Raw genomic sequence first — 57,671 nt, 5'->3', positions numbered from 1 at the left:
ATTTCCATTCAATTCAACCGAGTATTAAGGCAGAAGATATTAGACAAATTGCGACAATTCAACATAAAAAAGGTGCACAACAAGGTTAGTGTATGGAATTTTATACAGCTGACAACTTAGCGCCTTATGCACGTACTTTAAAATTATCTGAAGGCATGTTGTCATATATTGCATCTAGAATTAATACAGGTGAAGCATTATCATTAATGCTTATCGCAAAGGAAATACAAGAAAAATTTAATGGTGACTATGTTAAAAGTCGTTTACCATCAGGCAGACCGAGGATATACACTGACGTCTGCTTATTGTGTTTTAGTTTGAAAGAAGCAGGACACGGGCGATTACTACAAATTGATTTGAAGGATTGTATCTATATTGGTGATGTAGATAGTTAAATATATCATTTGTATTGTTTAACTTAAGGCGAGCTGGACTTTTAGCGCCTGCAGGCGCAGAAATGCAAGCCGGGACGGCGTTAAGCATTTGGGCGGAGCCTGCGACAAAGGCGCGTTAAGAAAGGGAAGCGACAGCCTTAAGTTATCAAATCGCTTGCGATTTGATAGGAGGTTTTTTCATGGAAAATCAAGCTTCTACCCCCTTACTAATAGGGGGGTAGCGAAGCCAGAAAAATGTGGCTTGGAGGCAGTTGTTGACTGGGTCCAAGTGACTTTTCAGGTGCCCTCGATTTTCACCATTATGGAGGATGTTTTGAAATTGCCTCGGGCAGTGTTTAAACATCGTAATAGTGGCTTGTACTTTTACAATCGTGGTTATACGTTTGGAAATATTCAAATTTTTTATTCGGATAAAGATGAAGGTATGGGCTTTCATTTACAGTTAACTGGTTCTGGTTGTCGGGAATTTGAACATTATTTAATCAACCGCAATGAAACGTGGCAAGACTTTTTTAAGCGCTGTGCGGCTAAAAAGGCGCGTTTTACAAGAATTGATATTGCGATTGATGATACAAAAACATATTTAAAAATACCACGATTAATTAAAAAGGCTGAGCATGGTGAATGTATTTCAAAATTTAGAACAGCGAGTTCAATTGCTGGTTTTAAATTGTCCAACGGACAGTCTAAAGGTTCAACTTTTTATATCGGCTCTAAAAAAAGTGATATGTATTGTCGCTTTTATGAAAAGAATTATGAAATGGCGTATAAATTAAAAACACCTGTTGAAGATTTTGGATTATGGAATCGTTATGAAATACAAATGCGACGAAGTAATGCGGAAAATTGCGTAAATATTTTAACAGAAACATCAAGCATATCAGATATTGTTAAAGGTGTTTTAAATAATAGTATGCGTTTTGTAACTGAGCCGAAAGATGTATCAGATAGTCGAAAATCAAGGTGGCCAGTATATCAAGAATGGTCACGTTTTATTAAAGGTGCGGATAAAATTAGCTTAAGTATGAAACCGAGTTTAAAGTCCATTGAGGATAATATTGATTGGTTATGTAAACAAGTAGCTACAACGTTAGATACTGTTTTAACAGCTGAAGCAATGGCACAATCTGAAGGTTTACTTGAAGATACAGATTTTCTAAATAAAATATTGGCGCATTCATCATTTAATGATGAACACACCGATAGAATTAATCATTATTTAGAAAATCTAAAGCGTAAAAAGAAAGGAGATGATTCCTATCAAAGCTTTTCTAAGTAATATACGTAAAGCTTTTTTGAATATCATCAACAAGTTGATATTATCAAGATTTTCAAAAAAAGGCAAGCGTTTTGATGTTCCAGAAGAAGAACGTAAATCATTACCGAAGTATCGCAATCACAGAAAAAAGATTGTGATTGTTTTTTATATGATTTTAGTGTTGTTAACCATTTTGTTGATTGCCTCTTTCATTAGAGCTTCTAAAGCGAACAACGAAAGTAAAGAAGCAGTTAATAAAACGCAAGAAATTCAAAAGAAATATGAAGATAACGCTGAAACAGTTCAGTATAATCCTAATTTAAAGTTATATGCTGATAAGTATATTGATGCATATATGACTATTCCTAAAGATGGTAAGGCAAAAGAAGAGCGACAAAAAGCGTTAGCGGATTTTTATCCCTCTGATTATAAGACACCTACAGAAAATACTGAAAATGTTGAGCGTAAGCTGAATGAAAAAGAATTTTTTAATATTAAACGTAAAGATAAACAAACAATCATTCAGTATATTGTAAGTTACGATTTAAAAATTACAGAGAAAAAGGAGGTTAAAGTTAAAAAGGAAAAGGATAAAAAGGACAAAGATAAAAAGGATGAATATGAAACAAAGACAGAAGAAAAAGAACGAACAGAAACTAAGAAAGCATTATTAAACATTCCGATTAAAAGTGAAAATAATAAGTACGTGGTGATTGAATATCCTCATTTTTCTACGATTCCAAGTAATCAACTGAAAAAAGCAACACTTGTTAAAGATAGTTTGGAGAATGAAAAGCGTGAAGATAATCCGAAACTAAAAGCATTTGTTGAAGAGTTTTTTGATAAATATTGTAAAAGTAAATCGGATGATATGGCTTATTTAATGGATAACCCCGAAGGGTTAGAAGATACACGTGAAGTGTCTAAAATCAGTGATTTACGTATTTATCCTAAGGGTGACGATTATGTTGTTAAAGCAGAGGTTTTAATGAAAGATAAAGGGTCACCACTTGAAAACTTAGAACATTACACCTTAGATATTACAAAAAAAGATGGTAAGTATTATGTTAAAAAATTAACAACAACAATTGGAGGTTAAAGTGATGGAACATTTATTTAATTTAATGCTGGTACTAGGTGATGCACCTTCTATTAATCCACTTGGTCAATGGGTTAATAAAGAAGTTGGTACCGCAATTGGTATTATTGTATTGGTGATTGGTTGTGTTAAGTGGGCAACGGGTAAATATGGGCATATGCTTGCATTGTTTGTGATTGGTGGTTTGATGTTCTTGATTTCCAAAGGTCCTGAAACAGTGTTTAATTCAGTATCAGGGCTTTGGAAGTTGATTTTTGGGAGCTGATCGATATGGATAAAAAAGCTTACAATTTGAAACGAACATTTGAACAGCCGATTGTGATGTATGAATTTACAGGAAGTTACCGGTGGTCAAAAGGTATTCGTTTAGACTGGGTCGGTACGTTGTTTGTGATTGAATTGATTTTAATATTATTATATCTTAAGGCTGGATTTAATACATTAACAGGTTTAATACCAGGTTTGACGATTATTTATTTTACAGTACTCCCCTATTATATGACGAAGCAATTAGTAAAATTAAAACAAGATGGTAAGAAACTGATATTCTTTCTTTGGGATTTTATGATGTATGTGTTTAACATTCAAATGCGCAATGTACATTATGCATATGATGAAGAAGTGAAATATCATGACAAGAAAATAATAAAATTGAAATAGTCCCTAACGGGGCTATTTTTAATGGAGGGATGACATGGAATTAAAAGCCCCCTATGCAGGGATTAAGAATAATTTGTTATTAACGAAAAGCGGTGAAGTTTGGGCGTATTATCGTATTCGTTCTGAATCTATTTCAACAGCGAATTACGATAAAAAAGAAGCTTCAAAAAAACGTATGAAATATTTTCTTGAATCGATTAAAGGTTATCAGGATTTTCATTTTGAAATGTATGAGCATGATTTAGATTTACGTAATAAATTTAAAGAAATTAGTCAAGACTTTGATGATTCAGCGTTTGATGTGGCTAATTATTATGCCCAAGAAACGATTGATGTGTTAGAACAAGAATTACAAATGATTACACGTAACTCGTTTGTCATGGGTGTGAAACTTCGAGAATTAAGTGATGATGCGATTTCGATTAAAGAAATCCTTAAGAGTACATTATCAGATACAGCGGAACGAATGATTTCGAATTTTGGTTTTAATGTTTCATTAGATGAAAAAATTTTAAGCCGTTATGAAGTGTTTGAACGAGAACTTGCGGACAGTTTTTTGAGTATTGAGGGTGAACGTTTAACTGAAAATGAACTTGCTTATATCGTGCGTAAGCCATTTATTTCAAATGCGACGCATGATGTACAAGAAGAGTCATCAAGACGTGCCGTTACTGATGTATGTAATGTGGTCATTGACCCTACAAATATGCGTGTATTGAAAGTGACAAATGAAAATGAAACATTTTATACAACAACAATTGTTGTTGATGATTTTCCACTTGATATGGAATTTACGCATATATATGAAAAAGCACAAAATATGCCCTTTCCTGTGGAATGTCACGTGAAAGCAAAAATCATTGAAAATGATAAAGTGAAAAAGAAATTTGATCGTGCAAAAATTAATCATAAAGCACAAGCAAGAGAAAAACAATCAGCTGGTGATAATGCATCTGAAGATATACAAGATAATTTATTTGTATTAGAACAAATGGAAAAAGAAGTGACAGGTTCAGGTGTATTTATGGAATGGTCTTGTTCATTTGTGATTAAGAGTGATGATTTAAAAGATTGTAAGCGTAAAGCGAAACGTTTAATTAAACGTTTGAAAGAAACAAATATTTATGCGGTTAATCCATTAGCTGACCAATTACAACTTTATTATCAAATTTTACATGGAAATCCATTGTTTATTAATAAATATTGGGTGCAACGCACGACAGCAACTGGGATTGCAGAAAATTTATTTGGCGTGTCGCAAAGTTTAGGTACAAAAACTGGTTTTTATATCGGACGTATTGATAAGTTTATACGTTCTGTTTCACGTGAGGAAGCTGTTGCAAGTTCAAGAGATATTATTTTATTTAGTTTATTATTAGCAGCCAAAGGTATATCAGGAGCAGTCAGTGATAGCCCACACGTATTAATCACAGGTCAAACAGGTAAAGGTAAATCATTTTTAGCTAAGTTACTTTGGATATATACATCATTCTTTAAAGGTCAAATGATTTATTGGGACCCGAAAAGTGAATTTGCAGATTGGTTTAATAAAATTACAGAAAGTGAAGACATGCAACGTAAATATCCCCTATTTGTTAATCATTTAAAAACATTTAAGTATGTGACATTGGATTATAAAAAGCCTAGTAATTATGGTTGTTTAGACCCGATTGTTTTTCTTGATGGTATTGAAGCTAATGAAATGTTGAAATCAGTATTTGATGAAATTAAATCCTTTGAAAATGAACATCGTGTTGAAACAGCAATTTATAGGGCTATTACTGAAACAGTTGAGGAACGTGAAAAAGGTCAACAAGTTGGGTCATTAGATGTAATTAAAAAGCTTCAAAATGATGAAGATGAACATGTAAGTCAAGCTGGTGATTTACTTTTTGAAAAAACACAAAATAATATATTAAAACTTGTGTTTAGTGATGGTAGTAATCCGGCTTTGAATATTCAAGAAAAAGCAACGATATTACAAGTTCAAGGTTTAGATATGCCGAAGGCTGGTGATGACCCATCGGGTTATTCAACTGGTGAGAAAAATGGGATTACTTTAATGCTTTTAATCGGTAAATTTTTACAGAAATTTGGTTCACGTAGACAGATACAAACAACACTCTTTATTGATGAAGGTTGGGCATTTAGTGCCTCACGACAAGGTAAAAAAGTAGCTAAAGGTATTAAACGTATGGGTCGATCTGAAAATAATTCGCTAGTTTTTATTACCCAATCTGTTAAAGATAAAGCCGATGAAGACGGCGGTAACTTTGGTTGTCATTTCGCATTTGATGAAAAAGATGAACGAGAGGATATTTTAAAATCGCTTGGTTTAGAATATTCAAAAGAAAGTCCTGAGAATATGGAAATGTTGAAAGACTTGAAGAAAGGTCAATGCATTTTCAGTGATTTCTACGGACGTGTGGGCAAAATGGTCGTACATTGTCCTTTTGAAGAAATGACGGAAGCATTTAGAACACAAGAAGATTCAGCAAGTTCAAAAGCAGAAGAAAAATTTGCGATATAAGGAATGATTTTATGCTAATATTTTTAAAATTGTTAATTATAATTATTTTTACTATTTTGTTTGTTTTTGCGATATATTATTTTTCTTTAATTAGAATCATAAATCGGTATGTTGATTTTGAAAGTTCTACATTTAAGATGCTTTGTAAAGAATTAAATGTAGATGTCTCAATTGTTAAGTATTTAAGTAATTCAATTGAATTACGGTCTTATGATTCAGCTTTAGATGATTGTTTTAAGGATGTGAAAAGAAATTGATAAGTTACTTGATTCCTTTGATGATTGTTGTTACTGCAATAATTTCTTTAATTGTTTTAAAACCACGTTATGAAAAATATAAAAAAGCTGCTTATGAAGGACATCAAAGAAAGACTAAGGAGTTATTTGGTTGGTATGAAGGTTATAAAATAGCACGTAGAGAAGAACAAGTTAATATCGTTATTGAAGCAATGAAGCGTTATGAACATGGCAAGGAGTGATTTAATGGCAATGAATGAAATTGCTTTATTTAAAGGTGTACGTATTCAACCTTATTTTAAATATATTGATTTTATTTTTGCGGGTGTGTTCGCATTTATCTTTTTAGCCTATCGAATATTAATGTTATGGCAAGGTTATATTGGTCAACAAAAAGCTTTAGATGTGGTTGAAGTCTATCAGTACTTTAAGCCACATTTTTTATATATTGCGATTGGTACCTTGGTTATTTTTATTATCGCAAAATTATTTGCGCAACTTGTTTTAAGATTTCGTGAAAAAGATTTGGCTGAAATGATTGAAACACAAGGATTTCATAATCGCACAGTGATTAAGAAAACAACAGAGTATTTAGATATTGATTATAAGAAAACAGAATATGATTATTATCCAACATTGTTTTATAAACGTAGACGTAAAACATTTGTGATACATGTAAAAAAAGATGGTTCACGTTTTCAAGACGACTATTTAGAATTAGAATCAATCATTGAACCGATGTTTAATTGTGAGCTTGTTGAGAAGCGTCATATTGGACGTTATTTGAGATATGAGTTTATGCCTCTTAAATATAAAAAACGTATCGTTATGGAAGGTACAGAAGCACCAGAGACAACTTATTATGATACGAAGATTTATATTACACATCAAATCCTTTGGGATTTTGTGAAAGCACCACATGCATTAATTACTGGTGTGACCGGTGGCGGTAAAACGTACTTTTTATTCTATATGATTAGAGAATTATTTAAGCGTGATGCAGAAGTACGATTATTAGACCCGAAAGTATCTGATTTATCATTTATGAAAAATGTGATCGGTGCTGAAAAAGTGGCAGATACGAAAGGTCAAATTTTTAAACAATTGAGAGAAGCCAATGAAGAAATGGAACATCGCTTTAGAATGATGAGTGAAAGCGAACATTATCAATTAGGCAGTAATTTTAGAAACTTTGATTTACCACCCTATTTTGTGATTTTTGATGAAGTGACAGCGTTCACGTCTACTTTAGATAAAAAAGAACTTCAAGAAATGAATGATTATTTAATCAACATCATTATGAAAGGTCGTCAAGCTGGTGTATTTATGTTTTTAACAGCACAACGACCTGATGCAGATGTGATTAAAGGTAATGTTCGTGATCAATTGGGATTACGTGTGTCAATGGGTAATTTGTCAGCTGATGGTTATCGTATGACCTTTGGTCAAACAGATAAAGCATTTCAACCGATTCATGAATCAGATATTGGACGTGGTTATATTTCAATACTTGGACAATATAATGAACCGATTTTATTTGATGCGCCTCTCATGGAACAATATGACTTTGTGGCGGATGTCAAACAAATATTAAATAAGGAGTGAGCATGTAATGAAAATTAATTTTAATGAAAACGGAGATTTTTATTTTTTATGTAAAGACGATGTCAGACGAGATTTTGATTGTTATGCCTATCGATTAGCTTCGGCTGATTTAGGTTCAGAAATTATTGTTTTATCAAAACAAAATTTAACATTTAAACCTTTAGAGAAAGTAACTTTATTTGACTTAGAAGCTGAGATGGGTAGTTGTGCGTTTGTTTTTAGAGGTTCTGTTCAAGTTTTAACAAATTAAATAAGGAGTGATTAAATGAAGCGTAAAAGTTTATATCTTTTATGCTTTTTAATTTTGCCTTTGTTTCTATTGACAGGGGCAACGGCTGATGCCGTCGCTAATCCAGTAGGAAAACCAACGAATGCGGTAGATGCGAAGATTGAAAAGTATAAAGTAGATGATAAAGCTGATGGTGATATAGATTTAGAGCGTTATCGTGTATGGTTTCAAAAAGATGAAGATTGGAATCCATTTGGTAAAGATGAGGTCGCAGAAACAGTTAATAATGTAACAAATTTCTTTTTTGAAATTGACAAGTTGATTGTAAGTATTACTGATTATGCGATAGAAAATTTATATCAGCTTGATGTATTAAACGATTTTGCGGATAAAGTCGGTCAATTTGTCGGTGATATTTATCAAAAATTGTTAAGTAATATTGTGATGACTTTGTTTATTGTGATTTGTTTAAATGCATTTATTATCTTTTCAGTTAAAGGTAATATGCATGAAGCGTTAAAACGTGGGTTTTTAATCTTTTGTTTAATTGGTTTTGGTGTGGGAGTCCTTGCGAATGCGAGCTTTGTGATTAAAGGTACAAATAATGTTGGTAAAGGGTTAAATAATGTCATTATGAATAGTACAAGTTCTATTAATGGTGATATTGATTATGTAAATGAAAATTCAGGCATTAACAAGATACGTAATCAATATTTTGATATGGCATTGTATAAGCCCTATTTGATTATGAATTATGGTACGGTAAATGAAGAAAAGATTAAGAATAAAGGTAAGAATCGCATTGATGATATTTTAGGTATAAAAGTAAAAGATAAAAAGACAGAAAAAGAAGTTAAAGAAAAAATTGATGATGAAGTGAAAAAATATGATAATACCTCAATGAAACAAACGCATGTATTTGGACAATTAGGTATTGCGATGTTTACATTGATTATTACGATAGCTTTATCGATTATATTTTTATCGATTAGCTTTGCGAAAGTCATCTTTTCAGCTTTTGCGCTCATTTTATTCTTATTTTTAGCGTTTAGTTGGCTTATTAGTTTTATCCCTGGTTTTGAAATATCAGTATTTAAAGCCTTAGCCCGTACATTAGGGTATATTATTTTAAGTGCCTGTATGACATTTTTATTTGTGGTGATTGGTTTTTCAATTGATATTGCGAATGCATTTGTGAAACCAGAAAGTCAACAAGCCTATTTTTTAAATGTGATATTCTTAATGATTATTTTATTTGTTTTGTATAAAAAACGTAGTGAAATCATTGATTTTGTAACACGTGGTAATTTGAGTTTATCACCTCAAAAATTAGGCGCAGAGGTAATACGTAAAGGACAAGATGAATTTAATAAACGTCGTCAAGCATTAGCAGAAGATAAAAAGAATAAACGTGATAATCAACGTGATAATCCAGAACCACCGATGATAAATAACAATGATAATAATCTAAAGCGAAATCAACAACCAGATACGCCTATTTCAATGAATAACTCGAAAGAAATTAAACGACGTAATCAACAAGAAGAGATGCATGGCGCTTCTAATGTAGGTGTAGTTAGTTATTCGAAACCATCTTATTCAAAACCGTCAGGTTATACGAAATCAAAACGAATCGCACAAGATGATAGTATGCATCGTGATGTAAAACATAAAAAAGAAATCAAACGTAATCCACAGACAGAAACATTTAATCCTACTTATTTATCTCAACCGCCAAAAGAATTATCAAGACGTAGTCAATCGTTTAATAAAGATGTTCAATCTTCTTATGATAAAGATATCGAAAAACGCCGTATACAGACTGGAGAAAATAATCCCTATCAACCACGTTCACATACAAATGAGCCGACATTTAAACGAAATTCACAAACAAAACATGTTCATGATCGATTGAAAAATCAAAAGGATATTAATAAACATGGTAAGTAAAAAGACTGTTGTAAAAGAAGTGATGAAACAAACGCCGATTGGCATTAAATTTAGATTATTAAAAATTGGTCTGATATTGTTTTGTGTGTTGTTTTTCTTGTTCCCTGTGATATTGATGTTTATATTTAGTCCAGAGGAAGACAAACAAACAGATGGTGATATGTCATGTGTGGGTGGTGATGTTAAAGATAAAGGTATTGCGGTATTTGAACAAAATGCGAAAGGTGGCGCATTAGAAGGTAAAGGAAAAGTGATTGTAAAAATTGCGAAAAAACATAAAATACCAGAGAATTTATTTATGGCAATTATTGCGAGTGAATCCGGTTGGGGTAAAGGAGAAAATGCGACGCGTCAAAAGAATCCATTGTCTGTGATGGGTACAAAGTCGATTCATGATTCTACGTATCCAACAATTGAAGCTGGACTTGAAGCTGGCGCAAAGAATTTATATGATGTTTATATTAAAGAAGGATTAACGACACCAGAGAAAATTGGGCCAAAATATGCGCCTGTAGGTGCTTCAAATGACCCGAATAATATGAATAAGCAATGGATACCAACGGTAAAATCAATGATGAAAAAATTAAGTGATGGTGATGGCGCTGTATGTAAGTCTACTGGTGGTAAAGATATTAAGTTTAGTGGTAAATTATCAAAATGGAGTAATTCAGATGCAGGTAAAGGTAATTTATATACAGCGGGTCAATGTACATGGTATGCCTATGGTATTCGTCAAAAAATGGGAAAACCGATATCGACGTATTGGTTCCATGCGCAATTTTGGAATGATAGAGCTAAAGAGGAAGGTTATAAAGTGAATAGTAAACCAGCTGTAGGTGCATTAATGATTGCCGAGCCTGGTGCTGGTGGTGCACCACCAGTAACAGGACATGTAGCTGTTGTGATTGATGTGAAAGATGATAAAACATTTACTGTGACAGAAATGAATATTAAAGGACCTTATATCGTATCGCAAAGAGAAATGAAAGTAGAATCTGGCATTAGCTTTATTCATGATAAGGAGTAGATAATAATGAAATTAAAGATTATTGGCTTTGTGATTGTGACAATTTTAACAGTGAGTGCTTATTTTATAGGTACACAAACAACGAAGCAACAAGTTCAAAAAGAAAAGAATCATGTGAGTGCATTAAAGCAAGCATTACAACAAGAAAAAGATACGAATGAATCATTAAATCAACGTGTAAAACGTCAATCTAAGACAGTGATTGCGGAGGAAGAAAAACAAATACGTGAGACAGCACAAACATTTACAACAGAGCTATTTACGTTAAAAAAAGGGTCATCATTTAAACAAAAAGCTAAACCACTTAAGCCATTAGTAACAGAAAAATATTATGATGTATTGTTTAGTGATAATAGAGAGAAGTTTAGTATTTTCGACGATGTAACAGTGAGTGATATTCATGTATATTTTGATCAGTATGACCCTAAGCATGATAACTATAAAGTATTTGTGCAGTTTAATGAGCGTATTGATACTGAGGGGCAAAAGGAAGTTGAGAACCGTAAAACATCTGTACAACTTGATATGGTGCGTACAAATGATAAATGGTTAATTAATAATGTACAGCGTTTTAATTTACAAAAAAATGGGCGTGGATAATTTATAAAATAATGATATAATTCAATTAAAAGGAGATGATTATATCATGATAAAGCGATTTTTATTTATAACATTGATTTTAGTTGTATCTACATCTTTAATTGCATGTGGTAAAAAGTATGATAAAGAAATTGAAGAAGTAAGTAATTTAGAAAAAGAATCGACTAAGGATAGAAGTACTAAAAAATTTTCTAGGGAAAATTCAGATTTTAAAGTTTATGAAGATGGCAAAGTTATAATAGTATCTTATAAGTCATTAGATGGTAATGGTGTTGAACGTAATAGTTTTTATAAGAAAAATGAAACTACTTCTAAATATGAAGAAGATATAAATGCGAAAATAAAAAGATATGAGCGAGAAAATAAGCCAGATTATAAAGAGGAAAATTTAAAAGAATAGACAAAAGCAACTCCCTAAAGCGACAGATAAGTTTGGGAGTTGCTTTCTTTTAACATCTTCTTCTATTATATTTTATAAACGATGTTTAAAAATGTAAAGGAGAAGATGAAAATGACTGAAAAGAATACACAACGAAAGAGAAGGGTTGCAGTTGATTTGGATACACGTTTAGCAATAGCGAAATATCTTGATGACGGGTTATCCATATTACAAATTGCGAATATATTAGGTAGACATCATAATGTGATTTATTATGAGTTAAATCATCGTTCTCAAGAAGATGGAACATATGACCCTGTAAAAGCGCATCAAATGGCTAAAGAAACTAAGAAAATGCCAGAAAAAAAGAAGGAAGAGATGCGTGCATTAAATCCTACTATAAAGAAATATATTGAACAGAAATTGTCTTTAAAGTGGTCACCTAGACAGATTTCTTCAGAAATGGAAAAAGATATTGGCTATTATGTTAGCTTTTCTACTATATATAGATATATTAATACTGGACAAATTAGAGTAAATAAAGTGAAAGATATGCGCCGAGGTGGAAAAAAGCATACAAAAACAACTGAAGAACGTGGCAAAATTAAAATAGGTCAGCATCGTTCAATAAGTAGTCGGTCCAATAGAAGTCGTAAAACGTGAAGAATTTGGACATTATGAAATAGATACTATTTGGAGTAAACGTCCCTCTCGATATTGTTTATTAACGATTTTAGAACGTAAAACGAGATTTTTATATGCGAAAATTTTACCTACAAGACGTTCTGATGTTGTATGTTCAACGATTGTAGAAATATTGAAACAAGAAAATATTAAAACGATTACGATTGATAGAGGTAAGGAATTTGCGAAATTTGAGTTAATTGAACGTGAGTTGAATTGTTCTGTTTATTTTAGCGATCCGGGTTGTCCATATCAACGTGGTTCTATAGAACAAGTAAATGGATTATTACGTCAATATTTTCCTAAAGATACAGATTTTGTAAATGTTTCTGATATAGATGTAGAAATAGCCGTGCTACAAATTAATCAGCGTCCAAGAATGAAGCAAAATTATAAGACAAGTGAGTATATGAGAATGTTAGAATATAATTAGAGACGCACATAACCCTAATGACCTTACTTTTTAGTGATTGTGTTCTGTAAGAACCTATCACTAAAAATAAGGTGGTCTAAGCGAGCGTTTAAGCGCGAGTGCGGAAGTGAAAAGGCGTTGGCATAATGCATAAGAAATGTATATAAACATTATAATTGTAATTCTTTTCTTGTATAGCGGTTTTGTGATATAATGTTAGTAATAACAATCAACTTATATATCTTCTATTTATACTCTTTCTTTATAACCATAAAAATTTATTTAAAAAATTTTTCGAAACCTCTTGACACACTGCAAATAAATTTGTAAAAGAACATCCAGATTTTTCTTTAAACGGTGAAAAAGGCGTTGTTGCACTGACTGGTTATGAAGGTGTATTAGGATATCGTACGAATGAGATAAACAGTAAAGACTATGAAAAAAATAAAAAAGCCGCTGAAGAAGTAGTTCGCGCTATGAAACGAGATGGTTGGTCATTTGCGAGTCATTCATATGGTCATATTAATTTTGAAAAGACATCATTTGATGGTATTAAAAAAGATACTAAAAGATGGAAAGATGAAGTTGAACCAATAGTAGGTAAAACGGATATGTTTGTATTTCCGCATGGTGCACAAGATAGACATATACCAGCATATAATTACTTGGTAGATGATGCCGGATTTAAATTCATTGCAGGCGTCGGTCCGAATAATTTTACAGATATTTCATCAACGAACGTTTACCAAGATAGAGTTGCAATTGATGGTCTAAACTTATTTGAATTTAAATATAAACTAAAACCATTTTTCAATCCTGAAAATGTATATAGTCAAGAAGATCGACATTACTTTAAAGGTAATCGAAAATATGAAGAATAAGTTGAAATGAATAGAGTAATCCTGAAAAAAAGATAATGTATTAACTCATTAGGCAAGGACAATATGTGCAAGAAGTACAACTTCAATATAAAAATTGTAGTTATAAATTTTTATATGCGCAATTGTCCTGCTTTTTTTATTCAAAAAATTTAACCACAATATATCGAATTTTCAGAAAAAGGTTGTAATAGTTTGATAAAAATGATAAGTTATTACCCATATTACACTTTAGCATGGTAGAGAATTAAAGTAATTAAATTATAAAACATCATCTATTTTACATAGGATGTTGAAGGTAAGGGTGGTCGAGTGAATAATTCAAAACAATTAATTGCTTTAAAAGAAGCAGAGACATCATTTTTAAAATACTTTAATCAAGCGAATTATGAGCTGGTAGATTTTAACGTCATTGAAAAATTGGACTGGAAGCAATTAAATCATGAAGATTTGCAACAAATGGGTGAGCGTAATTTTTGGCAGCATGAACAACAAATTTATGCACTTCGAAATGATTTTACTGATCAATTATTACGTTATTACACGATGTATCCAACATCAGCAACGAGAGTAGCATATACAGGCTTAATCATTCGAAATAATGAAGCGGCTGTACAAGTAGGTTTGGAAAACTATACGCCAACATTAACTAATGTGCAACAGAGCCTAAAGTTATTTATTCAATTTATCCAACAACAATTACAAGATAATGTGCAATTTGTCGTACTAGGGCATTATCAATTACTCGATGCATTGCTAGATAAAGCATTACAAACACCTGACATATTATCGATGATTGAGGAACGTAATCTATCAGGTTTGGTCACATATTTGTCAGCTGAACATCCGATTGTTCAAATTTTACAGGAAAATACGCAACAACAATTAAATATATTGGAACGCTACATTTCTAAAGATCACCCAGCACTTGTTGAACTAAATGTTTGGCAACAATGGTTACATACGCAAGGGTACAATGATATCCATTTAGATATTACGGCACAGCCGCCTAGATCTTATTACAAGGGACTATTTATTCAGTGTCATTTAGCAGAAAATGAATCACGTATTTTAACAGGGGGTTATTACAAAGGAAGTATCGAAGGGTTTGGATTAGGATTAACACTTTAAGTAAGGGAGTATGCACAATGTTAAGAATTGCCATAGCAAAAGGACGACTAATGGATAGTTTAATTAACTATTTAGATGTAATTGAATTTACGGCATTATCAGAAGCACTAAAGAATAGAGAACGCCAATTATTATTAAGCGTAGACAATATTGAATGTATTTTAGTAAAGGGAAGTGACGTGCCCATCTATGTGGAACAAGGAATTGCTGATATCGGTATCGTTGGTAGCGACATTTTAGATGAGCGTCATTACAATGTTAACAATTTATTGAATCTGCCATTTGGAGCATGTCATTTTGCAGTTGCAGCGAAACCTGAAACGACCAATTATCGTAAAATCGCAACGAGTTATGTCCATACTGCTGAAAGATATTTCAAATCAAAAGGCATTGATGTTGAGCTTATTAAATTGAATGGTTCTGTTGAATTAGCCTGTGTCGTTGATATGGTTGACGGTATCGTTGATATCGTCCAAACAGGTACTACTTTAGAAGCAAATGGACTGGTTGAAAAGCAACATATTAGCGATATCAATGCAAGATTAATTACTAATAAAGCAGCTTATTTTAAAAAATCACAGTTAATAGAGCAATTTATTCGTTCTATGGAGGTGTCTATTGCCAATGCTTAATGCACAACAATTTTTAAATCAATTTTCATTAGAAGCGCCATTAGATGAGTCGCTATATCCAATTATTCGTGATATTTGTCAGGAAGTTAAGGTTCATGGGGATAAGGCTTTAAAAATGTATAATTTAACATTTGATCATACTAAAACAGATCATTTAGAAATTAGTCGTGAACAGATTAAATCAGCATTTGATACGTTAGATGAAAAAACAAAACAAGCATTACAACAAAGTTATGAAAGAATTAAAGCATATCAAGAAAGTATTAAGCAGACGAATCAACAGAGAGAAGAATCAGATGAGTGTTATGAAATATACCATCCACTAGAAAGTGTCGGTATTTACGTGCCAGGTGGTAAAGCAAGTTATCCTTCAACGGTATTAATGACAGCGACGTTAGCACAAGTAGCAGGTGTGGAAAATATTGTCGTTGTGACACCACCTCAACCTAATGGTGTGTCTCAAGAAGTATTAGCAGCATGCTATATTACGCAAGTTGATCAAGTGTTTCAAGTTGGTGGTGCTCAAAGTATTGCTGCGTTAACTTATGGCACAGAAACGATACCTAAAGTTGATAAGATTGTAGGTCCAGGCAATCAATTTGTTGCATATGCCAAGAAATATTTCTTTGGACAAGTAGGTATTGACCAAATAGCTGGACCAACAGAAATAGCACTGATTATTGATGAAACAGCAGATTTAGATGCCATCGTATATGATGTTTTTGCACAAGCTGAACATGATGAATTAGCACGTACATATGTCATTAGTGAAGATGCGCAAGTACTTAAAGATCTAGAATCACGCATTGCCAAAGCATTACCGAATGTAGATAGAAACGACATTGTTTCTAAAAGTATCGCTAATCAGCACTACCTTATCCATGCTAGTAATTTTGATGAAGCATGCCATGTCATGAATACAATTGCGCCTGAACATGCGTCGATTCAAACTGGAGATCCTCAACCATATATTGAAAAAGTGAAATATGTGGGTGCATTGTTTATTGGACATTATTCGCCAGAGGTCATAGGGGATTACGTTGCAGGTCCAAGTCATGTATTACCTACAAATAGAACAGCTAGATTTACCAACGGGTTATCAGTCAATGATTTCTTAACACGGAACACGGTCATACATTTATCAAAAGATACGTTTGATGAAATTGCTGATTCAGCACAACATATTGCCCATGTCGAAGCACTATATAATCACCAGAAATCTATTTTAATACGTCAGTCTTAGGGGAGTGTAATTGAAATGATTTATATTGATAAAAATGAAAGTCCCGTTACGCCGTTGGATGAAAAAACAATAACTTCAATTATTAGTGCAACACCATATAATTTATATCCAGATAAAGCATATGAGCAATTCAAGGACGCTTACGCTAAGTTTTACGGGTTATCGTCTGAACAAATTATTGCAGGAAATGGTTCTGATGAATTGATTCAAAAGTTAATGCTAATCATGCCTGAAGGTCCGGCATTAACACTAAATCCAGACTTTTTTATGTATCAAGCATATGCGGCACAAGTAAATAGAGAAATTGATTTTGTAGATGCGGAACCTGATTTAACGTTTGATTTGGAAACCATTTTATCAAGAATTGATGAAGTACAACCATCATTTTTCATTATGAGTAATCCACATAATCCATCAGGTAAGCAATTTGATACAGCATTTTTAACAGCTATTGCAGATAAAATGAAAGCATTAAACGGATACTTTGTCATTGATGAAGCATATTTAGATTATGGTACGGCATATGACGTTGAACTGGCACCACACATTTTAAGAATGCGCACATTATCAAAGGCGTTTGGAATTGCTGGCTTAAGATTAGGTGTATTAATTAGTACTGCTGAAACGATACAGCGTATCCAAAAAATAGAACATCCATATCCATTAAATGTATTCACGCTAAATATTGCAACCTATATTTTTAGACATAAAGATGAGACAAGACGATTTTTAACGATGCAACGTCAATTAGCTAATCGGTTAAAACAAATATTTGATACTCACGTTGCAGACAAGATGTCGATATTACCATCAAATGCTAATTTTGTTCTAACTAATGGTTCTGCAGCGCAACATTTAGGACAGTATGTATATGATCAAGGTTTTAAACCACGTTTTTATGATGAGCCGGTAATGAAAGGCTATGTAAGATACTCAATTGCAACAGCATCACAGTTAAAGCAACTAGAAGAAATTGTTAAAGAATGGAGCGTAAAATATGATTTATCAAAAACAACGAAACACAGCTGAAACACAACTAAATATTTCATTATCAGATGACCAGTCACCATCGCATATTAATACAGGTGTGGGATTTTTAAATCATATGTTAACTTTGTTTACGTTTCATAGTGGTCTGTCATTAAACATTGAGGCACAAGGTGATATAGAGGTAGACGATCATCACGTAACTGAAGATATCGGAATTGTTATTGGCCAATTGTTACTCGAAATGATTAAAGATAAAAAGCACTTCGTTCGTTATGGAGCAATGTACATTCCTATGGATGAAACATTAGCGCGTGTCGTTGTTGATATAAGCGGGCGCCCATATTTATCTTTCAATGCATCGTTAAGTAAGGAGAAAGTAGGTACCTTTGATACAGAATTGGTGGAAGAATTTTTTAGAGCGGTCGTAATCAACGCAAGATTAACAACGCATATTGATTTGATTCGTGGGGGTAACACACACCATGAGATTGAAGCTATATTCAAAGCATTTGCTCGCGCGTTAGGTATGGCGCTAACTGCAACTAATGATCAACGTGTACCATCATCGAAAGGTGTGATTGAATGATTGTAATCATTGATTATGGACTGGGCAATATTAGCAATGTAAAGCGTGCTGTTGAACATTTGGGGTATGAGGTGGTTGTCTCAAATAACAAAAAAATAATCGATCAAGCAGAAACAATCATATTGCCCGGTGTCGGCCATTTTAAAGATGCGATGTCAGAGATAAAACGATTAAATCTCGATAAAATATTGTCTAACAGCAATGATAAGACCATGATTGGTATTTGTCTCGGTATGCAACTTATGTATGAGCATAGCGATGAAGGCGATGCTTATGGATTAGGATTTATCCCGGGAAATATTTCGTATATTCAGACAGACTACCCAGTACCACACTTAGGTTGGAATAATTTAGTGAGTCAGCACCCTATGTTAAATCAAGATGTTTATTTCGTACATTCTTATCAAGCGCCGATGTCAGAAAATGTGGTTGCGTATGCGCATTATGGGACTGATATTCCGGCAATTGTTCAATATAACAATTATATTGGTATTCAATTCCATCCTGAAAAAAGCGGTGCATATGGATTACAAATTTTGCGTCAGGCAATACAAGGGGGATTTATAAATGATTGAATTATGGCCAGCAATTGATTTGATTGGGTCAACTAGTGTGAGGCTAACAGAAGGTAAATATGACAGTGAAGAAAAAATGTCACGATCTGCTGAAGAAAGTATTGCTTACTATAGTCAATTTGAAAGTGTTAAACGTATTCATATTGTTGACTTAATAGGTGCTAAAGCACAGCATGCCCGTGAGTTTGACTATATTAAATCATTGAGGATGCTAACTAGAAAAGATATTGAAGTAGGTGGTGGCATTCGTACGAAAGCACAACTCATGGACTACTTTGCTGCAGGGATTAATTATTGCATAGTTGGAACGAAAGGTATTCAAGATATAGAGTGGCTTCAAGAGATGGCACATACATTTCCAGGTCGCATTTATTTATCTGTTGATGCTTATGGAGAAGATATTAAAGTGAATGGTTGGGAAGAGGATACAGAGTTAAATTTATTTGCCTTTGTGAAAAAGTTATCTGATATACCTCTTGGAGGCATCATTTATACTGATATTGCTAAAGACGGTAAAATGTCCGGACCTAACTTTGAATTAACTGGTCAATTAGTAAAGGCAACGACGATTCCTGTCATCGCGTCTGGTGGTATTAGACATCAACAAGATATTCAACGATTAGCTTCACTAAATGTTCACGCTGCTATTATAGGAAAAGCTGCACACCATGCATCTTTTTGGGAGGGGCTAAAATGATAAAAAAACGTATCATTCCATGTTTAGATGTCAAAGATGGTCGCGTTGTGAAAGGGATTCAATTTAAAGGGTTAAGAGATATTGGGAATCCTGTTGATTTAGCAATGTATTACAATGAAGCGGGTGCTGATGAGTTAGTATTTTTAGACATCTCTAAGACGGAAGAGGGTCATAGCTTAATGTTAGAAGTGATTGAACAGACAGCGTCACGCTTATTTATCCCTCTTACAGTTGGTGGCGGTATTCAAAGTCTTGAAGATATTACTCAATTGTTAAATCATGGTGCAGATAAAGTATCTTTAAATTCAAGTGCCTTAAAAAATCCAGAATTAATTAAACAAGCAAGTGATAAATTTGGTAGACAATGTATCTGCATAGCAATTGATAGCTATTATGATCCTGAAAGAAAAGCACATTATTGTTGTACGCATGGTGGTAAAAAGATGACAAATATTAAAGTATATGACTGGGTACAGCAAGTAGAACAGTTAGGTGCAGGTGAATTGCTCGTTACAAGTATGGGACATGATGGTATGAAGCAAGGATTTGATATTGAACATTTAGCGAAAATAAAGTCTCTTGTAAACATTCCAATCATTGCATCTGGTGGCGGTGGCAATGCACAACACTTTGTAGAATTGTTTGAACAGACGGATGTTTCTGCAGGTTTAGCTGCAAGTATATTGCATGACAGGGAAACGACGGTTCAATCTATTAAAGCAGTGATACGACAAGGGGGTATAGCAGTAAGATGACCAATTATAAAATTGATTTTAGCAAAGGGTTAGTGCCAGCAATTTTACAAGATAGTCGAACAAAACAAGTGTTGATGTTGGGTTATATGAATCAAGAAGCTTTTGATAAAACGATAGAAGATGGTGTTGTATGTTTCTATTCACGATCTAAGCAACGCCTTTGGACAAAGGGTGAGACATCAGGTCATACGCAACTTGTTAAAGACATTCATGTAGATTGTGACAATGACACTATTTTAATTGATGTCATACCAAATGGACCAACATGTCATACAGGCAGTCAAAGTTGTTTCAATACAGAAGTTCCATTTTCAGTGCAAATATTAGCGCAGACAGTTCAAGATAGTGCCCAATCCAATAATGAAAAGTCATATGCAAAATATTTATTAACAGAAGGTATAGAAAAGATTACAAAAAAATACGGTGAAGAAGCTTTTGAAGTCGTAATTGAAGCAATTAAAGGTGACAAAAAAGCATTTGTAAGTGAAGTAGCAGATGAACTTTATCATTTATTTGTCTTGATGCATGCACTTGGAGTCGATTTTTCAGAAATTGAGGCAGAATTAGCGCATAGACATCATAAGCGCAATAACTTTAAAGGTGAGCGACAAAATATCGAACAGTGGTAAAACAAGTATGGACTGAGATATAGGGAAAAGGATCATGGCATATACACTTACAAATATTGTGGAAAACGTGACATTTTCAAGTTTAAAATACGACACCAACATATTTTAACTATGAATGCTGTGATGGTACTAAAGTTGCGAACTCGTTATAGATAAGTAGTAGATAATCACGACACGATACCAAAAATAATTATAAAAAGTGAATTGAGCAACTCAGGAATAGATGTCACTGTTAAAGATGTTGAAAAGTATATGAATCGATATAATGAAGTTATGAAGGGAAAAAATGGCGAAAAAGCTAAAGAGAATTTAGTAGCCTTTAATAAAGAAGTAGAAAAGCAACAGAAAAAAAATACTACAAGCAATAGAGATGCTTGTGATGCTCTAACTGTAACTGGTTTTGCACATACAACTGCTACAACGGGAGCGATGGTTGCTCTAGGTGTTAGTGGTCCTATTGGCTGGGGTGTCGGTACTGGAATGGCAGCACTTTATGCTGGCGGATCTATTGCTTGTAATAATATGTAGGTGAAAAATATGAAAAAATTATTCAATGAATATTTTTTTACTACGAGTCAAGCAACTGCATTAATTATTTTTTCATTACCAATGACAGACTTATTCACTAAGAACCTTTTATTATATATGCTTCTATTTATTATTATAATTGGAAGTACATTTTTTATTGAGAGAGAGTTAAGTAAAAAATATTCATTACAGGAAAAAGCTAAAAAGTTATGTTTGTCGTTACTACCTATTAATATCATAGTTGTCTTTATATTCTTTATATTTATACTGTGAATAAAAATATATCTAGCCTGAAATAGAAATGTCATAGTCTATGTAAAAGACAATCTCCATTAGAACTAAGATGTGCATCCCAAAAGTTGGACTAAAAAACTAACTTTATGGGGTGTATTTTTATGCTAATCATCATAAATTCGAGATTAAGTTAAAAATATTAGGATACTTACTCTTTGAGGGAAGAAAATTAACTGTATATATTTAATGTAGGAACAAGTATTACGACTTATCCTGATACAATCATTGTGGATGGGATAATATTTTTAGATTTAAAATACGACACCAGCAATAATTAAAACTGTAATAGCTCATAAATTACCTTCATACAGCTAATCTAAAAAATGATACATCATTGGTATCAAGCCCCAAACATGTAAATATTAAAAATCAAAAAAGATATATGTAAAAAAGTTACAATTTGCATAATTAAATTGTGTCTAATTATTGACTAATTAAATTTTGCCAAATATAATATTAATTAATAATTTGAAATGATTAGCGTATACACTTTAAATTCTCTTTGGAGAATATATTTTTTAAATACAAATGTAAACGCTTTCTCATCAAATTAAACAACAGAAAGGATGGTCATTATGAGTGCTTGGTTAAGTAAATTATTTGAGTTTATTCCTCGAATAATCATCAATTTGTTTATCTAAAATAAAAAAATAGAGGTGCTGACAATGATGAAAAGTCAAAATAAGTATAGTATTCGTAAATTTAGTGTAGGTGCATCTTCCATTTTGATAGCTACTTTACTATTTTTAAGTGGTGGACATGCGCAAGCAGCTGAGAAGCAAGTGAACATGGGAAATTCACAGGAGGATACAGTTACAGCACAATCTATTGGGGATCAACAAACTAGGGAAAATGCTAATTATCAACGTGAAAACGGTGTTAACGAACAGCAACATACTGAAAATTTAACTAAGAACTGGAATAATGATAAAACAACATCAGAAGAAAATCATCGTAAAACAGATGATTTGAATAAAGATCAACTAAAGGATGATAAAAAATCATCGCTTAATAATAAAAATATTCAACGTGATACAACAAAAACTAACAATGCTAATCTTAGCAATGTAAATCACGGGTTAGAACAGAACGTTAATGATGGCAAACAAAGTAAAGTGGCGTCAAAAAAACAGCAACAAGAGAACCATGGAAGTCGCGATCTAGTCGCCAATAAAAAGCTACCTTCATCAAGTTTAACTAAACAAGCACCATTATTGGATAAAACAGAACAAGCAAGCTCAGTAGAAAAATCTAATAAAACAGAGTTTGTACAACCACAACAAAAGAATCAAGCGAATGATAAAATTACTAACCACAATTTTAACAATGAACAAGAAGTGAATCCTCAAAAAGACGTAAAATCACTGCAAGTATCAGATTTAAAAAACAATCAAAAATCACCAGTAGAACCAACAAAGGACAATGACAAGAAAAAAGGTTTAAATTTATTAAAAAGTAGTGCAGTAGCAACGTTACCGAATAAAGGTACAAAGGAACTTACTGCAAAAGCGAAAGGCGATCAAACGAATAAAGTTGCCAAACAAGGACAGTATAAAAATCAAGATCCTATCGTTTTAGTGCATGGTTTCAATGGATTTACAGATGATATTAATCCTTCAGTGTTAGCTCATTATTGGGGCGGTAATAAAATGAACATTCGCCAAGATTTAGAAGAAAATGGTTTCAAAGCTTATGAAGCAAGTATAAGTGCTTTTGGAAGTAACTATGACCGCGCAGTTGAACTTTATTATTATATCAAAGGCGGTCGTGTAGATTATGGTGCAGCACATGCAGCAAAGTATGGCCATGAACGCTACGGAAAAACATATGAAGGCGTATATAAAGATTGGAAACCAGGACAAAAAATACACCTAGTTGGACATAGTATGGGCGGTCAAACGATACGTCAACTAGAAGAATTACTGCGTAATGGTAATCGTGAAGAAATAGAGTATCAAAAGAAACATGGTGGCGAAATTTCACCATTATTCAAAGGTAATCATGACAATATGATTTCATCAATTACTACTTTAGGAACACCACATAATGGTACACACGCATCAGATTTAGCTGGAAATGAAGCTTTAGTGAGACAGGTTGTATTTGATATCGGTAAAATGTTCGGTAATAAAAATTCTAGAGTAGACTTCGGGTTGGCTCAATGGGGTCTAAAACAGAAACCAAATGAATCATATATTGATTATGTAAAACGTGTTAAACAGTCTAATTTATGGAAATCAAAAGACAATGGATTTTATGACTTAACACGCGAGGGTGCGACAGAATTAAATCGCAAAACGTCATTAAATCCTAATATTGTATATAAAACTTATACTGGTGAAGCGACACATAAAGCTTTGAACAGTGATAGACAAAAAGCTGACTTAAATATGTTTTTCCCATTCGTAATAACAGGTAACTTAATTGGTAAAGCTACTGAAAAAGAATGGAGAGAGAACGATGGCTTAGTATCAGTTGTCTCTTCTCAACATCCATTTAATCAAGCATATACAAATGCTACAGATAAAATTCAAAAAGGTATTTGGCAAGTAACACCGACAAAACATGATTGGGATCATGTTGATTTTGTAGGACAAGATAGTTCTGATACGGTTCGTACAAGAGAAGAATTACAAGATTTTTGGCATCATTTAGCAGCTGATTTAGTGAAAACTGAAAAAGTTACAGATACAAAACAAGCATAATTAAAAAAGGGAGGGATAGACAATGACAGCAGACTTCTTTCAATTAATCGGTTCATTATTTAGAATTTTAAAAGAATTATTTAAATAATACTCTTATATAAATGTGTTAGTGTCTATAAATATATTGGTAATATAAACCGTGAATATAACTACAAACAAACACGCGATGATTTTAGCTCAATTTAAATTAAGCGAGCTTTTCATCGCGTGTTTTTGTATTAGTTAGTATGCATTAATATTTAATTTATATGGTTGTTTTCCAATGATAAATCTAAAGATATAGAATTCACGGAAAATCATACCCACACCAATGCATAATCCTAAAATAAATAGAAGAGATACAGTTAGGAATACCATAGTATTATCTTCAAATATATTTGTATATGCAAATAGTGAATCTAAGATAATTGGATGTAATAAATATATGAAAAACGAGAATGCGCTAATCATTTGAATTGTATTAAATAGCATTGTTTTAAAATGTGTACAAATTCCTAATATCACGATAAACATAACACTATTATATGGTGTTAACGAATATGAGAAGCTTGTAACATTCCAATAATCCCCATTTGCCAATGCAATAAATACAAAGTATGTTGCTACAGCTAAAACAATCATTATAACTAAATAGCGTTCTAAGAAATTTAAGACACGCTCGTAGTTATAGCCAAGGTATGCACCCAAGAAGAAATAGAAAATCCATCCAAATATCAATGTGTTTTCACTTAATGGATAATAGTGTAAAACTGTATCATGGAATGCTGTATTGTTTGAAAAGTAATATAAAAATGATTGTTGTACGATAAATGATAGTAGCAACAATATTTTACTGTTGAAAAGATTATAATTAATTTTAAAAATGATATAACTTAGAACAAAGAATTGCATGATAACTACGATAAAATAACCATACCATTGACCTAATAAAACATTTTCAACGAATTGTTTGTTGAAAGAAGAGTTAGTTAATAAAGACTCACTGTAACTATAAAATAAACCCATTAATATGTAAGGAATAAGTATATATTTCACACGTGTTGTTAAATATCTGTATGTGACTTTTTGGTAATTCAATGTTGTAAGTAATTGAGATAATATAATAAAGCATGGCGTTCCAAAAATAACAATATTACGAATATAGAATTGTAATACTAAAGAACCACCCTCCATATTTTCATGCTTTAAAGTAATTTGTGTTAATAAATGTGTAACGATAATAATCGTACATATAATTGCACGTAAATAAACAAGTTCAAGTCTAATCTTTTTCATGGAATCCGTCCCATCTCTTAATTAAATGCTCAAAAGCATCATCACTAATTAATATTCTTGGGATGTAATAATCGTCGGCGTTAGGCGTGACTGCTTTTTCCTCTAATGAAAAACCATATTTTATTCCTGCTTTTTTAATGGCAGGTAATTTTTTGTCATTCATCAAGCCATAAGGATAGGCTATTGTATTCTGTGACTTTTTAAAGTTTTTAGTTAGATATTTTTCACTTTCATTTATATCTTTGATAATTGTTGCATCCGATGATTGCATCAACTTCGATTTATTGTTTTTACTCAAATTATGCAAATCATCTGTGTGAGTTTCAAATTCCCATAATCCAGTTTTATACATTTCTTTAAGTTGTTTTTTACTAATCATATCGAGATTATGGAAATTTTCTTCACCTACATGTCCTGTTATAATAAATCCAGTTGCAGGAATTTTATATTTTTTTAGAATTGGATAAGCATTTTCGTAAATGGTTTCATCCATATCGTCGAAGTTTATCCAAACACTACGTTTTGGAAACTTTCCTTTTTTCTTATAATATAAAAATTCTTTCAGTGTTAAAAATTTAGCATCGTGTGATCGCAACCATTTAATTTGTGACTCAAACTGTGATTGGCTAACACTATAATTCTTAATTTCTTTACTACTTGAGAAGAAATAAATAAAATTATTCAGAAAATTTGCTTTTCTCACGCGGTGATAATTTAATGCAAGGGCACTACCTTCTTTGAATTTCAGTTTTTTGGGTGAATCGTCATCGTCTGCGCTTGCAACATGATGCGTGTCCATTGTGCTTACAGGTAAGATGATTAATAGACTTAATACAAGGATAATTAATTTTCGTAACTTCACGAATCTCTTCCTCTCTGCCACTTTTGAATGAGTAGACTAATTGTAAAAAATACAAAAATTATAATCGTGAAAATACCCATACTTTCAAAAATGTCTAAAATTTCAGTATTTTCAATATTCAAGGCAACTCGAATGGTGTTAACACTCTCGTCATGAAAACCAAAAATGGTGCCAAAATAAACGAGTAAAACGACAAAACAATAAATCCAAAAGAAACAGGATATAGCGATAAGTGCTGTTTCTCTAACGATATTTAGTGATGATTTTAACGTTGGGTATTCCCTCTGTCTGGGCTTGACCATGTTGCGTAACCACCTTTCTTACGTTTTAAGGCTTTTGGAAATGCGACTAGTACAACTGCTGCATTAATAATCCAGTATACTGTTGGATACCAACTGACGAATATGAGTCCTGCCATATTCTTTTTTTCGTAGCGACTATCTATAAAGAGAGCGACTGTAAATTGAATAACGTTTATAAAAGTCATAGTGAATGATGATAGTAAAAAGATTGAAAAACTATATGTCATAAATGTATAGTCTAAGAAGTTTGCTGTGATGAACAAATAACCTAAATATAGAAGCACAATATATACCCATAAAATTGAGATGATTTGTTCAAACATCAAAATATATAAAGGAAACCTTTTTGTTTTCATCGTACTAAAAAAGTCTCGTAGTAATACTTCATGTCCCCCTTGAGCCCATCTAACACGTTGTTTCCAAAGACCTCCCAATGTTTCTGGAACCAACATCCAACACATTGCACGAGGCTCATATTTAATATGATATCCAAGTAAATGTAATTTCCAAGAAACTGCAATATCTTCAGTTATCATATCGGTATCCCAGTAGCCAACATCTACAACTGCACTTTTTTTAAATAGAGTGAAGACACCAGAAATAGTGTTTACTGCACCAGCAAGTGTTTGACTACGCTTTATACAGCCAATTAAACTTGCATATTCTATCGTTTGGATTTTACCTAAAATAGAACTCTTATTTCGTATTCTAGGGTTACCTGTAACGGCACCAAGTTTTGGGTTATGCTTGAAATTTTCAATCATATAATATGGTGCATCTTGATCAACGATAGTGTCTGCATCTAAACACATTACATAATCATATGATGCCTGTTTGATGCCTTGATTGAGAGCGTTAGCCTTTCCTCTATTTTCTTGCAAATCTACGAAAATAAAGTCATTATTCTTCTTCATCTTATAGATGAGTTCGGCTGTGTTATCTGAACTTCCGTCATTGATAATGATAATTTCTTTTTTTTCATATTTTAATGCCAAAACGTTCGATAATGTATCTTCAATCGTTTCACTTTCGTTATAACAGGCAAGTAAAAATGTAATGCCTTCTAATTCATCCACATTTACGTCTGGTTTCTTTTTCAGCGAATATCTAATTTCTTTAGTGAAAAAGTAATAAATTGAACCTACTATCCAATAAATAGACATAAAAACAGGATAAAATAGTAAAAAGTTAAAAAATTGCAAATTCCTTTACCTACCTTTCGTTAGTTAGGTTGTAAGCCATATGGTAATTGATAGTATTTTAATTTGCAATAGATTGTTGTTATAATTAAACGGAAATATTTGTAATTGCAACTTAATTTTCCTGTAACATAGTGTGATTAATTTTATGTAGGGGGTTTTAAAAATTGAAGGATAAGATTATTGATAACGCAATAACCTTATTTTCAGAGAAGGGGTATGACGGTACAACACTCGATGATATAGCTAAAAGTGTAAATATAAAAAAAGCGAGTTTATACTATCATTTTGACTCGAAAAAAAGTATTTACGAGCAGAGTGTTAAATGTTGCTTTGATTACCTCAACAATGTAATTCTGGTGAATCAAAATAAATCTAACTATTCAATTGATGCTCTATATCAGTTTTTATTTGAATTTATTTTCGACATCGAAGAAAGGTATATTAGAATGTATGTCCAATTGTCTAATACACCTGAAGAATTTTCTGAAGATATCTATAAACAAATACGTGATTTAAACCAATCGTTAAGCCAAGAAATAGCGAAGTTTTATGATGTATCAAAGGTAACGATGACAAACGAAGATTTTCAAAACTTAATACTTTTATTCCTTGAAAGTTGGTACTTGAGAGCATCGTTTTCTCAAAAATTTGGCTCTGTGGAAGAAAGTAAAAGTCAATTCAAGGATGAAGTGTATTCACTGTTAAATATATTTTTGAAAAAATGATTTTTGTAACTAGTTTGTAATAAATAACTTTATTTTGTAAAAAAAGACATGAGATTATTTTTGGGAATCGGTATATAGTTGACAATAAAACTCGAAATTGAGAATATTAAGATGTATATAAAAACTATAAATTAAATGCAATGTATTAATATTAATATCAGTTATTACAAAATACGATTTGTCTAAGAATTTGATATTATTATACTTTATTGTTGTGAGATGTTAAGTTTGTATTTGAACATAATTTAAACGAGTCATGTTCCCCTAAATAGAATAGGATGTCATCTAATTACAGGAAAGTTGTATCAATTAGATGAAATTAAAAGTAAGAATAAATAAGCAATAAGCGTCGATGAATTGTTAATACATGACATTGACGTTTATTTTAATGCGAATCTCTAACGTAATATATCAAGATGACCTATGTCTTTTAAAGATGTAGGTTTCTTTGATTTAAATCAAGTATGGTATGACGCACATTACATAGAATAAAAAGTGAACAGATTTAACTGTGAAACAATATTAAGTGTTGGACAAAAATATAAATATGTTATACATAACTAGTAAAAATCATGATATAATTTTAAACGATAAAAAAATTATATAAAATATTAGTGAAAATGTAGTTGTGAATGTTACAGGGTTGAGTAAGTTAACTTGAAGATCCCGCCTATAACATAAGCACGATGATTATAACGAATGTTTAAATGGAGGATGCCATGAAGGAAAAGTTTGATTTAGTAAAACTATTAAATATTTTGAAGAAGAATATTAAATTATTAGTTATTTTACCAGCGATATGTCTTGTCGTAAGTGCGGCACTAACTTTTTTTGTTATGCCTGACAAATATACTGCTTCTACGCAAATACTTGTTAACATGAAAAAGTCTTCAAGCGATTTAGCTTTCCAAAATGTTCAAAGTAGTTTGCAATCTGTAAATACATATACGGAAATTATTAAAAGTCCGAGAATTCTTGATAAAGTATCGAGAGAATTTGATGGTGAATATACAACGACTGAGTTAAATTCATTTTTAAAGGTAACAAATCAAACTAACTCTCAAATTATTACTGTATCAGTTACAACTGGAAATAAATCAGAATCTGACAAAATTGTTAATCGAATATCTAAAGTTTTTGCACATGATATGCCTAAAATCATGAGCGTTGATAACGTTACGATACTTTCATCCGCTCACGATAATGCTGTAAGAGTATCGCCAATCATATCTGTTAACTTAGTGATTAGTATCATCGTTGGAATAGTTTTAGCAATTTTAATCATTTTCCTAAAAGAATTATTAGATAAGCGTATTAAGACTGAAGAAGATGTTGAAGCACAATTAGGGTTACCTATTTTGGGTTCAATACAAAAATTTTAAATTTATGAGGAATTACCATGACGAATACACGAAGAAGTACATCAAGTTTAATTGTCCATGAGCAACCAAAGTCACCTATTAGCGAAAAATTTCGAGGCATACGTTCAAATATTATGTTTGCTAACCCTGACAATGCAGTTCAAAGCATTGTAATCACTTCAGAAGCACCTGGAGCAGGAAAGTCTACTATTGCGGCAAATTTAGCAGTGGCATATGCACAAGCTGGTTATAAAACATTAATTGTAGATGGAGATATGCGTAAACCGACGCAACATTATATTTTTAATTTACCAAATAATGAAGGGCTTTCCAGTTTGTTGTTAAATTGGTCGTCATATCAAGACAGTATTATCTCAACTGAAATTGAAGATTTAGACGTCCTGACGTCTGGACCTATTCCGCCAAACCCATCAGAGTTAATCACATCTCGCGCATTCGCAAATTTATATGACACATTATTGATGAATTATAACTTTGTCATTATTGATACGCCACCTGTAAATACAGTTACAGATGCGCAATTATTTTCAAAGTTTACAGGTAATGTGGTCTATGTGATTAACTCTGAAAATAATAATAAAGATGAAGTTAAAAAAGGGAAAGAATTAATTGAAGCGACAGGTGCTAAATTATTAGGTGTCGTTTTAAATAGAATGCCAAAAGATAAAAGTGCTAGCTATTACGCATATTATGGGACTGATGAATCATGATTGATATTCATAATCATATTTTAGTTGATATTGACGACGGACCAAAAACAATTGAAAAAAGTATTGCTTTATTAAAACAAGCTAAAGATGAGGGTGTTACTAGTATTGTAGCTACACCACATCACTTACATCCGAGATATGAAAATTCATTTCAGCATGTGTTAGTAAAATTGGCTGAGTTGAGAACACATCCGGAAATACAAGCATTAGATATTAAATTATTTCCTGGGCAAGAAATTAGAATTACGGATTCGATTTTGCAAGGTTTAGATAACGGCAGTATTCAAGGTATTAATCGTTCGAAATATTTATTGATTGAATTTCCAACGAATGAAGTACCACATTATACTAAGCAATTGTTTTTTGAAATACAATCGAGAGGGTACATCCCCATCATTGCACATCCAGAAAGAAATAGAAGTATCGCAAAGAATCCAGAATTATTATATGAACTTGTTGCTAATGGAGCGCTAAGTCAATTAACATCGAGCTCATTAGTGGGTGGATTTGGAAAAAATATTCAAAAGTTATCTTTGCAATTTATAGAATGTAATCTGGCGCATTTTATAGCTTCAGATGCGCATTCATGTGATCAAAGACCATTTTTGATGCAAGAATTATTTCATAATAATAAATTGAAGAAGTATACAAATGACATTGAAGCGTTGCTTCGAAATGCAAGTTCAGTAATCAATGACAATTTTGTTTATTTGGATAGACCGACTAAGCCGGGGAAAGTGAAGTCGTTTTTGAAATGGTTTTAATTAAATATATTTTGTGAATTAGACTGGTGTTTATATACCAGTCTTTTTTGAGATGCACGCGTGCTTAAAATACATTATGATATAAAATTTATGCTAATTCATAGCAGACAACGTGTTCTACTGATGCGAATGACTTTCAAATGTGTAACCTATTTTTTATAGTAAAAGTAGTTGAAAATAATAGATATTCAAATGGGACAGCTATTTCACGAAATGTAATGTTAAGGAAGTGAGTGTATGGAATTTAGAAAAGTAATCATGCAAGACTTAGACCAAATTATTGCACTTGAAAATATTGGTTTTACAACAGAGGAAGCTGCAACGGCAGAGGCATTGAAATCAAGAATCGTACAAATTCAAGATAGTTTTATAGTTGCTGAGCACAACGGGAAAGTAATTGGATATATCAACGGTCCAGTCATAAGAGAACGTTATATTAATGATGATTTATTTCAAAATGTATCGAAATTTGAAAATGAAGGTGGCTATCTTAGTGTGTTAGGTCTTGTTGTAGCATCAGACTATCAAAGACAAGGTATTGCAGGTCGTTTATTAAATTACTTTGAAAATTTAGCTGAGAATCAACAACGACAGGGTGTAACGTTAACATGTCGAGAATCATTAATTTCATTTTACGAAAAATATGGATATCGTAATGAAGGTGTATCAGAATCATGTCATGGTGGAATTAAATGGTATAACCTAGTAAAAGATATAAAACTTAAGAGTGATGAGGTGTAATTATGGCAGTTGTTTATGTAGCAGGGGGATGTTTATGGGGCGTAGAAGCATTTTTCTCAACAATTCCAGGAATCATACATACAGAAGCAGGAAGAGCAAATGGACAAACTTCTAGATTAGATGGTCCGTATGATGGCTATGCTGAATGTGTGAAACTTCAATTTGATGATAGTAAGTTATCAATTACAGACATCATGAATTATTTATTTAAAATCATTAATCCATACAGTGTGAATCAACAAGGAAATGATATTGGTGAAAAGTATCGAACGGGATTATATAGTTGTGTAAATGACCATCTAATTGAAGCACGGCAGTTCATCAATGGACGAAAAGACAGGGATCAAATTGCAGTGGAAGTCTTACCTCTGTCTAACTATATTAAAAGTGCAGAAGAACATCAGCAACATTTATCAAAATATCCAGAAGATATTCATTTGTGCCATATTTCAAAAGACTTATTAGACAAATATAAGTAATTTTTCATTTCAGAAGGAAACTGGATGTTTAAATTAACTAAAATCAGAGAAATAGATGTTTATACTAAGAAAAGAGGTTAGTCATATGCATACGTTTGATGCACAGTCATTATCCGATAAAGAAAACTATAAATTGTTAATTGGTTCAATTATTCCACGACCTATAGCTTTTGTAACTACATTAAATCAAGATAGATCTGTTAATGCAGCACCATTTAGCTTTTTTAATATTGTTAATAATCATCCGCCAATGATTGCAATTGCAGTGCAACGTGCAGGAGGTAAGAGAAAAGATACTGCATTGAATATAGAACGGGTTGGAGACTTTGTTGTGCATATTACAGACGAAGATAACGTTCAAGATATTAATGAGACTGCAGCGCCTTTAGTATACGGAGACAGCGAGTTGAGTCGTACAGATTTATCACTTATAACATCTACAGCAATTAAGACGCCAGGAATCCAAGAAGCGAAAATAAGATTCGAATGTAAACTATCGCAAATAATATTACTGGGGGATGAGCTGGATGGGGCAGACTTAATAATAGGTGAAATTGTAACTTATCATATTGATGATAGTATTTATGAAGGAGATTTTAAAATCAATCCACATACGTTACAAGCTGTTTCACGTTTAGCTGGAAACGATTATGCTAAATTAGGGGGATTATTTACAATAGATAGACCTGAAAAATAACAAAACACATGCTATAGCAGTGTACTGTTTATGGATTAAAACAAAAGTACATATGTGCTAAAGTATGTGCTTCTAAAATGAAGACTATTTTTTATTACAAGAAAATGTATCTAGTAAACTTAAAGTAGCAAGACCTAATAAATCTAATGCATGTTGTGCACCTTTTTTACCTTGGCCAGCTTCAAAATGTTTGTAAACAGCTACACTTAAAATGCCTATCGTTGATAGTGAAGCAAGGCGAGAAATGTTTTTATTGATAAAGCTAGCTGAGTATAAAGCAGCAGTAGTTGCTTCTGCAATTCCGACGTATTTTACAAGTTCTTTTTGTAAGCCAAAAGTATGTTCAAACAGTTCAATCATACCTTTATCCTCTTGTAATTTAGGTTTACTAGCTTGATATAGCTCTTTCGCAAGTTTTAAATTCGTTGCATAACGCAAAATCATATTTAATTCCTCCCAATATTTGATTTTTTGTGAAAGATAATTACTTTATCATTTTTACCCGTTTCTATAAAAATGAATCAATTATGTAACATGTGTAGTTTAGGAATGTTTGCATGGAAATAATATTCTGTTCACTCAAAATGTATGAAATTAATGTGTAGTTTTATCGAGTTGCTCTTTTAATTTGGTTAGATTGTTTTTTAGAGAAGCGGTACTATTTTTAAGTGCATCAACAGATTTACCTTCGTTTTGAGACATTGCGTTTATTACAGCACGAAGTTCTGTTTCTAGCATGTCAGCGTCACCTTTAGCATTAGCACTTAATACTTTAATATCTCTTAAAAGGCTATCTGATAGTAGTGCATTTTTGAAAAAATCTTGCATTTCATTGATAATATATTCTGTAAAAATAAGTTCACCTAGGATTAATCGCATATCAGTTAGTTGTTGATGTAACTTATCAATAAGATTTTTAAAAGATTTAAGTGTTTCTGCTGTTGTCTTGGCAAATGGAACTTTGGATGCAATCCATTCAATCTTACCAACAAAATAAGATAATGTTGGTGTGCATGCATCAACTATAGAAATGAGCGCAATGATTCTTACTGTTTCTGGTACTATCAAAAGATTTATATTTGACGCAAGTGTACCCAAACCAGATTCCATCACTTTATTTCGGATTTCTAAATTTAATAATAAATTCTTAGATTCTGCAAGTGGTTTTGATGTTTGCTTTGTAGCATTTTTATTGATAGGTACGTTGTTAACCATTACATTGTCATCCAAGTGGGTCATTTGGGTCAATATATCATTAATGCCATCACCGAAATGAGTGACTTGATTTTTGATAATTTGAATATTTGGTATGACAACATTCAAATGGGCTAAAACTTCTTCTCTAACACCATCCTCAAATCCTTCTGATAAGTTGACAAACATTTTGACAATAGTGTTGCTAACTATATCAAAAGCAGCTTCCATGAAATCTTCACCATATTTAATGAATTTTGAAATTTTATCGGTAATTTTATCAATAAAATCAATAATTGAATTAATAATATGATCGGCACCCACTAAATCTAAAATATTATCTTGGTCTCTAAGTGTTCTGAGGTTACCTTTTAATTCATCCGCTTTACTTTCAATATTAGTTCTAATTAGATTGGATATGTTGTGAATCCAAGCTTCTAATTCGTTAAGTTTTATTACTTTTTTAAAATAATCTTTCGTTTCATTTACATGTTGACTAAAATTATTATTTTCACGTTCAACGGATGTTCGAATATCTTTCATTTTAAGATCAATATTATTTACATATTCGGTTAATCTACCATGCACATAGTCGTTTAAATCCGCCAGGTGCCCTTTATCTAATTTTATTTTTGATGTGCCAGCACCAATAGCATCACCACTCCATACAAATATAGGAGTATGTTCATCCATGTCAGCATAAATTTTCAATCCATTGCGGCTCGTATAGACTTCCTTGTTAATAATATTGTCTTGATCAAAATGGTCTAACTTCTCTTTTTCTTCAAAGTTGTATCCAGTATGAGCAGGTATCAATGCTCCAAACGTAGACACACCATTTTCTAGGAAAATGTGTTTTCCGACCATGGAATTATACATAAGCCCACCTATATTAATTCTAGTCAAGACATCACTTCTACTGTGGTAATTATGTATATTATTTGCATCTCGACGAGCCATACGAGTAATAGATCTTGGCATAGGTGCAGAATTTGTAGTAGTTACGTTAAGCCCTGGATCTAATACACCTAAATATTGAGCTATGGCTCCAGAGAGTGAATTACCCCCTGCATTTGTGATTGATTTTCCTATGTATTTATTAGCAGACTCATTGTACTTTGACTTGAATTCAAACGAACTCAATGTATTTGCGTCGTTATATTTATTTTTTAAATCAGTATACACCTTCCCTGCTTCCAGCAATTGATTTGGAATGGAGTCCCCGGCTAGTCTTAAATCTGTATTTACATCGTTTGGGTCACTAAAGTCAGTACCATCAAATGATATGATTAACTTTCCTGTACTTCTATTATTATCATAACGTTCATATAATTTATAGCCGAGTCCAGTATTGGTAGGTTTTTGATCCTTAATAACTTTATATTGATTTCCATTAACATGAATCTCATCTGACAATTTTATTTTGTCATTGTAATTCCATCCACTACTTAATTCAATAGCATCTAAGTCAGTTATATGATTACTCTTTTTCATTAGTATCTATCTCCAGTTATAAGAGTTCTAGTATAGTTAAATTTGATGAAAAATTCGACTTATTTTGTTGTAATATACTATGATGTTAATTTTTTTTATTCTTATCCCAGTTACCACCATCCATTGATATCTTATCAACCCTGTTTTCTAACCTGCCATCTTCTCCAATTTCGGTTGGAGATACATTGTCCTTGTAAAAATACATCATTTTCAATCCTGGTATTTTTTTCATTGTGTCATTTGTTGGTATTTGTAAATCCCATGAATATTTATTAACATTTTTTGTGCTTTTCTTATCATAATAGGCAATAAAGTCAGAATTCATATTTTCTTGTATTTGAGGATATTTGTTAATCAAAGATTGTAACTGTTGATTGAATGCATCACCTTTTAAGTGCATAACAGGCTTAAATTCTTTTTTAAACTTATCTAGATCATCGATGCTAACGGTATTGAAATTTAAGTATTGTTTTGTAACACCATTAAATTCTTGTTTAACTTCCAGTTTTTCATTCATGGCATAATAACCATTTTTCTCAACCTCTGATTTAAATTTTAATCGAGCTTGTTCTATATCATGTTCATAACGCTTATACATCATAGCTGCAACTGCGGCTGACGTTTCGTTTTTATGACCAGGTGTAAATGTTGTGATAGCTATGCCATTGTCAGATTCAACAAAAATCAGTCTAAACTGAAAAGGAATATCGTAATTGACCGTACCGACGACTACTAATCCATCCGTTTTACTTTTCTCACTAAATCCAGATTTATTAGTATAGGCCTCCACCAAATTAATTTTACAATCATAGCCAAAGGTGTCTTTCACGTAGTCTTTATATTTTTTAATTGCTTCATCTTTATGTTTTTTCAGAAAGACTTCATTTCTTTTTTTATGTTCGCCAATATATTTACCATCGTAATCTTTGACGCTAACCGTCTTTGGGATATCTTTTGTTTGATCTTTATGCATAAATGAGCAACCTCCTAAAATAAGTGATGTACACAATACAAAGCCAGTTACTTTTCTCATTTTTAATTTCTCCTCTATATTGAGTGTTTTTATAATGAAAACAAAAATATAAATAATAGTTAAAGTTTTTTAATGCAATATAATTATAACTTAATTATTCTTGTAATAGCTAATAATTTTATATTTAATTGTAAAGTTAATGTGATTATTTGTTCTCATTATACTTTCCTCCCTCGATGGAAATTACATTAGCATCCGATTTTAAGCGGCCATTTCCATCTATCATTGAAGGGGAAACATCATCTTTATAAAACTGTACAAATTTTGTGCTAGGATATGATTGCATAACGTTATTTATAGATTTTTGAAGATTCCAAGCGTAGTCTTTTACTGTTTCTCTATTTTTTTCTTTGTCATAATAAGCAATGAACTCAGATTTCATGTTTTTCTGTATTTCAGGATATTTATTAATTAAATTTTGTAATTGTTGATTGAATGCTTCTCCTTTTAAGTGCATAACAGGTTTGAATTCTTTTTTGAATTTCTCCAAATCATCGATACTATCTGTACTGAAATTCAAGTATTGTTTTGTAACGCCATTGAATTCTTGTTTTACTTGAAGTTTTTGGCTCATCGCAAAATAGCCATCTTTTTCAATTTCACTTTTAAGTTTTAATCGAGCTTGTTCAATTTCATGTTCATAACGTTTATACATCATGGCTGCAACTGCCGCTGATGTTTCATTTACATGACCAGGTGTAAATGTAGTGATAGCTACGCCATTTTCAGACTCAACAAAAAGTAATTGGAGTTGAAAAGGAACGTCATAATTGACCGTACCAACCACTGATATACCATCCATTTTACTTTTCTCACTAAATCCAGATTTATTAGTATAGGCATCAACTAAATTAATTTTACAATCATAGCCAAAGGTATCTTTCACGTAGTCTTTATATTTTTTTATCGCTTCATCTTTATGTTTTTTCAGAAATACTTCATTTCTTTTTTTATGCTCACCAATATATTTACCATCGTAATCTTTGACGCTAACCGCTTTTGGAATAGATTTTGTTTGATTCTTTGGCATGAAAGAGCAGCCACCTAAAATAAGTGATGTACACAATACAAAGCTAGTTACTTTTCTCATTTTTAATATCTCCTCATGATAAGTAGTGTTTTGGGGATATAAATATAATTTTTTTTAACATTGCACTATTTTATTTCTTTTTGAATCTCTTCCCAATTTCCACCAGACATAGTTATTTTATTAGTCTTATTTTCTAACCTACCATCTTCTCCAATTTCAGATGGAGAAACACTGTCTTTATAAAAATACATCATTTTCGATCCAGGTATTTTTTTCATTGTGTCATTGGTTGGTATTTGTAAATCCCATGAATATTTATTAACATTTTTTGTGCTTTTCTTATCATAATAGGCAATAAAGTCTGAGTTCATGCTTTTCTTAATTTCAGGATATTTATTAATTAAATTTTGTAATTGTTGATTAAATGCTTCTCCTTTTAAGTGCATAACAGGCTTAAATTCTTGTTTAAACTTTTTTAAGTCATCGATACTGTCTGTGTTGAAATTCAAAAATGGTTTAGTAACGCCATTGAATTCTTGCTTCTTTTGAAGTTTTTCATTCATGGTGTAATAACCGTTTTTCTCAACTTCTGATTTAAATTTTAACCGAGCTTGTTCGATTTCAGGTTCATAACGTTTATACATCATGGCTGCAACTGCCGCTGATGTTTCATTTATATGTCCAGGTGTAAATGTAGTGATGGTTACACCATTATCAGATTCAACAAAAAGTAATTGGAGTTGAAAAGGAACGTCATAATTGACCGTACCAACCACTGATATACCATCCATTTTACTTTTCTCACTAAATCCAGATTTATTAGTATAGGCATCAACTAAATTAATTTTACAATCATAGCCAAAGGTATCTTTCACGTAGTCTTTATATTTTTTTATCGCTTCATCTTTATGTTTTTTCAGAAATACTTCATTTCTTTTTTTATGCTCACCAATATATTTACCATCGTAATCTTTGACGCTAACCGCTTTTGGAATAGATTTTGTTTGATTCTTTGGCATGAAAGAGCAAACCACCTAAAATAAGTGATGTACACAATACAAAGCTAGTTACTTTTCTCATTTTTAATATCTCCTCATGATAAGTAGTGTTTTGGGGATATAAATATAATTTTTTTTAACATTGCACTATTTTATTTCTTTTTGAATCTCTTCCCAATTTCCACCAGACATAGTTATTTTATTAGTCTTATTTTCTAACCTACCATCTTCTCCAATTTCAGATGGAGAAACACTGTCTTTATAAAAATACATCATTTTCGATCCAGGTATTTTTTTCATTGTGTCATTGGTTGGTATTTGTAAATCCCATGAATATTTATTAACATTTTTTGTGCTTTTCTTATCATAATAGGCAATAAAGTCTGAGTTCATGCTTTTCTTAATTTCAGGATATTTATTAATTAAATTTTGTAATTGTTGATTAAATGCTTCTCCTTTTAAGTGCATAACAGGCTTAAATTCTTGTTTAAACTTTTTTAAGTCATCGATACTGTCTGTGTTGAAATTCAAAAATGGTTTAGTAACGCCATTGAATTCTTGCTTCTTTTGAAGTTTTTCATTCATGGTGTAATAACCGTTTTTCTCAACTTCTGATTTAAATTTTAACCGAGCTTGTTCGATTTCAGGTTCATAACGTTTATACATCATGGCTGCAACTGCCGCTGATGTTTCATTTATATGTCCAGGTGTAAATGTAGTGATGGTTACACCATTATCAGATTCAACAAAAAGTAATTGGAGTTGAAAAGGAACGTCATAATTGACCGTACCAACCACTGATATACCATCTACCTTACTTTTCTTACTAAACCCAGATTTATTAGTATAGGCCTCCACCAAATTAATTTTACAATCATAACCAAAGGTGTCTTTCACGTAGTCTTTATATTTTTTGATCGCTTCATCTTTATGTTTTTTCAGAAATACTTCATTTCTTTTTTTATGTTCGCCAATATATTTACCATCATAATCTTTGACACTAACCGTCTTTGGAATATCTTTTGTTTGATTCTTTGATATGAAAGAGCAGCCACCTAAAATAAGTGATGTACACAATACAAAGCTAGTTACTTTTCTCATTTTTAATATCTCCTCATGATAAGTAGTGTTTGGGAGATATAAATATAATTTTTTTTGACATTGCACTACTTTAATTCTTTTTATTCTCATCCCAGTTACCACCATCCATTGATATCTTATCAGCCCTGTTTTCTAACCTACCATCTTCTCCAATTTCAGATGGAGAAACACTGTCTTTGTAAAAATACATCATTTTTGATCCTGGTATTTTTCTCATTGTGTCATTTGTTGGTACCTGTAAATCCCATGAATATTTATTAACGACTTTTGTGCTTTTCTTATCGTAATAGGCAATAAAGTCAGAATTCATGTTTTTTTGTATTTGTGGATATTTGTTAATTAAATTTTGTAACTGTTGATTGAATGCATCACCTTTTAAGTGCATAATAGGTTTGAATTCTTTTTTGAACTTATCCAAATCATCGATACTGTCTGTGTTGAAATTCAAAAATTGTTTAGTAACGCCATTGAATTCTTGCTTCTTTTGAAGTTTTTCATTCATGGCATAATAACCATTTTTCTCAACTTCTGATTTGAATTTTAATCGAGCTTGTTCAATTTCATGTTCATAACGTTTGTACATCATGGCTGAAACGGCAGCTGATGTTTCGTTTACATGACCAGGTGTAAATGTTGAAATAGTTATACCATTTTCAGACTCAACAAAAATCAGTCTAAACTGAAAAGGAACGTCATAATTGACAGTACCGACGACTACTAATCCATCCGTTTTACTTTTCTCACTAAATCCAGATTTATTAGTATAGGCTTCTACTAAATTAACTTTACAATCATAACCAAATGTGTCTTTCACGTAGTCTTTATATTTTTTGATCGCTTCATCTTTATGTTTTTTAAGAAACACTTCATTTCTTTTTTTATGTTCACCAATATATTTACCATCGTAATCTTTGACGCTAACCGTTTTTGGTATAGATTTTGTTTGATTCTTTGGTATGAAAGAACATCCTCCTAAAATAATCGAAGTGCATAGCATGATTTGCATAAGTTTTCTCATAGATAGACAACCCCTTTGTATTGCGCTATTTTTCAGAATCTAGATAAATTATACAAAAATCAAAATATTGTTATTCAATATTATTATAAACTAATCATGATTGAAGTAACTATAATTAATTAAATTTACAAAAGATATCATAAATATTAATTGCATAAACATATTTCTATAAATTGAGAAGTAAGCATACAAGAGAAGAAACCACATCATATATAGTTTCTACTTATAAATAAATTGTTTATTTATATTAGACGCTTATGTAAAGAGGGCGTAACCTTAAATGTAATTACTTATAAGGGGTGAAGATAGTATGAATTATTCGCCAAAACAAGGTGTAAGAAGTCATGGTTTACCGCACGACCCATTTAAAAGTAGTACAGTACCTCGTCCGATAGGTTGGATTTCTACTGTATCGAAAGATGGGAAAGATAATTTAGCGCCTTATAGTCAGTATCAAAACTTAACTTGGGATCCGCCTATGGTTATGTTCGCAGCAAATCAATCCGTTCTTGGTGATCACGAACGTAAAGATACAGTGAAAAATGCTGAAGAGACAGGTTGGTTTGTGTGGAATATGGCAACGTATGATTTAAGAGAAGCAGTTAATTTATCATCGAAAGCATTGCCACCAGAAGAGGATGAATTTAATTTTGCAGGTGTAACAAAGGAAAAATGTATAGAAGCTCCAGGATATCGTGTAAAAGAATCGCCAGTACATTTTGAATGTGAGTACGTTCAAACGATTCGCATTCCAACTGGAGATCCAGTATCTACCGTAGATATTGTTATAGGAAGAGTTGCCCAAGTTCATATTGACGATAAGGTTATTCTTGATAATGGTAAATTAGACATTAAGTCGATTAAACCTATTGCTAGATTAGGATATTACGATTACACAGTAGTGAATGAGATATTTGAAATGAAAGCACCTGCAGCTTCTAAAGAAGAGTTAGCAGGTTTAGAAGGAAGAAATTTCGATAATCAATCAGATGAAAAGAGATAAGTAATTTAATCATTTTAGTGAATTCAATGCATCGTTACTAAACATTCAACTTAGTAGCGATGCATTTTTTCGCTTTATAAATGAAAATGTTAAAGCAATATGTCGTGGTATTTATATTTTCAAAGAAGAATCTTTTAGAATTACACATATATTACACTAGGTTTATTGAAAATATATTGGTATTACTTTAATATTAAAGATGTATTTTGCATATAATATTTATCGTTTAGTTGTAAATTAACTATTTATAAATAAAAGGTGGATGATATAGATATATTAATACAATAATTATTTTAAAAACGAAACAATTATAATTATTAAACATAAAGTCGATTAGCCAAATTTATATAAAAAAGATTATACGCATAAACGAGAAAAAGTAATTTTAAAAATATGAAAACGATTCCATTTAGGCAAATAAAAATGAATTTTTACAAATTTTAACAAAATGAGTATTTTTGTATCAAAAAAGAGTTGTATTAAATTGAATAGTGACATATATTATAGTCTAATGAATATAAGATGATACAAGGAGTTATTACATGAGTAAAAGACAAAAAGCATTTCATGACAGCTTAGTAAACGAAAAAACAAGAGTGAAACTTTATAAGTCCGGAAAAAATTGGGTTAAATCTGGAATTAAAGAATTAGAAATGTTTAAAATTATAGGTTTACCATTTATTAGCCAAGAAATAGATAAATATGATAATGATAGCGTAAGTAAGAAAATGACAAGTTATGGTCTTAAAACAACAGCAGTTATTGGAGGGGCATTTACTGTCAATATGCTACATGATCAGCAAGCTTTTGCAGCGTCAGATGCACCATTAACATCTGAATTAAATACGCAAAGTGAAACAGTAGGTAATCAAAACTCAACTACTATCGAAGGGTCAACATCGACAACAGATTCTACAAACACAACGAAAAATAGTAGTTCAATACAAGCATCAAATAGCGATACTACTTCAAGTGAAAAGTCTGAAAGTGTCGCATCTACAGTTAACAGCACAAGCAATCAACAAGAGACAACAGCATCTACATCTGAATCAACATCCTCAAAGAATAACACATCAATTTCTGATACTAAGTCGAAGTCTTTAACTTCAAGTACAGAACAACAGAGTAACACATTAATAAATCAAAGTACTGCATCAAATAATACTTCGCAAACAATAGCACCATCTTCAACTAATTTAAGTAAAGCAAATACTACGTCAACCAGCACAACGCCAGTAAAACTTAGAACCTTCAGTCGATTAGCAATGTCAACATTTGCATCAGCTACCACAACAAATACCGTTACAGCCAATACAATTACAGTTAATAAAGATAATTTAAAACAATACATGACGACTTCTGGAAATGCTACTTATGATCAAAGTACAGGTATTGTAACGTTAACACAAGATACAACGAGCCAAAAAGGAGCCATTACTTTAGGAACGCGTATTGACTCTAATAAGAGTTTTCATTTTTCTGGAAAAGTAAATTTAGGTAATAAATATGAAGGATATGGTAATGGTGGCGATGGTATCGGGTTTGCCTTTTCACCAGGTGTATTAGGAGAAACAGGATTAAATGGTGCCGCGGTAGGTATCGGTGGGTTGAGTAATGCATTCGGCTTCAAATTGGATACGTACCACAATACATCTAAACCAAATTCAGCAGCAAAAGCAAATGCTGACCCAAAAAGTGTTGCAGGGGGTGGTGCATTCGGTGCCTTTGTTACAACAGACAGTTATGGCGTTGCGACAACGTATACATCAAGTTCAACGGCTGATAATGCAGCGAAGTTGAAAGTGCAACCTACAAACAATACGTTCCAAGATTTTGATATTAATTATAATGGCGATACAAAAGTTATGACTGTCACGTATGCAGGTCAAACATGGACACGTAATATTTCAGATTGGATTGCGAAAAGTGGTACGACCAACTTTTCATTATCAATGACAGCTTCGACAGGTGGCGCGACAAATTTACAACAAGTACAGTTTGGGACATTCGAATATACAGAATCTGCTGTTACGCAAGTGAGATACGTTGATGTAACAACAGGTAAAGATATTATTCCCCCTAAAACATATTCAGGAAATGTTGACCAAGTAGTAACAATTGACAATCAACAATCAGCAATGTCTGCTAAAGGATATAACTATACATCGGTAGATAGTTCATATGCATCAACTTATAACGATACTAATAAAACTGTAAAAATGACGAATGCTGGACAATCTGTAACATATTACTTTACTGATGTGAAAGCACCAACTGTAACTGTAGGCAATCAAACTACTGAAGTTGGTAAATCAATGAATCCGATTGTATTAACTACAACGGATAATGGAACTGGAACGGTCACAAATACAGTAACCGGACTACCTTCAGGACTAAGTTATGATAGCGCAACAAATTCAATTATCGGGACACCAACGAAAATAGGCCAATCGACAGTAACCGTTGTATCTACTGATCAAGCAAACAATAAATCGACTACGACCTTTACGACAAATGTTGTAGATACTACAGCACCAACTGTAACACCAATTGGAGATCAATCGTCAGAAGTGTACACACCAATAACATCTATTAAAATTGCTACTCAATAGTGGTAATACTGTAACAAATACTGTAACAGGATTGCCATCTGGATTAACATTTGATAGTACAACAAATACGATTAGTGGAACGCCAACAACTATCGGTACAAATACAGTAACAATAGTGTCTACAGATACTAGTGGAAACAAAACGACAACAACTTTTAAATATGAAGTAACAAGAAATAGTATGAGCGATTCAGTATCGACATCGAGTAGCACTGTACAATCACAAAGTGTGTCAACGAGCACAGTGAATTCTCAAAGTGCATCAACAAGCACGTCTGAATCTATCGCGACGTCAACTTCAGCAAGTACATCAAAATCAACAAGTACTAGCTTGTCTGATTCTGCCAGTGTATCTAAATCTTTGAGTACTTCGGAAAGTAATAGTGCATCTAGTTCAACGAGTACAAGTTTGGCAAATTCACAAAGTGTATCGTCAAGCATGTCGGATTCAGCTAGTAAATCAACATCATTAAGCGACTCTATTTCAAACTCTAGCAGTACTGAAAAATCCGAAAGTCTATCAACAAGTACATCTGATTCATTGCGTACATCAACGTCACTCAGTGATTCATTAAGCATGAGTACATCAGGAAGTTTATCGAAATCACAAAGTATATCAACAAGCACATCGGAATCTATAAGTGCTTCTCAATCTCTAAGTGACAGCACATCGAATGCTATAAGTACGTCCACATCACTGAGTGAGTCAGTCAGCACATCAGAATCTGTAAGCATTTCAAATAGCATTGCAGACTCTCAAAGTGCATCAACAAGCAAATCAGAGTCATTGAGCAGCTCAACATCAATAAGCACAAGTGGATCTAAATCAATGAGTACATCAGAATCATTGAGCGATTCAACAAGTACAAGTGATTCTGTATCTGGATCGTTAAGTCTTTCAGAATCTCAAAGCACGTCAACGAGTACATCAGAGTCATTAAGCACATCGAAAGTGTTGAGCGAATCAGTGAGTACGAGTGATTCTTTAGCAGCATCAACAAGTAAATCTACGTCAGTAAGTGAATCATTAAGTACATCTCAATCTAGCAGTGCATCCGAATCGCTAAGTGACTCAGTAAGTACATCAGATTCAACAAGCAAATCCCAGTCATTAAGCACTAGCCAATCAGACTCATCTAGCAAGTCTATGTCATTAAGTAATTCATTACGCATGTCAGAGTCATTGAGTACCTCAACTTCGACAAGTACAAGTATGTCTGATTCAACAAGTTTATCAACATCATTAAGCGATTCAACGAGTGGGAGTATGTCTGCATCAACAGCATCTAGTGAATCAGTATCAGAAAGCATTATGACGAGCACATCTAATTCGGCAAGTACATCAACATCAGAAAGTACAAGTGTATCAGAGCAAACTTCAGCATCATTGAGTACGTCAAAAAGCCTTAGCACGTCAGAGTCTGATTCAATAAGCGACTCAACGTCAGTAAGTGGATCTGCAAGTAAACTTACATCAGAGTCATTAAGTACATCGATATCCGCTAGTGAATCTAACAGTACGAGTGATTCGAAGTCACAAAGTTTATCAACATTTGTAAGTGAATCAGTGAGTGAAAGTACTTCAGAATCGACATCAGAGTCATTGAGCAGCTCAACAAGTACAAGTATGTCCTTATCAGACAGTACATCAGAATCTGGAAGCACATCAACATCATTGAGCACCTCAACCAGTGGAAGTGAATCCGTTTCTGCATCAACTAGTGACAGTATATCAGCGTCAACTGCTAAGAGTGCAAGTGCATCGATGTCACTAAGTCAGTCGATGAGTACAAGTATGTCCGATTCAACAAGCTTATCAACATCATTAAGTGATTCGACAAGTACAAGTAAGTCTAATTCGGTAAGTACATCAGAATCGACAAGCGATTCAATCAGTGCAAGCAAATCCGATTCATTAAGTACCTCAACATCGCTAAGTGATTCAACAAGCACAAGTGAGTCCGGTTCAACGTCAATGAGTGCAAGTAAATCCGACTCAACATCAACAAGTACAAGCACGAGTGAATCCGATTCGCTAAGCACATCAACATATACAAGTCATTCAACAAGTACAAGTGAGTCAACATCAACATCGACGTCACTAAGTGATTCAACAAGTATATCTAAAAGCACAAGTCAATCAGGATCAACAAGCACATCAACATCGTTAAGTGATTCAGAGAGTGTATCAGATTCAGAAAGCAAATCCGAAAGTACAAGTGAATCAGAATCAACAAGCGCCTCAACATCACTTAGCGATTCATCAAGCATAAGCGATTCGGCATCAGAAAGTACATCGGAGTCAGCAAGTACCTCAACATCAACAAGTGAATCCGATTCAACGTCAGCATCGTTAAGTGAATCAACCTCAGCAAGCGCAAGTATAAGTGAATCCGATTCACTAAATACATCAACAAGTCTGAGTGTTTCACAAAGTGAATCAACATCTAATCGAATGTCAACAATTGCAAGTTTGTCTGACTCAGCAAGTCAAAGTGAATCAACATCAGTAAGTATGAGTACAAGTGAGTCAGCATCAATCTCAATGTCATTAAGTGATTCAACATCAGTAAGCGCAAGTACAAGTCAATCAGACTCAACAAGTACATCGATGTCTACAAGTAATTCACAAAGTATGTCTGACTCAACAAGTACATCGACAAGTATGAGTAAATCTGATTCACAAAGTGTGTCACTGTCGACAAGTGACTCAGCAAGTCTGAGTGGTTCAATGTCAATATCAGAAAGTACGAGTGCATCAATATCCGGATCATCGAGTATGAGCCAATCAGACTCAACTAGTATCTCAATGTCATTAAGTGATTCAACCTCAGCAAGCGCAAGTACAAGCGACTCCGATTCAACAAGTATATCGATGTCGGAAAGTGATTCAATCTCAACAAGTGGTTCAGAAAGTGTAAGTGAATCAAGTTCAGAAAGCGCCTCAAAATCATTAAGTAGCTCGACAAGTACAAGCGACTCAACGTCATTAAGTACGTCAACATCATTAAGAAATTCAGAAAGTGTGAGCGAGTCCAATTCATTAAGTGATTCACAATCGATGAGTGATTCAGCAAGTACAAGTGATTCAACGTCATTAAGTACGTCAACATCGTTGAGAGCATCAGAAAGTGTGAGTGAGTCCGATTCATTAAGTGATTCGAAATCATTGAGTAGTTCAACAAGTACAAGTGACTCAGCGTCATTAAGTACCTCAACATCGTTGAGAGCATCAGAAAGTGTGAGTGAGTCCAATTCACTAAGTGGTTCACAATCAACGAGTGATTCAACAAGTACAAGTGACTCAACGTCATTAAGTACATCAATATCATTGAGTGACTCAATAAGTATGAGTACCTCAGAATCATTAAGTGATTCAAAATCATTAAGTAGCTCACAAAGTACGAGCGACTCCGATTCGATATCAACGAGCGTAAGTGAGTCAGAATCAGACTCAACAAGTATGAGCAATTTTGAATCGACAAGTGTGAGTGATTCGCAAAGTTTATCAGATTCAACAAGTACATCAACTAGTAATAGCGAATCTGATTCCTTAAAATTATCACAATCGACATCCGCATCATCGAGCGAAAGTACATCGCAGTCGACATCTACTAGTCTTAGTGGTTCAAACTCAGAATCGACAAGTATGAGTGACTCAAGCTCAACAAGTACATCTACATCATTAAGTGATTCAATGTCACAAAGTCAATCAACAAGTACAAGTGGCTCAACTTCATTGAGTACATCAATATCAGTGTCAATGTCAACGAGTGCAAGTACATCGATATCACAAAGTACATCATTGTCATCATCACTATCAACTTCAGATAGTATGAGCGAGTCCGATTCAGTGAGTGTCAGTGATTCTCAAAGCAAAGTGATATTTATTTCGACAAGTGACTCAACGTCAGTCAGTGTTTCAGAATCAGTAAGTGGCTCAACGTTGACGAGTGAATCCGCATCAAATAGTATGTCTCAATCAGAGAGCCTATCAGATTCAACAAGTAGTTCTGAGTCATTAAGTGATTCCACTTCAATCAGTACATCTGAATCACAAAGTATGTCTAGTTCGACACTCAACTCGGCTTCAATTAGCAACTCTAATTCAATGAGTATGTCTGGTTCAGATTCAACCAGCACATCAGAATCATTGAGCATGTCCGTTTCAACAAGTACGTCTGAATCAACATCAATTAGTGAGTCTAGCTCTATGTCGGACTCGATTTCAACAAGCATATCTGAATCTGACTCTATGTATCCGTCAGATTCAACGAGTACAAGTCATACACAAATCGCAAGTGCGTCAACATCAACTAGTGAGTCAATGGCACCGAATACAAATGTTTCTCAGTCAGCAACACATTCTCAGTCAACATTTAGCGAAACATCTGAAGCAATGAAGGAAGATACTACAACAACACATAGTGATAAGAAATTGCCAGATACAGGTGATTCAATTAAACAAGGCGGATTATTAGGTGGCGTCATGACACTATTAATTGGTCTAGGACTAATGAAAAGAAAGAAAAAGAATGACGAAGACAAAGAAGATGATACGCAAGCATAATTAGAGCGTATAGATAACAAAATTAAAAAGACTGAGGCACCAATCACTAGAAAAATCGATATAGGATTTTCAATTATTAGTGATGAATCCTTAGTCTTTTTAATGCTTTGAAATTGAAGAGGTGTAACATGATAAAACTTTTACAACAATATGAATATAAAATTGTATACAAACGTATGCTTTACACATGTTTTATCTTGTTTATATATATTTTAGGCACAAATATTTCGATTGTTTCATATGGCGATATGCAGGTAAAACATGAGTCGTTTTTTAAGATAGCAATTTCTAATATGGGTGGCGACGTTAATACATTGAATATTTTCACGCTCGGTTTAGGACCATGGCTAACATCAATGATTATATTGATGCTTATTTCATATAGAAACATGGATAAGTATATGAAACAAACTCGTTTAGAGAAACATTATAAGGAACGCATTTTAACTTTAATTTTAAGTGTGATTCAAAGTTATTTTGTAATCCATGAATACGTTATGAAAGATCGTGTACATCATGAAAACATTTATTTGATGATATTAATTTTGATTACCGGAACGATGTTACTTGTTTGGCTAGCTGATAAAAATAGTCGCTATGGCATTGCAGGTCCGATGCCTATTGTGATGGTTAGTATTATTAAATCAATGATGCATCAAAGGTTTGAACATATCGATGCAGGCCATTTAATCATCACATTATTATTAATTCTCGTGATCATCACATTAATTATTTTATTATTTATTGAATTAGTTGAAGTTAGATTACCTTACATTGATTTAATGAATGTGTCAGCAACAAATATGAAATCGTACTTGTCTTGGAAAGTAAATCCTGCAGGTAGTATTACTTTAATGATGAGTATTTCAGTATTTGTTTTCTTAAAAAGTGGCATACATTTTATCTTATCTATATTTAATGATGATATATCTGATGATCTACAGATGCTGACATTTGATAGCGCAATCGGTATTTCGATTTATTTAATCATCCAGTTAATGTTAGGGTACTTTTTATCAAGATTTTTAATAAATACTAAACAAAAAGCAAAAGATTTTTTGAAAAGTGGAAATTATTTCTTAACAGTAAAGCCTGGTAAAGATACTGAACGTTATTTAAACCGTAATGCTCGACGCATGTGCTGGTTTGGTTCTGCATTAGTTACAGTTATTATCGGTATACCACTTTATTGCACGTTACTTGTACCACATTTATCTACAGAAATTTATTTTGCAGTGCAACTGATTGTATTAATTTATATCAGCATTAATATTGCAGAAACAATTCGTACCTATTTATATTTTGATAAATATAAGTCGTTTTTGAATCAATATTGGTAAGGAGGTAATTATGAAATATTTCATCCCAGCTTGGTATGATGACCAACAATGGTGGCAAGATACAACAGTACCGTATTATCAAATGCAAAAAAAGACAGAGTTTGATGACATGATTAGTTTGATGGGCATGCACTTGGAAAATGAATTAGACTATCATCTTATCGTTTTAAACCATGCACCGAATTTAAGAACATTTTTACACCGGTACGATTTATATGAGACAAAGTATGGGTCAGTATTCGATGAAATTCAAGGATTTAGTCATCATGCACCACAAGCAATTAATTATCATCACCTAAAATGGCCCGATGATGTGGAATTTGTTTACACACCGTACTTACTTAAATGTGTAACGAGTGATCAAACCTTTACAAATATTTATTTTAGTCAGGAAGGGTATTCGATTTGGTTTGAGGAATTTGAAAATGGACAATTACAGCGACGTTATATATTTGATGATAGGGGTTATTTGTCGGCAATACGTTATTTTGATAAAGATGGAGAGGCCACATATCAAGAATATTTAACGATAGATGGTGATTGTGTACTTTGTGAAGATTTAAAAGGTGGACGAGTCTCTGTTTCAGAAAGGTATCAACATGATTATCACCAGACACAATATAACAGTATGGCTGAAATAATTGAAGAGAAATTTCAAGAGATGATCACGAGAACGATTCACTCAGATGATCATGTAATTGTAGCTTCAGACACTAGACATAATCAGTTCATTGCTAAGAATATTCCAGCACAAGCACTTAGCTATTCATTTTTTAAAAATAGAAATGAAACGGTGTCTTCTGACGAGTATCAGTCAATCGTGAAAGGTGCTCATTTTATTGTTGATAGCTTGCAACTAGAACGTGCATTATTCCAACATCAACAAAAACTTGCTCGACAGGATAACATGATTCGAATTACTCCTTTTGAAACAAGACAATCGCCTAACATTAGCAGTCAATTAATGGAAACATTTATTGGCGTTTGGATAGATGGTATGACTGAGGCTAACTTAAAACAATTAATGGAATGTCTCGTTGATTATATTGAGCGTGAAGATCAATACCGTTTAATTTTACTTACACGGCATCAAAATAATATACCGCAATGGTTACGTACGTGTATGGCATCAGTGAATGAGGCACATCATGCTAAAAAAGAAGAAGATGTGAATGTTTCTGCATTAATGACAACTGAAGATCAGGACGATGTCATTACCATTAAGACGATATTTGCTGAACATGATGTCGTTGAAGCAATGCGTACATTACGAATAATTATCGATATGTCTGAAGAACCAGATTTATATTTACAAATCAGTGCGATTAGTGCTGCAATTCCACAAATTAATAGTCAATCAACGGATTATGTTTCTGACTATGATAACGGGCGTATCATTGAAACGTCTCACCAACTAAGTGAAGCGTTAAATTATTATTTAGGTTACTTGAAAAATTGGAACTATGCTTATGCCTATTCTTTAAAATTAATAGATGCATATGCATCTAACAATATTATTCGTCAGCTCGATGAATTAATAGAAGGTGAAAAAGATGCCACGTAAATTTAAAGTATTACAAATTGGTGGAGACGATTTAGAGTCTATTTTCCAAAATAAAAAAGGTGTAAGTTGGGACTACTTTGATGTTGGACTGTTTGAGTTTGATAGTGGTTATGTAGAAGCAATTGAGGCGATTGTTGAATCTGAAGGGCATTTTGATTTTATTTATATTCAAGCACCATACTCGAAGGCATTAATGCAGATGTTACAAATGATAAGTGAACCATACAACACGTATGTTGACGAAGCATTTTGGACACATAATTTTGAACAAGATCAAATAGTTAAAAAGTTCTTTATACAACCATTACATTATTACGATATTCAAGATCGAAATAATAAATTAGAAGCGGTCTGCTTTTCGGGGCAGTATGGAGATAAGATTTCTCCTAAACTTGCGCTTGTGCACCCGAACTTTAAAGGAGATATTGTCTATCAGGGCAATTCTGCACTTACATTATCGGGGAATTTTGGAGATGCGTTGAAACCTATCGCCTCATGGCAAAATAACCTCGTTTATGATAAAGAAAAAGTGATTCAAATATGGCCGGAATTTGATATTGAAGGCAGTGTTGAGCTGCAATATACGTTTAGGTTGATCCAAACAGGTGCAGCTGGAAGTTTAGTTGAACAAATTGTGTTGAATAATGATGAATTAGACATTCCTTTAGAGATACCGTCGAAACCATTTGATGCATATATAAGTGTGACCGTTAAAGCTCGTGGAAGTGGAACGGTGAATTTAGGACCTATACATAAACGGTGGTCTAGGTTAGATATGGGCGAGTTTTTATTAGGTGGAGAACGCTTTGTCGATGATCAAAGACAAGAATTTATATATTATTTCCATCCGGGTGATATGAAGCCACCATTAAATGTATATTTTAGTGGCTATCGTACAGCAGAAGGTTTCGAAGGATACTACATGATGAAACGTATGGGTGCGCCTTTTTTACTTATTGGTGACCCTAGAATTGAAGGCGGTAGTTTTTATATTGGATCGCCTAAATATGAAAAAGGTATTGTAAATGTCATTAAACAAACTTTAGAAAAACTCAACTTTAATTCACATGAACTGATATTATCCGGGTTGTCTATGGGTTCATTTGGTGCTTTGTACTATGGCGCCCAGTTAGATCCGCAAGCAATTATAGTCGGGAAACCACTAGTTAATATTGGAACAATTGCAGATCACATGCGGTTACTGAGACCGGAAGAATTTGGTACAGCGCTAGACGTTTTAGTATCTAATGAAGGAGACACTTCACGGGCGTCTATTCAAGCGTTAAATCAAAAATTCTGGCAAACATTTCAAGAGAAATCATTGTCAAACACTATATTTGCGATAGCATATATGCAACATGATGACTATGATCCACATGCTTTTCAAGATTTATTGCCTATATTAACAGAACACCAAGCACGAGTGATGAGTCGTAGTATACCAGGGAGACATAATGATGATTCTCCGACGATTGCAAATTGGTTTGTTAATTTTTATAACATTATTTTGGAAGATAAGTTTGGGAGAGGTCAATATGTTAAAAAATAAAACATTTAAGGTGACATGGAATTACATTTCACAAACAACATTTATGTATGGTTCAAAAGTGTCATTCTCTAATGGTGAAGTGACTTTCGTTAACCCTTTAATGCCTTCAGGGCTACCTATTCATGAGTGGTTGATGTTAAAGCAATTTTCGAAATATAAAAGTGCGCCAAGCTTGCCAATATTACGTAGAGGCCAACGTTATCACATACACTTCGACTTTGATGCAACACCTAGTCATTCTGTATATTTTATTATCATTTTCTATAATAAAAATGGAACGAAATTAAGTACTGAAATTGTTAAGTCAAGAGAGATTACGATGCAATATCCTGAAGAAGCCTATGCGTATAAAATTAAAATGATGAATGCCGCGTCTACAGCACTTACTTTTAGAAGTTTAACAATCACGGAAATCACGCATCAAGCTGATTTGGAAAATAAAGGTATGCAGATTAAAAAGATAAGAAATGTACAAGGGGACAATGAAATACTGAATGTCATTATTACAGAACCGTCGGATACGTATCCAACAGTAACAAATGATTTTTTGAAAGCATTTGATTACGTGTGGGTCGTTGACTATTGGATGGATAATGAGATTGAAATGAATATTAAACAGTTGTATCACGAACTTCGTAATCACAATGAATATAAGACAATAAATATTATTAGTCATGGACCAAAGTCGAATGTTTTTGCGACAAACTTATCAAAAAAATTGCAATGTAAGTTGTATCGGACGAGTCATGAAGATGAAGATATGAAAACATGGCTTAATAATCATGTCCTAGGAAATAATGAATCAAATGACGTTAATGAGTTGGTTTATTTTAAAGAAGCTGATGATGTGCATTTGAGTTATATGTCACGTTTAATGAATCCAGTGCGATTTTTAACATATTTAGATGTATCGAAACTGAATGGTGGGGAAGCTCATGAAACATAAATTAGATGTTACGATAAATGCATTAAGACTAAATTCGATTCAAAAAATAGTAAAGCGCATCAATGCATGGAGTAATGAAATGAAGTTATATTCTGATGAAGCGCTAAGGCAAAAAACGATAGAATTTAAAGAACGTTTGGCATCAGGTGTAGATACATTAGATACATTATTACCTGAAGCATACGCGGTGGCTCGTGAAGCAAGTAGAAGAGTGTTAGGTATGTACCCAAAGGAAGTGCAGCTGATTGGCGCAATTGTTTTACACGAAGGTAACATTGCAGAGATGCAAACAGGAGAAGGTAAAACACTAACGGCAACAATGCCCTTATATTTAAATGCTCTTTCCGGAAAAGGTACATATTTAATTACTACAAATGATTATTTAGCAAAACGTGATTTTGAAGAAATGAAGCCTCTATATGAATGGTTAGGTCTAACAGCTTCGTTAGGTTTCGTTGATATTGTGGATTATGAGTATCAAAAAGGGGAAAAACGTAATATATATGAACATGACATTATATATACAACGAATGGACGCCTCGGATTTGACTATTTAATCGACAATTTGGCAGATAGTACGGAAGGCAAATTTTTGCCACAGTTGAATTACGGTATTATTGATGAAGTTGATTCGATTATTTTAGATGCTGCGCAAACACCATTAGTTATTTCCGGTGCACCGAGAGTTCAATCGAATTTATTTCACATTGTTAAAGAATTTGTAGATACATTAGCTGAAGATGAACATTTTAAAATGAAGAAAAATAAAAAAGAAATTTGGCTCTTAGACCATGGGATTGAAGCGGCGCAGTCGTATTTTAATGTTGAGGATTTATATAGTGAAAGGGCAATGGCTTTAGTACGCAATATTAATCTTGCTTTACGTGCACAATATTTATTTGAGTCTAATGTCGATTATTTTGTTTATAATGGTGACATTATTTTGATTGACCGTATTACAGGGCGCATGTTGCCGGGTACTAAATTACAAGCTGGGCTTCATCAAGCGATTGAAGCAAAGGAAGGCATGACAACTTCTACCGATAAAAGTGTCATGGCAACGATTACTTTTCAAAATTTATTTAAACTTTTTGAGTCATTTTCTGGTATGACAGCAACAGGTAAATTAGGGGAATCAGAATTTTTTGATTTATACTCTAAAATTGTTGTACAAGTGCCGACTGACAAACCTATTCGACGCATCGATGAACCAGATAAGGTATTTCGCTCTGTTGATGAAAAAAATGACGCCATGATCAGTCATATCATTGAATTACATGAGACAGGGAGACCTGTTTTACTCATAACGAGAACTGCAGAAGCTGCAGAATACTTTTCAAGAGTATTTTTCCAAATGGATATTCCGAATAACTTATTAATTGCTCAAAATGTAGCAAAAGAAGCGCAAATGATTGCTGAAGCAGGACAAATTGGTGCAGTGACTGTGGCAACAAGTATGGCTGGAAGAGGTACAGACATTAAACTTGGTGAAGGTGTAGAAGCTTTAGGTGGACTAGCTGTTATCATTCATGAGCATATGGAAAATAGCCGTGTAGATAGACAGTTGCGAGGTCGCTCTGGCAGACAAGGGGATCCAGGATCATCATGCATTTATATTTCTTTAGATGATTATTTAGTTAAAAGATGGAGTGATAGTCAGTTAGCAGAAAACAATAAATTGTATGCATTGGAACCACAGCAATTATCACAAAGTCGCTTATTTAATCGAAAAGTGAAGCAAATTGTAGTTAAAGCACAGCGTGTTTCAGAAGAGCAAGGTGTTAAAGCACGAGAGATGGCAAATGAATTTGAAAAAAGTATAAGCATTCAACGAGATATTGTATATGAAGAACGTAATCGGATTTTAGCTATTAATGATGCGGAAAATAGAGATTTTATTAAGCTAGCTAAAGAAGTGTTTGACATGTTTGTATATGAAGAGAAGACTTTAACTAAAGAAAAAGTGGTCGATTATATTTATCAAAATTTAAGTTTCCAATTTAACAAAGATATGTCTTATGTTAATTTTAAAGATAAGGAAGCAGTCGTAACGTTTTTATTGGAACAATTTCAGACGCAGGTGGCTTTGAATCGTAACAATATGCAAAGTACATACTATTATAATATTTTCGTACAAAAGGTATTTTTAAAAGCAATTGATTCATGTTGGTTGGAGCAAGTTGATTATTTACAACAATTAAAAGCAAGTGTTAATCAACGACAAAATGGTCAACGTAATGCGATATTTGAGTATCACCGTGTAGCGTTAGATTCATTTGAAGTAATGACACGAAATATAAAAAAACGAATGGTAAAAAATATTTGTCAAAGTATGATTACATTTGATAAAGAAGGTATGCCGGTTATACATTT

At 32.8% G+C, this 57,671-nt stretch carries 48 protein-coding genes and 4 pseudogenes (2 of these 52 only partly in view); 41 read left to right on the top strand and 11 right to left on the bottom strand.

Annotated features, from left to right (window positions below):
* The 27 genes and pseudogenes from ML436_13760 to lip1 all read left to right on the top strand — a co-directional run.
* Positions 1-89 carry the 3' portion of a YdcP family protein gene (locus tag ML436_13760; protein ID UMT78159.1) on the top strand. The gene continues 247 nt to the left of window position 1, outside the view, so 89 of the gene's 336 nt are visible here — the last part of the coding sequence; its start codon lies off the left edge, out of view; its stop codon occupies positions 87-89.
* A gap of 3 nt (positions 90-92) precedes the next feature.
* Positions 93-395, top strand: coding sequence for a hypothetical protein (locus tag ML436_13755; GenBank protein UMT78158.1), 303 nt, complete (start codon positions 93-95; stop codon positions 393-395).
* A gap of 241 nt (positions 396-636) precedes the next feature.
* Entirely contained in the window at positions 637-1,674 is a 1,038-nt protein-coding gene (locus ML436_13750) for a replication initiation factor domain-containing protein (protein UMT78157.1), read from the top strand.
* Positions 1,675-1,690: 16 nt separating this feature from the next.
* Complete coding sequence (locus ML436_13745; GenBank protein ID UMT79530.1) at positions 1,691-2,752, top strand: conjugal transfer protein; 1,062 nt, start codon at positions 1,691-1,693, stop codon at positions 2,750-2,752.
* Between the two features lie 4 nt (positions 2,753-2,756).
* A complete protein-coding gene (locus tag ML436_13740; GenBank protein UMT78156.1) occupies positions 2,757-3,017 on the top strand; it encodes a TcpD family membrane protein in 261 nt (86 codons plus the stop codon).
* Between the two features lie 5 nt (positions 3,018-3,022).
* Positions 3,023-3,412: a conjugal transfer protein gene (locus ML436_13735; protein ID UMT78155.1), complete on the top strand. Its 390-nt coding sequence runs from the start codon at positions 3,023-3,025 to the stop codon at positions 3,410-3,412.
* 34 nt (positions 3,413-3,446) lie between these two features.
* Positions 3,447-5,942: an ATP-binding protein gene (locus ML436_13730; GenBank protein UMT78154.1), complete on the top strand. Its 2,496-nt coding sequence runs from the start codon at positions 3,447-3,449 to the stop codon at positions 5,940-5,942.
* Positions 5,943-6,195: 253 nt separating this feature from the next.
* Entirely contained in the window at positions 6,196-6,420 is a 225-nt protein-coding gene (locus ML436_13725) for a hypothetical protein (protein ID UMT78153.1), read from the top strand.
* 4 nt (positions 6,421-6,424) lie between these two features.
* On the top strand, positions 6,425-7,783 hold the full coding sequence (locus ML436_13720; protein UMT78152.1) for a cell division protein FtsK: 1,359 nt from the start codon (positions 6,425-6,427) through the stop codon (positions 7,781-7,783).
* 7 nt (positions 7,784-7,790) lie between these two features.
* The gene (locus ML436_13715) at positions 7,791-8,033 is read left to right on the top strand and encodes a hypothetical protein (GenBank protein ID UMT78151.1); all 243 of its coding nucleotides are present in this window, start codon (positions 7,791-7,793) and stop codon (positions 8,031-8,033) included.
* 15 nt (positions 8,034-8,048) lie between these two features.
* The gene (locus ML436_13710; GenBank protein UMT78150.1) at positions 8,049-9,962 is read left to right on the top strand and encodes a hypothetical protein; all 1,914 of its coding nucleotides are present in this window, start codon (positions 8,049-8,051) and stop codon (positions 9,960-9,962) included.
* Entirely contained in the window at positions 9,952-10,989 is a 1,038-nt protein-coding gene (locus ML436_13705; GenBank protein ID UMT78149.1) for a CHAP domain-containing protein, read from the top strand. Before ML436_13710 ends, ML436_13705 begins: the two co-directional genes overlap by 11 nt.
* A gap of 6 nt (positions 10,990-10,995) precedes the next feature.
* On the top strand, positions 10,996-11,589 hold the full coding sequence (locus tag ML436_13700) for a hypothetical protein (protein ID UMT78148.1): 594 nt from the start codon (positions 10,996-10,998) through the stop codon (positions 11,587-11,589).
* Positions 11,590-11,635: 46 nt separating this feature from the next.
* Positions 11,636-11,989, top strand: a complete 354-nt coding sequence (locus tag ML436_13695) for a DUF4467 domain-containing protein (GenBank protein UMT78147.1) — start codon at positions 11,636-11,638, stop codon at positions 11,987-11,989.
* 111 nt (positions 11,990-12,100) lie between these two features.
* Positions 12,101-12,631 (top strand): helix-turn-helix domain-containing protein, encoded by a 531-nt coding sequence (locus tag ML436_13690; protein ID UMT78146.1) that lies wholly within the window; start codon positions 12,101-12,103, stop codon positions 12,629-12,631.
* A 28-nt stretch (positions 12,632-12,659) separates the two neighbouring features.
* Positions 12,660-13,085: an IS30 family transposase gene (locus tag ML436_13685; GenBank protein ID UMT79529.1), complete on the top strand. Its 426-nt coding sequence runs from the start codon at positions 12,660-12,662 to the stop codon at positions 13,083-13,085.
* A gap of 296 nt (positions 13,086-13,381) precedes the next feature.
* Positions 13,382-13,945: pseudogene (locus ML436_13680) on the top strand (polysaccharide deacetylase family protein).
* A 309-nt stretch (positions 13,946-14,254) separates the two neighbouring features.
* Positions 14,255-15,073, top strand: coding sequence for an ATP phosphoribosyltransferase regulatory subunit (locus ML436_13675; protein ID UMT78145.1), 819 nt, complete (start codon positions 14,255-14,257; stop codon positions 15,071-15,073).
* Positions 15,074-15,090: 17 nt separating this feature from the next.
* Complete coding sequence (gene hisG, locus ML436_13670) at positions 15,091-15,705, top strand: ATP phosphoribosyltransferase (GenBank protein ID UMT78144.1); 615 nt, start codon at positions 15,091-15,093, stop codon at positions 15,703-15,705.
* Entirely contained in the window at positions 15,698-16,948 is a 1,251-nt protein-coding gene (gene hisD, locus ML436_13665) for a histidinol dehydrogenase (GenBank protein UMT79528.1), read from the top strand. The genes hisG and hisD overlap by 8 nt, the downstream gene beginning before the upstream one ends.
* A 15-nt stretch (positions 16,949-16,963) precedes the next feature.
* Entirely contained in the window at positions 16,964-17,977 is a 1,014-nt protein-coding gene (locus ML436_13660; protein ID UMT78143.1) for a histidinol-phosphate aminotransferase family protein, read from the top strand.
* Positions 17,946-18,524 carry an imidazoleglycerol-phosphate dehydratase HisB gene (gene hisB, locus ML436_13655; protein UMT78142.1) on the top strand — a complete coding sequence of 193 codons (579 nt, stop codon included), beginning with the start codon at positions 17,946-17,948 and terminating at the stop codon, positions 18,522-18,524. Before ML436_13660 ends, hisB begins: the two co-directional genes overlap by 32 nt.
* Positions 18,521-19,099 (top strand): imidazole glycerol phosphate synthase subunit HisH, encoded by a 579-nt coding sequence (gene hisH, locus ML436_13650; GenBank protein UMT78141.1) that lies wholly within the window; start codon positions 18,521-18,523, stop codon positions 19,097-19,099. Before hisB ends, hisH begins: the two co-directional genes overlap by 4 nt.
* Entirely contained in the window at positions 19,092-19,796 is a 705-nt protein-coding gene (gene hisA, locus ML436_13645; protein UMT78140.1) for a 1-(5-phosphoribosyl)-5-((5-phosphoribosylamino)methylideneamino)imidazole-4-carboxamide isomerase, read from the top strand. The genes hisH and hisA overlap by 8 nt, the downstream gene beginning before the upstream one ends.
* Positions 19,793-21,180 (top strand): annotated as a pseudogene (gene hisF, locus ML436_13640) (imidazole glycerol phosphate synthase subunit HisF). The gene hisA and the pseudogene hisF overlap by 4 nt, the downstream one beginning before the upstream one ends.
* A 204-nt stretch (positions 21,181-21,384) precedes the next feature.
* On the top strand, positions 21,385-21,708 hold the full coding sequence (locus tag ML436_13635; protein UMT78139.1) for a hypothetical protein: 324 nt from the start codon (positions 21,385-21,387) through the stop codon (positions 21,706-21,708).
* A gap of 962 nt (positions 21,709-22,670) precedes the next feature.
* On the top strand, positions 22,671-24,707 hold the full coding sequence (gene lip1 / locus ML436_13630; GenBank protein ID UMT79527.1) for a YSIRK domain-containing triacylglycerol lipase Lip1: 2,037 nt from the start codon (positions 22,671-22,673) through the stop codon (positions 24,705-24,707).
* Between the two features lie 222 nt (positions 24,708-24,929).
* On the opposite strand, the gene icaC is transcribed toward lip1, so the two are convergent.
* The 4 genes from icaC to icaA are packed head-to-tail and all read right to left on the bottom strand — an operon-like array spanning position 24,930 to position 28,348.
* Positions 24,930-25,982, bottom strand: a complete 1,053-nt coding sequence (gene icaC / locus ML436_13625) for a polysaccharide intercellular adhesin biosynthesis/export protein IcaC (GenBank protein ID UMT78138.1) — start codon at positions 25,980-25,982, stop codon at positions 24,930-24,932.
* Positions 25,969-26,844 (bottom strand): intercellular adhesin biosynthesis polysaccharide N-deacetylase, encoded by an 876-nt coding sequence (gene icaB, locus ML436_13620; GenBank protein UMT78137.1) that lies wholly within the window; start codon positions 26,842-26,844, stop codon positions 25,969-25,971. The genes icaC and icaB overlap by 14 nt, the downstream gene beginning before the upstream one ends.
* On the bottom strand, positions 26,841-27,146 hold the full coding sequence (gene icaD / locus ML436_13615) for an intracellular adhesion protein IcaD (protein UMT78136.1): 306 nt from the start codon (positions 27,144-27,146) through the stop codon (positions 26,841-26,843). The genes icaB and icaD overlap by 4 nt, the downstream gene beginning before the upstream one ends.
* Positions 27,110-28,348: a poly-beta-1,6 N-acetyl-D-glucosamine synthase IcaA gene (gene icaA / locus ML436_13610; protein UMT78135.1), complete on the bottom strand. Its 1,239-nt coding sequence runs from the start codon at positions 28,346-28,348 to the stop codon at positions 27,110-27,112. The genes icaD and icaA overlap by 37 nt, the downstream gene beginning before the upstream one ends.
* A gap of 164 nt (positions 28,349-28,512) precedes the next feature.
* On the opposite strand from icaA, the gene icaR reads away from it, so the two are divergent.
* The 7 genes from icaR (at position 28,513) to ML436_13575 (ending at position 33,846) form a co-directional block, all read left to right on the top strand.
* Complete coding sequence (gene icaR / locus ML436_13605; GenBank protein UMT78134.1) at positions 28,513-29,073, top strand: ica operon transcriptional regulator IcaR; 561 nt, start codon at positions 28,513-28,515, stop codon at positions 29,071-29,073.
* 719 nt (positions 29,074-29,792) lie between these two features.
* On the top strand, positions 29,793-30,455 hold the full coding sequence (locus ML436_13600) for a Wzz/FepE/Etk N-terminal domain-containing protein (GenBank protein UMT78133.1): 663 nt from the start codon (positions 29,793-29,795) through the stop codon (positions 30,453-30,455).
* A 17-nt stretch (positions 30,456-30,472) separates the two neighbouring features.
* Positions 30,473-31,165, top strand: a complete 693-nt coding sequence (locus ML436_13595; protein UMT78132.1) for a polysaccharide biosynthesis tyrosine autokinase — start codon at positions 30,473-30,475, stop codon at positions 31,163-31,165.
* Positions 31,162-31,929, top strand: a complete 768-nt coding sequence (locus tag ML436_13590) for a tyrosine-protein phosphatase (protein ID UMT78131.1) — start codon at positions 31,162-31,164, stop codon at positions 31,927-31,929. Before ML436_13595 ends, ML436_13590 begins: the two co-directional genes overlap by 4 nt.
* A 237-nt stretch (positions 31,930-32,166) precedes the next feature.
* The gene (locus tag ML436_13585) at positions 32,167-32,670 is read left to right on the top strand and encodes a GNAT family N-acetyltransferase (protein UMT78130.1); all 504 of its coding nucleotides are present in this window, start codon (positions 32,167-32,169) and stop codon (positions 32,668-32,670) included.
* Between the two features lie 2 nt (positions 32,671-32,672).
* Positions 32,673-33,149: a peptide-methionine (S)-S-oxide reductase gene (locus tag ML436_13580; GenBank protein UMT78129.1), complete on the top strand. Its 477-nt coding sequence runs from the start codon at positions 32,673-32,675 to the stop codon at positions 33,147-33,149.
* Between the two features lie 85 nt (positions 33,150-33,234).
* Positions 33,235-33,846, top strand: a complete 612-nt coding sequence (locus ML436_13575; protein ID UMT78128.1) for a flavin reductase family protein — start codon at positions 33,235-33,237, stop codon at positions 33,844-33,846.
* An 84-nt stretch (positions 33,847-33,930) separates the two neighbouring features.
* On the opposite strand, the gene ML436_13570 is transcribed toward ML436_13575, so the two are convergent.
* The 7 genes and pseudogenes from ML436_13570 to ML436_13540 form a co-directional block, all read right to left on the bottom strand.
* The gene (locus ML436_13570; protein UMT78127.1) at positions 33,931-34,290 is read right to left on the bottom strand and encodes a hypothetical protein; all 360 of its coding nucleotides are present in this window, start codon (positions 34,288-34,290) and stop codon (positions 33,931-33,933) included.
* Between the two features lie 150 nt (positions 34,291-34,440).
* Positions 34,441-34,674 (bottom strand): hypothetical protein, encoded by a 234-nt coding sequence (locus ML436_13565; protein ID UMT79526.1) that lies wholly within the window; start codon positions 34,672-34,674, stop codon positions 34,441-34,443.
* A gap of 1,945 nt (positions 34,675-36,619) precedes the next feature.
* Positions 36,620-37,567, bottom strand: a complete 948-nt coding sequence (locus ML436_13560; GenBank protein ID UMT78126.1) for a hypothetical protein — start codon at positions 37,565-37,567, stop codon at positions 36,620-36,622.
* A gap of 145 nt (positions 37,568-37,712) precedes the next feature.
* Positions 37,713-38,657, bottom strand: a complete 945-nt coding sequence (locus ML436_13555; GenBank protein ID UMT78125.1) for a hypothetical protein — start codon at positions 38,655-38,657, stop codon at positions 37,713-37,715.
* 65 nt (positions 38,658-38,722) lie between these two features.
* Positions 38,723-39,677 (bottom strand): annotated as a pseudogene (locus ML436_13550) (hypothetical protein).
* Positions 39,678-39,742: 65 nt separating this feature from the next.
* Entirely contained in the window at positions 39,743-40,696 is a 954-nt protein-coding gene (locus ML436_13545) for a hypothetical protein (protein ID UMT78124.1), read from the bottom strand.
* A 70-nt stretch (positions 40,697-40,766) separates the two neighbouring features.
* Positions 40,767-41,714, bottom strand: a complete 948-nt coding sequence (locus ML436_13540) for a hypothetical protein (GenBank protein ID UMT78123.1) — start codon at positions 41,712-41,714, stop codon at positions 40,767-40,769.
* A 310-nt stretch (positions 41,715-42,024) separates the two neighbouring features.
* Between ML436_13540 and ML436_13535 the strand changes: the two genes are divergently transcribed.
* The 7 genes and pseudogenes from ML436_13535 to secA2 form a co-directional block, all read left to right on the top strand.
* Positions 42,025-42,717 carry a flavin reductase family protein gene (locus ML436_13535; GenBank protein ID UMT78122.1) on the top strand — a complete coding sequence of 231 codons (693 nt, stop codon included), beginning with the start codon at positions 42,025-42,027 and terminating at the stop codon, positions 42,715-42,717.
* Between the two features lie 542 nt (positions 42,718-43,259).
* Positions 43,260-49,899 (top strand): annotated as a pseudogene (locus ML436_13530) (KxYKxGKxW signal peptide domain-containing protein).
* 128 nt (positions 49,900-50,027) lie between these two features.
* Positions 50,028-51,239 (top strand): accessory Sec system protein translocase subunit SecY2, encoded by a 1,212-nt coding sequence (secY2, locus tag ML436_13525; protein ID UMT78121.1) that lies wholly within the window; start codon positions 50,028-50,030, stop codon positions 51,237-51,239.
* 10 nt (positions 51,240-51,249) lie between these two features.
* Entirely contained in the window at positions 51,250-52,803 is a 1,554-nt protein-coding gene (gene asp1 / locus ML436_13520; protein ID UMT78120.1) for an accessory Sec system protein Asp1, read from the top strand.
* Positions 52,793-54,352 carry an accessory Sec system protein Asp2 gene (gene asp2 / locus ML436_13515; protein ID UMT78119.1) on the top strand — a complete coding sequence of 520 codons (1,560 nt, stop codon included), beginning with the start codon at positions 52,793-52,795 and terminating at the stop codon, positions 54,350-54,352. The genes asp1 and asp2 overlap by 11 nt, the downstream gene beginning before the upstream one ends.
* Positions 54,339-55,298 (top strand): accessory Sec system protein Asp3, encoded by a 960-nt coding sequence (gene asp3 / locus ML436_13510; protein UMT78118.1) that lies wholly within the window; start codon positions 54,339-54,341, stop codon positions 55,296-55,298. Before asp2 ends, asp3 begins: the two co-directional genes overlap by 14 nt.
* Positions 55,288-57,671, top strand: the 5' portion of a protein-coding gene (secA2, locus tag ML436_13505) for an accessory Sec system translocase SecA2 (protein UMT78117.1). Its footprint extends 7 nt past the window's final position; only the first 2,384 of its 2,391 coding nucleotides appear in the window; it begins with the start codon at positions 55,288-55,290; its stop codon lies off the right edge, out of view. The genes asp3 and secA2 overlap by 11 nt, the downstream gene beginning before the upstream one ends.

The sequence above is a fragment of the Staphylococcus roterodami genome (assembly GCA_022493055.1).
GTDB lineage: Bacteria > Bacillota > Bacilli > Staphylococcales > Staphylococcaceae > Staphylococcus > Staphylococcus singaporensis.
This window is presented reverse-complemented; position numbering and strand designations above follow the sequence as displayed.

What these genes read in the sequence shown, in the direction of transcription:
- ML436_13575 (UMT78128.1), top strand. Translation starts at nt 33,235, where the DNA reads ATGCATACGTTTGATGCACAGTCATTATCCGATAAAGAAAACTATAAA.
- ML436_13705 (UMT78149.1), top strand. Translation starts at nt 9,952, where the DNA reads ATGGTAAGTAAAAAGACTGTTGTAAAAGAAGTGATGAAACAAACGCCG.
- ML436_13545 (UMT78124.1), bottom strand. Translation starts at nt 40,696, where the DNA reads ATGAGAAAAGTAACTAGCTTTGTATTGTGTACATCACTTATTTTAGGT.
- ML436_13710 (UMT78150.1), top strand. Translation starts at nt 8,049, where the DNA reads ATGAAGCGTAAAAGTTTATATCTTTTATGCTTTTTAATTTTGCCTTTG.
- ML436_13715 (UMT78151.1), top strand. Translation starts at nt 7,791, where the DNA reads ATGAAAATTAATTTTAATGAAAACGGAGATTTTTATTTTTTATGTAAA.
- ML436_13585 (UMT78130.1), top strand. Translation starts at nt 32,167, where the DNA reads ATGGAATTTAGAAAAGTAATCATGCAAGACTTAGACCAAATTATTGCA.
- hisA (UMT78140.1), top strand. Translation starts at nt 19,092, where the DNA reads ATGATTGAATTATGGCCAGCAATTGATTTGATTGGGTCAACTAGTGTG.
- ML436_13555 (UMT78125.1), bottom strand. Translation starts at nt 38,657, where the DNA reads ATGAGAAAAGTAACTAGCTTTGTATTGTGTACATCACTTATTTTAGGT.
- asp1 (UMT78120.1), top strand. Translation starts at nt 51,250, where the DNA reads ATGAAATATTTCATCCCAGCTTGGTATGATGACCAACAATGGTGGCAA.
- ML436_13565 (UMT79526.1), bottom strand. Translation starts at nt 34,674, where the DNA reads ATGCAAGATTTTTTCAAAAATGCACTACTATCAGATAGCCTTTTAAGA.
- ML436_13660 (UMT78143.1), top strand. Translation starts at nt 16,964, where the DNA reads ATGATTTATATTGATAAAAATGAAAGTCCCGTTACGCCGTTGGATGAA.
- ML436_13735 (UMT78155.1), top strand. Translation starts at nt 3,023, where the DNA reads ATGGATAAAAAAGCTTACAATTTGAAACGAACATTTGAACAGCCGATT.
- hisB (UMT78142.1), top strand. Translation starts at nt 17,946, where the DNA reads ATGATTTATCAAAAACAACGAAACACAGCTGAAACACAACTAAATATT.
- ML436_13570 (UMT78127.1), bottom strand. Translation starts at nt 34,290, where the DNA reads ATGATTTTGCGTTATGCAACGAATTTAAAACTTGCGAAAGAGCTATAT.
- ML436_13720 (UMT78152.1), top strand. Translation starts at nt 6,425, where the DNA reads ATGGCAATGAATGAAATTGCTTTATTTAAAGGTGTACGTATTCAACCT.
- icaC (UMT78138.1), bottom strand. Translation starts at nt 25,982, where the DNA reads ATGAAAAAGATTAGACTTGAACTTGTTTATTTACGTGCAATTATATGT.
- icaD (UMT78136.1), bottom strand. Translation starts at nt 27,146, where the DNA reads ATGGTCAAGCCCAGACAGAGGGAATACCCAACGTTAAAATCATCACTA.
- hisH (UMT78141.1), top strand. Translation starts at nt 18,521, where the DNA reads ATGATTGTAATCATTGATTATGGACTGGGCAATATTAGCAATGTAAAG.
- ML436_13600 (UMT78133.1), top strand. Translation starts at nt 29,793, where the DNA reads ATGAAGGAAAAGTTTGATTTAGTAAAACTATTAAATATTTTGAAGAAG.
- asp2 (UMT78119.1), top strand. Translation starts at nt 52,793, where the DNA reads ATGCCACGTAAATTTAAAGTATTACAAATTGGTGGAGACGATTTAGAG.
- ML436_13590 (UMT78131.1), top strand. Translation starts at nt 31,162, where the DNA reads ATGATTGATATTCATAATCATATTTTAGTTGATATTGACGACGGACCA.
- ML436_13690 (UMT78146.1), top strand. Translation starts at nt 12,101, where the DNA reads ATGACTGAAAAGAATACACAACGAAAGAGAAGGGTTGCAGTTGATTTG.
- ML436_13540 (UMT78123.1), bottom strand. Translation starts at nt 41,714, where the DNA reads ATGAGAAAACTTATGCAAATCATGCTATGCACTTCGATTATTTTAGGA.
- lip1 (UMT79527.1), top strand. Translation starts at nt 22,671, where the DNA reads ATGAAAAGTCAAAATAAGTATAGTATTCGTAAATTTAGTGTAGGTGCA.
- ML436_13755 (UMT78158.1), top strand. Translation starts at nt 93, where the DNA reads ATGGAATTTTATACAGCTGACAACTTAGCGCCTTATGCACGTACTTTA.
- secY2 (UMT78121.1), top strand. Translation starts at nt 50,028, where the DNA reads ATGATAAAACTTTTACAACAATATGAATATAAAATTGTATACAAACGT.
- ML436_13580 (UMT78129.1), top strand. Translation starts at nt 32,673, where the DNA reads ATGGCAGTTGTTTATGTAGCAGGGGGATGTTTATGGGGCGTAGAAGCA.
- ML436_13535 (UMT78122.1), top strand. Translation starts at nt 42,025, where the DNA reads ATGAATTATTCGCCAAAACAAGGTGTAAGAAGTCATGGTTTACCGCAC.
- asp3 (UMT78118.1), top strand. Translation starts at nt 54,339, where the DNA reads ATGTTAAAAAATAAAACATTTAAGGTGACATGGAATTACATTTCACAA.
- hisG (UMT78144.1), top strand. Translation starts at nt 15,091, where the DNA reads ATGTTAAGAATTGCCATAGCAAAAGGACGACTAATGGATAGTTTAATT.
- ML436_13560 (UMT78126.1), bottom strand. Translation starts at nt 37,567, where the DNA reads ATGAGAAAAGTAACTGGCTTTGTATTGTGTACATCACTTATTTTAGGA.
- hisD (UMT79528.1), top strand. Translation starts at nt 15,698, where the DNA reads ATGCTTAATGCACAACAATTTTTAAATCAATTTTCATTAGAAGCGCCA.
- ML436_13730 (UMT78154.1), top strand. Translation starts at nt 3,447, where the DNA reads ATGGAATTAAAAGCCCCCTATGCAGGGATTAAGAATAATTTGTTATTA.
- ML436_13740 (UMT78156.1), top strand. Translation starts at nt 2,757, where the DNA reads ATGGAACATTTATTTAATTTAATGCTGGTACTAGGTGATGCACCTTCT.
- ML436_13595 (UMT78132.1), top strand. Translation starts at nt 30,473, where the DNA reads ATGACGAATACACGAAGAAGTACATCAAGTTTAATTGTCCATGAGCAA.
- ML436_13695 (UMT78147.1), top strand. Translation starts at nt 11,636, where the DNA reads ATGATAAAGCGATTTTTATTTATAACATTGATTTTAGTTGTATCTACA.
- ML436_13700 (UMT78148.1), top strand. Translation starts at nt 10,996, where the DNA reads ATGAAATTAAAGATTATTGGCTTTGTGATTGTGACAATTTTAACAGTG.